Origin of the sequence: Leifsonia sp. 22587 (assembly GCF_052044215.1) — a bacterium.
GTDB lineage: Bacteria > Actinomycetota > Actinomycetes > Actinomycetales > Microbacteriaceae > Leifsonia > Leifsonia shinshuensis_C.
On the sequence record NZ_JBQENB010000004.1, the window covers coordinates 329549 to 386244 of the forward strand.

At 71.5% G+C, this 56696-nt stretch carries 48 protein-coding genes, 2 tRNA genes and 2 pseudogenes (2 of these 52 running past the window's edge); 30 read left to right on the top strand and 22 right to left on the bottom strand.

The annotated features are described in order from the left end of the window. From ACTJI1_RS17380 to ACTJI1_RS17415, 8 genes are all read left to right on the top strand, one after another. Window positions 1-910, top strand: partial view of a 3-isopropylmalate dehydrogenase gene (locus ACTJI1_RS17380; RefSeq protein WP_310128689.1) — the 3' portion only. The gene continues 146 nt to the left of window position 1, outside the view; only the last 910 of its 1056 coding nucleotides appear in the window; its start codon lies off the left edge, out of view; the stop codon is at window positions 908-910. Window positions 911-935: 25 nt separating this feature from the next. Further along, window positions 936-2066 (top strand): branched-chain amino acid aminotransferase, encoded by a 1131-nt coding sequence (locus ACTJI1_RS17385; RefSeq protein WP_310128690.1) that lies wholly within the window; start codon window positions 936-938, stop codon window positions 2064-2066. A 5-nt stretch (window positions 2067-2071) separates the two neighbouring features. Beyond that, window positions 2072-2935 (top strand): ketopantoate reductase family protein, encoded by an 864-nt coding sequence (locus ACTJI1_RS17390; RefSeq protein ID WP_310128692.1) that lies wholly within the window; start codon window positions 2072-2074, stop codon window positions 2933-2935. Then, entirely contained in the window at window positions 2932-3717 is a 786-nt protein-coding gene (locus ACTJI1_RS17395) for a fumarylacetoacetate hydrolase family protein (protein ID WP_310128693.1), read from the top strand. The genes ACTJI1_RS17390 and ACTJI1_RS17395 overlap by 4 nt, the downstream gene beginning before the upstream one ends. A 24-nt stretch (window positions 3718-3741) precedes the next feature. Next, window positions 3742-5259 carry a glutamate--tRNA ligase gene (gene gltX, locus ACTJI1_RS17400; protein WP_440743610.1) on the top strand — a complete coding sequence of 506 codons (1518 nt, stop codon included), beginning with the start codon at window positions 3742-3744 and terminating at the stop codon, window positions 5257-5259. A gap of 11 nt (window positions 5260-5270) precedes the next feature. Further along, window positions 5271-6254, top strand: coding sequence for an NAD(P)/FAD-dependent oxidoreductase (locus tag ACTJI1_RS17405; protein ID WP_440743611.1), 984 nt, complete (start codon window positions 5271-5273; stop codon window positions 6252-6254). Window positions 6255-6311: 57 nt separating this feature from the next. Beyond that, window positions 6312-6383, top strand: a tRNA-Gln gene (locus ACTJI1_RS17410). Window positions 6384-6639: 256 nt separating this feature from the next. Continuing rightward, entirely contained in the window at window positions 6640-8712 is a 2073-nt protein-coding gene (locus tag ACTJI1_RS17415; protein WP_440743612.1) for a S53 family peptidase, read from the top strand. A gap of 68 nt (window positions 8713-8780) precedes the next feature. Here ACTJI1_RS17415 and ACTJI1_RS17420 read toward each other — a convergent pair whose 3' ends face one another. Continuing rightward, complete coding sequence (locus tag ACTJI1_RS17420) at window positions 8781-9110, bottom strand: ferritin family protein (protein ID WP_310128699.1); 330 nt, start codon at window positions 9108-9110, stop codon at window positions 8781-8783. Window positions 9111-9280: 170 nt separating this feature from the next. Here ACTJI1_RS17420 and ACTJI1_RS17425 point away from each other — a divergent pair, with 170 nt between their 5' ends. From ACTJI1_RS17425 to ACTJI1_RS17440, 4 genes are all read left to right on the top strand, one after another. Further along, on the top strand, window positions 9281-11632 hold the full coding sequence (locus tag ACTJI1_RS17425; protein ID WP_440743613.1) for a cell wall-binding repeat-containing protein: 2352 nt from the start codon (window positions 9281-9283) through the stop codon (window positions 11630-11632). Between the two features lie 119 nt (window positions 11633-11751). Further along, a complete protein-coding gene (locus ACTJI1_RS17430) occupies window positions 11752-12141 on the top strand; it encodes a VOC family protein (RefSeq protein WP_440743614.1) in 390 nt (129 codons plus the stop codon). Between the two features lie 41 nt (window positions 12142-12182). Further along, a complete protein-coding gene (locus ACTJI1_RS17435) occupies window positions 12183-12521 on the top strand; it encodes a hypothetical protein (protein ID WP_440743615.1) in 339 nt (112 codons plus the stop codon). Window positions 12522-12562: 41 nt separating this feature from the next. Further along, the gene (locus ACTJI1_RS17440; protein WP_440743616.1) at window positions 12563-13690 is read left to right on the top strand and encodes an FAD-dependent oxidoreductase; all 1128 of its coding nucleotides are present in this window, start codon (window positions 12563-12565) and stop codon (window positions 13688-13690) included. Between the two features lie 105 nt (window positions 13691-13795). On the opposite strand, the gene hpaD is transcribed toward ACTJI1_RS17440, so the two are convergent. From hpaD to ACTJI1_RS17485, 9 genes are all read right to left on the bottom strand, one after another. After that, a complete protein-coding gene (gene hpaD, locus ACTJI1_RS17445; RefSeq protein WP_440743617.1) occupies window positions 13796-14929 on the bottom strand; it encodes a 3,4-dihydroxyphenylacetate 2,3-dioxygenase in 1134 nt (377 codons plus the stop codon). Window positions 14930-14973: 44 nt separating this feature from the next. Beyond that, on the bottom strand, window positions 14974-16521 hold the full coding sequence (gene hpaE / locus ACTJI1_RS17450; protein WP_440743618.1) for a 5-carboxymethyl-2-hydroxymuconate semialdehyde dehydrogenase: 1548 nt from the start codon (window positions 16519-16521) through the stop codon (window positions 14974-14976). Window positions 16522-16547: 26 nt separating this feature from the next. After that, the gene (locus tag ACTJI1_RS17455) at window positions 16548-17231 is read right to left on the bottom strand and encodes a GntR family transcriptional regulator (RefSeq protein WP_440743619.1); all 684 of its coding nucleotides are present in this window, start codon (window positions 17229-17231) and stop codon (window positions 16548-16550) included. Beyond that, window positions 17213-18646, bottom strand: a complete 1434-nt coding sequence (locus tag ACTJI1_RS17460; protein ID WP_440743620.1) for a fumarylacetoacetate hydrolase family protein — start codon at window positions 18644-18646, stop codon at window positions 17213-17215. Before ACTJI1_RS17460 ends, ACTJI1_RS17455 begins: the two co-directional genes overlap by 19 nt. Window positions 18647-18735: 89 nt before the next feature. Further along, window positions 18736-19545: an HpcH/HpaI aldolase family protein gene (locus ACTJI1_RS17465; protein WP_440743621.1), complete on the bottom strand. Its 810-nt coding sequence runs from the start codon at window positions 19543-19545 to the stop codon at window positions 18736-18738. Continuing rightward, window positions 19530-20333 (bottom strand): 2-oxo-hept-4-ene-1,7-dioate hydratase, encoded by an 804-nt coding sequence (gene hpaH / locus ACTJI1_RS17470; protein ID WP_440743622.1) that lies wholly within the window; start codon window positions 20331-20333, stop codon window positions 19530-19532. Before hpaH ends, ACTJI1_RS17465 begins: the two co-directional genes overlap by 16 nt. A gap of 194 nt (window positions 20334-20527) precedes the next feature. Further along, window positions 20528-21373, bottom strand: coding sequence for a hypothetical protein (locus ACTJI1_RS17475; protein ID WP_440743623.1), 846 nt, complete (start codon window positions 21371-21373; stop codon window positions 20528-20530). Next, complete coding sequence (locus ACTJI1_RS17480; RefSeq protein ID WP_440743624.1) at window positions 21370-23952, bottom strand: DUF4062 domain-containing protein; 2583 nt, start codon at window positions 23950-23952, stop codon at window positions 21370-21372. The genes ACTJI1_RS17475 and ACTJI1_RS17480 overlap by 4 nt, the downstream gene beginning before the upstream one ends. Window positions 23953-24035: 83 nt before the next feature. After that, the gene (locus ACTJI1_RS17485) at window positions 24036-24917 is read right to left on the bottom strand and encodes a helix-turn-helix domain-containing protein (protein ID WP_440743625.1); all 882 of its coding nucleotides are present in this window, start codon (window positions 24915-24917) and stop codon (window positions 24036-24038) included. A gap of 101 nt (window positions 24918-25018) precedes the next feature. On the opposite strand from ACTJI1_RS17485, the gene ACTJI1_RS17490 reads away from it, so the two are divergent. Continuing rightward, window positions 25019-25918 carry an oxidoreductase gene (locus ACTJI1_RS17490; RefSeq protein WP_440743626.1) on the top strand — a complete coding sequence of 300 codons (900 nt, stop codon included), beginning with the start codon at window positions 25019-25021 and terminating at the stop codon, window positions 25916-25918. A 112-nt stretch (window positions 25919-26030) separates the two neighbouring features. Beyond that, entirely contained in the window at window positions 26031-27434 is a 1404-nt protein-coding gene (locus tag ACTJI1_RS17495; protein ID WP_440743627.1) for an MFS transporter, read from the top strand. Between the two features lie 63 nt (window positions 27435-27497). Here the strand turns inward: ACTJI1_RS17495 and ACTJI1_RS17500 are convergent, their stop codons facing one another. The 3 genes from ACTJI1_RS17500 to ACTJI1_RS17510 all read right to left on the bottom strand — a co-directional run bounded on the left by ACTJI1_RS17500 (window position 27498) and on the right by ACTJI1_RS17510 (window position 30279). Beyond that, window positions 27498-28301, bottom strand: coding sequence for an alpha/beta fold hydrolase (locus ACTJI1_RS17500; RefSeq protein ID WP_440743628.1), 804 nt, complete (start codon window positions 28299-28301; stop codon window positions 27498-27500). A gap of 74 nt (window positions 28302-28375) precedes the next feature. Further along, window positions 28376-28573 (bottom strand): hypothetical protein, encoded by a 198-nt coding sequence (locus ACTJI1_RS17505; RefSeq protein ID WP_440743629.1) that lies wholly within the window; start codon window positions 28571-28573, stop codon window positions 28376-28378. A 38-nt stretch (window positions 28574-28611) separates the two neighbouring features. Then, complete coding sequence (locus ACTJI1_RS17510) at window positions 28612-30279, bottom strand: HAD family acid phosphatase (protein WP_440743630.1); 1668 nt, start codon at window positions 30277-30279, stop codon at window positions 28612-28614. 143 nt (window positions 30280-30422) lie between these two features. Between ACTJI1_RS17510 and ACTJI1_RS17515 the strand changes: the two genes are divergently transcribed. After that, on the top strand, window positions 30423-31715 hold the full coding sequence (locus ACTJI1_RS17515) for a cysteine desulfurase (RefSeq protein WP_440743631.1): 1293 nt from the start codon (window positions 30423-30425) through the stop codon (window positions 31713-31715). Next, a complete protein-coding gene (gene sufU / locus ACTJI1_RS17520) occupies window positions 31712-32152 on the top strand; it encodes a Fe-S cluster assembly sulfur transfer protein SufU (RefSeq protein ID WP_310128734.1) in 441 nt (146 codons plus the stop codon). The genes ACTJI1_RS17515 and sufU overlap by 4 nt, the downstream gene beginning before the upstream one ends. Before the next feature lie 15 nt (window positions 32153-32167). On the opposite strand, the gene ACTJI1_RS17525 is transcribed toward sufU, so the two are convergent. Both ACTJI1_RS17525 and ACTJI1_RS17530 read right to left on the bottom strand, forming a co-directional pair. Then, complete coding sequence (locus tag ACTJI1_RS17525) at window positions 32168-32449, bottom strand: hypothetical protein (protein ID WP_310128735.1); 282 nt, start codon at window positions 32447-32449, stop codon at window positions 32168-32170. Window positions 32450-32532: 83 nt separating this feature from the next. Next, entirely contained in the window at window positions 32533-33498 is a 966-nt protein-coding gene (locus ACTJI1_RS17530; protein ID WP_440743632.1) for a Dyp-type peroxidase, read from the bottom strand. Window positions 33499-33561: 63 nt separating this feature from the next. Between ACTJI1_RS17530 and ACTJI1_RS17535 the strand changes: the two genes are divergently transcribed. Beyond that, window positions 33562-34440: a metal-dependent hydrolase gene (locus tag ACTJI1_RS17535; protein WP_440743633.1), complete on the top strand. Its 879-nt coding sequence runs from the start codon at window positions 33562-33564 to the stop codon at window positions 34438-34440. On the opposite strand, the gene ACTJI1_RS17540 is transcribed toward ACTJI1_RS17535, so the two are convergent. Next, on the bottom strand, window positions 34403-34960 hold the full coding sequence (locus ACTJI1_RS17540; RefSeq protein ID WP_440743634.1) for an NERD domain-containing protein: 558 nt from the start codon (window positions 34958-34960) through the stop codon (window positions 34403-34405). The two genes, ACTJI1_RS17535 and ACTJI1_RS17540, sit on opposite strands and share 38 nt — an antisense overlap. Window positions 34961-35023: 63 nt before the next feature. Further along, a complete protein-coding gene (locus tag ACTJI1_RS17545) occupies window positions 35024-35224 on the bottom strand; it encodes a hypothetical protein (protein WP_440743635.1) in 201 nt (66 codons plus the stop codon). A gap of 72 nt (window positions 35225-35296) precedes the next feature. Between ACTJI1_RS17545 and ACTJI1_RS17550 the strand changes: the two genes are divergently transcribed. Continuing rightward, a complete protein-coding gene (locus tag ACTJI1_RS17550; RefSeq protein WP_310128741.1) occupies window positions 35297-35560 on the top strand; it encodes a hypothetical protein in 264 nt (87 codons plus the stop codon). An 11-nt stretch (window positions 35561-35571) separates the two neighbouring features. On the opposite strand, the gene ACTJI1_RS17555 is transcribed toward ACTJI1_RS17550, so the two are convergent. Then, window positions 35572-36963, bottom strand: a complete 1392-nt coding sequence (locus tag ACTJI1_RS17555; RefSeq protein ID WP_440743636.1) for a cryptochrome/photolyase family protein — start codon at window positions 36961-36963, stop codon at window positions 35572-35574. Window positions 36964-36976: 13 nt separating this feature from the next. Next, on the bottom strand, window positions 36977-37615 hold the full coding sequence (locus ACTJI1_RS17560; protein WP_310128746.1) for an MBL fold metallo-hydrolase: 639 nt from the start codon (window positions 37613-37615) through the stop codon (window positions 36977-36979). 86 nt (window positions 37616-37701) lie between these two features. Between ACTJI1_RS17560 and ACTJI1_RS17565 the strand changes: the two genes are divergently transcribed. The 3 genes from ACTJI1_RS17565 (at window position 37702) to ACTJI1_RS17575 (ending at window position 41074) form a co-directional block, all read left to right on the top strand. Then, a complete protein-coding gene (locus ACTJI1_RS17565) occupies window positions 37702-39891 on the top strand; it encodes a heavy metal translocating P-type ATPase (RefSeq protein WP_440743637.1) in 2190 nt (729 codons plus the stop codon). A gap of 99 nt (window positions 39892-39990) precedes the next feature. Beyond that, window positions 39991-40893: a diacylglycerol kinase family protein gene (locus ACTJI1_RS17570; RefSeq protein ID WP_440743638.1), complete on the top strand. Its 903-nt coding sequence runs from the start codon at window positions 39991-39993 to the stop codon at window positions 40891-40893. Window positions 40894-40998: 105 nt separating this feature from the next. Beyond that, a tRNA-Glu gene (locus ACTJI1_RS17575) sits at window positions 40999-41074 on the top strand. 554 nt (window positions 41075-41628) lie between these two features. On the opposite strand, the gene ACTJI1_RS17580 is transcribed toward ACTJI1_RS17575, so the two are convergent. From ACTJI1_RS17580 to ACTJI1_RS17590, 3 genes are all read right to left on the bottom strand, one after another. After that, window positions 41629-43032, bottom strand: coding sequence for a diguanylate cyclase (locus ACTJI1_RS17580; protein WP_440743639.1), 1404 nt, complete (start codon window positions 43030-43032; stop codon window positions 41629-41631). After that, entirely contained in the window at window positions 43029-43844 is an 816-nt protein-coding gene (locus tag ACTJI1_RS17585; RefSeq protein WP_440743640.1) for an alpha/beta fold hydrolase, read from the bottom strand. Before ACTJI1_RS17585 ends, ACTJI1_RS17580 begins: the two co-directional genes overlap by 4 nt. A 117-nt stretch (window positions 43845-43961) precedes the next feature. After that, window positions 43962-44189 (bottom strand): KTSC domain-containing protein, encoded by a 228-nt coding sequence (locus ACTJI1_RS17590; protein ID WP_440743641.1) that lies wholly within the window; start codon window positions 44187-44189, stop codon window positions 43962-43964. Between the two features lie 228 nt (window positions 44190-44417). Between ACTJI1_RS17590 and ACTJI1_RS17595 the strand changes: the two genes are divergently transcribed. The 9 genes and pseudogenes from ACTJI1_RS17595 to ACTJI1_RS17635 all read left to right on the top strand — a co-directional run. Next, window positions 44418-45485 carry a TerC family protein gene (locus tag ACTJI1_RS17595; RefSeq protein WP_310128759.1) on the top strand — a complete coding sequence of 356 codons (1068 nt, stop codon included), beginning with the start codon at window positions 44418-44420 and terminating at the stop codon, window positions 45483-45485. Next, window positions 45482-46300, top strand: a complete 819-nt coding sequence (locus ACTJI1_RS17600) for a PP2C family protein-serine/threonine phosphatase (protein ID WP_310128760.1) — start codon at window positions 45482-45484, stop codon at window positions 46298-46300. Before ACTJI1_RS17595 ends, ACTJI1_RS17600 begins: the two co-directional genes overlap by 4 nt. Before the next feature lie 7 nt (window positions 46301-46307). Further along, on the top strand, window positions 46308-47498 hold the full coding sequence (locus tag ACTJI1_RS17605) for an FHA domain-containing protein (RefSeq protein ID WP_440743642.1): 1191 nt from the start codon (window positions 46308-46310) through the stop codon (window positions 47496-47498). Window positions 47499-47503: 5 nt separating this feature from the next. Next, window positions 47504-49171: a protein kinase domain-containing protein gene (locus tag ACTJI1_RS17610; RefSeq protein ID WP_440743643.1), complete on the top strand. Its 1668-nt coding sequence runs from the start codon at window positions 47504-47506 to the stop codon at window positions 49169-49171. Continuing rightward, window positions 49168-49947 carry a hypothetical protein gene (locus ACTJI1_RS17615; RefSeq protein WP_440743644.1) on the top strand — a complete coding sequence of 260 codons (780 nt, stop codon included), beginning with the start codon at window positions 49168-49170 and terminating at the stop codon, window positions 49945-49947. The genes ACTJI1_RS17610 and ACTJI1_RS17615 overlap by 4 nt, the downstream gene beginning before the upstream one ends. Window positions 49948-51112: 1165 nt before the next feature. After that, window positions 51113-51787: pseudogene (locus ACTJI1_RS17620) on the top strand (Ig-like domain-containing protein); the annotation flags it as partial. Between the two features lie 327 nt (window positions 51788-52114). After that, window positions 52115-55333 (top strand): annotated as a pseudogene (locus ACTJI1_RS17625) (Ig-like domain-containing protein); the annotation flags it as partial. Window positions 55334-55376: 43 nt separating this feature from the next. Further along, on the top strand, window positions 55377-56339 hold the full coding sequence (locus ACTJI1_RS17630; protein WP_310134880.1) for an AAA family ATPase: 963 nt from the start codon (window positions 55377-55379) through the stop codon (window positions 56337-56339). A 43-nt stretch (window positions 56340-56382) separates the two neighbouring features. After that, window positions 56383-56696: the 5' end (the start) of a DUF58 domain-containing protein gene (locus tag ACTJI1_RS17635; protein ID WP_440743645.1), read on the top strand. The gene runs 1003 nt beyond the window's last position; only the first 314 of its 1317 coding nucleotides appear in the window; it begins with the start codon at window positions 56383-56385; its stop codon lies beyond the right edge, outside the window.

A 56696-nucleotide genomic window follows, 5' to 3' on the forward strand; every position in this document is an offset into this window, starting at 1 on the left:
GTACCTCGCGACCGGCGACGTGCTGACGGACGAGGACCTCGAGGCGATCTCCACCCACGACGCCATCCTCCTTGGCGCGGTCGGCGGGACGCCGGGCGACCCTCGGCTCGCCGGGGCGAACATCGAGCGCGGGCTGCTGCTGAAACTCCGCTTCTCGCTCGACCACTACGTCAACCTGCGTCCGACCACGCTCTTCCCGGGGATCGCCAGCCCGCTCGCCAACCCGGGCGAGGTCGACTTCGTCGTGGTGCGCGAGGGCACCGAGGGACCGTACGTCGGGAACGGCGGGGCCATCCGGGCCGGAACGCCGCAGGAGGTCGCGAACGAGGTGTCGGTCAACACCGCCTACGGCGTCGAGCGCGTGGTCCGGTACGCGTTCCAGCAGGCGGAGCGGCGGCGCAAGAAGCTCACCCTCGTGCACAAGACCAACGTGCTGACCTTCGCCGGCTCGCTCTGGAAGCGGATCGTGGATGCGGTCGCCGCCGAGCACCACGGTGTGACCGTCGACTACCTCCACGTCGACGCCGCGACCATCTTCCTGGTGACGGATCCTGCTAGATTCGATGTGATCGTCACGGACAACCTCTTCGGCGACATCCTCACCGACCTCGCGGCCGCGATCAGCGGCGGCATCGGGCTGGCGGCCTCGGGCAACATCAACCCGGCCGGGGCCTTTCCGAGCATGTTCGAGCCGGTTCACGGATCGGCCCCCGACATCGCCGGCCAGCAGAAGGCCGACCCCACCGCCGCGATCCTCTCCACCGCGCTCCTGCTCCGCCACCTCGGCGAGTCGGAGCTCGCCGAGCGGGTCGAGCACGCGGTGACCGCCGACCTCGCCGCCCGCACAGGCGCTGCGCGAACGACCGCCGAGATCGGCGACGCCATCGCCGCCCGAGTGGCGCAGAATTGATCCACCGTCGCACAAAGGACCTGTCATGACCTCGACCAGCATCTCTCTCACCAGCGGCCCCACCGAGACCTCCGGCCTGCTCTGGAACGTCACCCGCAACGAGGCGGCGCGCGACGCCGCCGCGCGCGCGGAGATCCTCGCCAACCCGGGCTTCGGCAACTTCTTCACCGACCACATGGTCGACATCTGCTGGTCGGCCAAGGGCGGCTGGCACCGGCCGCGGGTCTCCCCGTACGGTCCGATCCAGCTCGAGCCCTCCGCCGCGGTCTTCCACTACGCGCAGGAGATCTTCGAGGGCCTCAAGGCGTACCGCCACGAGGACGGCTCGATCTGGGGCTTCCGCCCCGAGGCGAACGCCGCCCGCATGCAGCGTTCGGCGTACCGCCTGGCCCTCCCCGAGCTGCCGGTCGAGCACTTCCTCGACTCGCTGAAGCAGCTCATCGCGGTCGACGGGGACTGGGTGCCGGACGCTCCGGAGACCAGCCTGTACCTGCGGCCGTTCATGTTCGCCAAGGAGGCGTTCCTCGGCGTGCGCCCCGCCAACAAGGTGGCGTACTACCTGATCGCGAGCCCCGCCGGCGCGTACTTCCCGAGCGGCGTCGCACCGGTGTCCATCTGGCTCTCCGACCACTGGTCGCGCGCCGGCAAGGGCGGAACGGGCGCGGCGAAGACCGGAGGCAACTACGCGTCGAGCCTGCTGCCCCAGGCGGAGGCCTACGAGCACGGCTGCGCCCAGGTGCTGTTCCTCGACTCGGTCGAGGGGAAGTACATCGAGGAGCTCGGCGGGATGAACGTGGTGCTCGTCCGCAAGGACGGCACGCTGGTGACCCCCGACTCCGACAGCATCCTGGAGGGCATCACCCTCGACTCGGTGCTCCAGCTGGCCCGCGACCGCGGTCACAACGTCGAGCGCCGCCGCGTGACGATCGACGAGTGGCGCGACGGCGTCGAGTCGGGCGACATCGTCGAGGTGTTCGCGTGCGGCACGGCCGCGGTGATCACCCCGATCGGCGAGCTGAAGTCCGACACCTTCACCGTCGGCGACATCACCGCCCCTCCGGGCGAGCTGACGATGTCGCTGCGTCAGGAGCTCACCGACATCCAGTACGGCCGTCAGCGCGACCGCCACAACTGGATGTACCGCCTGGACGCTTAAGCGGGATGGTCTTCGCGGTCGTCGGGCCGGGCGCCGTCGGCGGGCTGTTCGCCTGGCTGCTGCAGCGCGCGGACGAGGAGGTCGTCGCCGTCGGGCGCCCGGCGACCGTCGAGGCGATCCGCCGCGACGGCATCGAGGTGCGCAGCGAGCTGTTCGGCGACGCCGTGCGGCCGGTGCGCGCCGAGACGGAGGTGCCCGCGGGCGCGAGCGTGATCCTGGCGACCAAGGCGTACGGGCTGCAGGATGTGCTGCCCGGCATCGTCGCCGCACGCCCGGCCGAGGTCGTGTCCTTCCTCAACGGCGTCGAGCATATGGCTCCGCTGCGGGCGGCGCTGCCCGGCGTCCCGGTCGCGGGCGCGTCCGTCGCGGTGTCCGCGCTGCGCGCATCCACCACCGTGATCGACCACCGGAGCCCGTTCGTCCGCATCGAGGCGCCGGAGGCGGCGGCCGGATTCGCGGCCGTGGGCGCCCTCGCCGCCGCCGGGCCGAGCGTCCGGGTCGGCGGCACCGAGGCCGAGGTGCTGTGGGCCAAGTTCCGGCTGCTCGCGTCGCTGGCGCTGCTGACCTCGTACTGGCGGCAGCCCGCCGGTGCGGCGCTCAGCGAGGACCCGGAGCTCACGGAGGCGGTCGTCGCCGAGGTCGTCGCGTGCTCGGCGGCCGAGGGCGTCCCGGCGTCGGAGCTCGACCTCATCCGCGCGCTGCGGAGCGTCCCGGGCGGAATGCGCACCTCCCTGCAGGAGGACCTCGCGGCCGACGCGCCGAACGAGCTCGACGCGATCGGCGGCGCGCTCCTGCGGATCGGCGACCGCCACGGCATCCCCACGCCCGCGCTCACCCGCATCGTCACGGCGCTAGGCTCGAACGCGTGAAGATCGCACGATTCAGCCACACCCGCGACGGCCAGAGCACCCCGGCGATCGACTACGGCATCGTCGACGACGACGCCCTCGTCGTGCTCGCCGGGGACCCGATGTTCGTCGGCTTCGACACCACGGGGGAGCGCGTTCCGCTCGGCAAGGTCGGCTCGCTGCTCGCACCGGTCATCCCGCGGTCGAAGGTGGTCGCCGTCGGCAAGAACTACCGCGAGCACGCCGCCGAGATGGGCGGTGAGGCGCCGGGAGAGCCGCTGCTGTTCCTGAAGCCCAACACCTCGGTCATCGGCCTCGGCGACCCGATCGTCGTCCCGCCGCAGTCGTCGCGCGTCGACTACGAGGGAGAGCTGGCCGTGGTGATCGGCACGATCGCCCGCAACGTGCGCCGCGAGGACGCGGCCCAGCACATCTTCGGCTACACCGTCGCCAACGACGTCACCGCCCGCGACCTTCAGGAGAAAGACGGCCAGTGGACCCGCGCAAAGGGCTTCGACACCTTCTGCCCGCTCGGCCCGGTCATCGAGACCGATCTGGCGCCCGACGCCGTGCTGCGCACGCGCCTCAACGGCGAGCTGAAGCAGGAGGCGCCGATCTCGGACATGGTGCACGACATCCCGTCGATCATCGCCTACGCGTCGAGCGTGTTCACGCTGCTGCCGGGGGATGTGATCCTCACCGGGACGCCGTCGGGCATCGGCCCGATGAAGGCCGGCGACACGGTCGAGGTGGAGATCGACGGCGTCGGTTCGCTGGTCAATCCGGTGCGCGCCCCGAAGTAGCCCCACCGGTAGGATCGGAGTCGTATGTCTGACTCGATCGCTCACCCGTTCTCCGAAGCCACCGGCGCCGATGTGCGCGTGCGCTTCTGCCCGTCGCCGACCGGAACGCCCCACGTCGGGCTGATCCGCACGGCCCTGTTCAACTGGGCCTACGCCCGGCACACAGGTGGCAAGCTGATCTTCCGCATCGAGGACACCGACGCGGCCCGCGACAGCGAGGAGAGCTACCAGCTGATCCTCGAGGCGCTGCGCTGGCTGCGCCTCGACTGGGACGAGGGCATCGACGTCGGCGGCCCGGACGGGCCCTACCGCCAGTCGCAGCGGTACGACATCTACCGCGACCTCGTCGAGCGGCTGCGCGAGTCGGGCCACATCTACGAGAGCTTCGCCACGGCCGAGGAGATCGAGGCGCGCAACGTCTCGCTCGGCCGCGACCCGAAGCTCGGCTACGACAACTTCGAGCGCGACCTCACCGACGAGCAGAAGGCGGCGTACCGCGCGGAGGGCCGGCAGCCGGCGCTGCGCCTCCGGGTGCCGGACGACGACCTGAGCTTCGACGACCTGGTGCGCGGCGAGATCACGTTCAAGGCGGGGTCGTTCAGCGACTTCGTCGTCGTGCGCCCGAACGGGCATCCGCTGTACACCTTCGTGAACCCGGTCGACGACGCGCTGATGGGCATCACGCACGTGCTCCGCGGCGAGGACCTGCTGTCGTCTACGCCGCGCCAGATCGCGCTGTACCACGCGCTGATCGACGCGGGCGTGACGACGTTCGTGCCCCGCTTCGGCCACCTGCCGTACGTCATGGGGGAGGGCAACAAGAAGCTCTCCAAGCGCGACCCGGAGTCGAACCTGTTCCACCACCGCGACCGCGGCTTCATCCCCGAAGGGCTCGTCAACTACCTGGCGCTGCTGGGCTGGTCGCTCACGCACGACCGCGACGTCTTCTCGCTGGAGGAGATGGTCGCCGCGTTCGACGTGAAGAACGTGAACCCGAACCCGGCGCGCTTCGACCTGAAGAAGGCGGAGTCGATCAACGGCGACCACATCCGCCTGCTCGACGTCGCCGACTTCGCCGAGCGCACCATCCCGTACCTGGCCGCCGCCGGTGTCGTGCAGGAGCCGCTGACGCCCGAGCAGCACGCCGTGCTCGCCGAGGCCGCGCCGCTCGTTCAGGAGCGCGTGCAGCTGCTCGGCGAGACGCCCGGGATGCTCGGCTTCCTGTTCACGGACGCAGCCTCGCTCGTCGTCGAGGACGACGCCCGCGCCTCCCTGCCGGCGAACGCCGGCGAGGTGCTCGCGGCCTCCCTCGGCGCGCTGGAGCTGGTGCCCGAGGCGGAGTGGACGCACGACGCGATCGAATCCGCGCTGCGCGACGCGCTGATCGAGGGGCTCGGGCTGAAGCCGCGGGTCGCGTTCGGCCCGCTGCGCGTGGCGATCTCCGGCCGTCGGGTGTCGCCTCCGCTGTTCGAGTCCATGGAGATCCTCGGCAAGGCGGAGACGGTCGTGCGGCTCGACCGGCTGTCCGCGGCGCTGGCGTAGCGGTGAGCGGGATGCCGGGGGCTGCGGGGTCCGAGGCGTCGGTGGCGTCGGGGGCGTCGGGGGCGTCGGTCGAGGTCGTCGTGATCGGCGGCGGCCCGGCAGGGCTGTCGGCCGCACTGAACCTGGCGCGGGCGCGGCGGCGCGTGCTCGTGGTGGACGGCAACCGTCCGCGCCACGCCGCGACGCTGCTGGCGCACGGCTTCCTCACCCGTGACGGGGTGTCGCCGCTGGAGCTCCGCCGCCTCGGTCGCGAGGAGGTCGACGCCTACGAGAACGCCTCAGTGGTCTTCGCCCACGTGAGCGCGGTCTCCGTGGAGGGCGACGGCTTCCGGGTGACGGGCCGTGGCGTTCGCGGCGGCGCCGATGTCGATGTGGTCGCGGACACCGTGGTGATCGCGACCGGCGTCACGGAGACGATGCCGGCCATCCCGAGCCTGCGCGCCTACTACGGCACCCAGCTGCACAGCTGCATCGAGTGCGACGGCTTCGAGTCCGCCGGGCAGCCGCTCGCGCTGATCGGCGAGACGCCCGACCTGGCCGAGCGCGCGTTGCTGCTCACCCAGTGGACCGACGACCTGATCGTCTTCACGAACGCCGCCGAGGTCGTCGACGCCGACGAGGAGCGGACGCTCGCCCAGCTCGGCGTGCGGGTCGAGCGTCGCCGGATCGACGACGTCGTCGGCGAGAAGGGCGTCATGACGGGCGTCCGTCTCGAGGACGGAACCGTGATCGAGCGGGCCGGCGGGTTCCTCCGCCCGGTGTGGTCGCCGGCGCTGGCGTTCGCCGACGCCCTCGATCTCGACCGCGACGACGAGGGCTACCTCGTCACGGACGCGCAGGGCCGCACCTCGCTGCCCGGCGTGTACGCGGCGGGGGAGACGACGGCGCCCGGACCGCAGCAGCTGATCGTCGCCGCAGGCTCCGGCGCGGTCGTCGCCGCGGCCGTCAACCGCGACCTCATCGGGCTCGCGCTGGACGGCGCCGCCGTTTTGTAGTCCGCGCCGCGGGTAGGCTAGAGTTGGTTCTCGTGCCCGGGCCGCGGTCCGAAGCAGTGGGGTATGGTGTAATTGGCAACACGGCTGATTCTGGTTCAGTTGTTCTTGGTTCGAGTCCAGGTACCCCAGCAGTAGAAATCCCGTCGAAACCCCGGTCATGACCGGGGTTTTCTGCTGTCCGGAAACCCTCCCTTCGCCGAAGTGCACCTTGTTGCGCACCCGCGCGGCGTGTCGGGCACAACGACGTGCACCTCGGCGGATGCGGGCGACGGGCGGCAGGGTTCCTGTACGGACTCTCAGGGGCCGCATTGTTGTTCCGGCTCTCGTGAGGGCGTTGGATTGACCTGCGCCACTAGCGCAATCCCGCATCGATGAAAGGACATCCGTGCGCACCACATCGAGAACCCTCAGGGCCGCAGCCGTCACCGCCGGCGCGGCCCTTCTGTTTGTCGCGGCAGCCGCGACACCGGCCGCTGCGGCATCAGGCCGCAGTGCCCTGCCCGGCAGTCAGCCGGCGTGGGCGAACGCGAAGGCGCTCCGCTCCGCCGCGCCCGCCACCGACACCGTCGACCTCCGGGTGTACCTCCCGTGGCAGAACGCCTCCGCCGCGGCGCAGACCGCACTCGCTGTCTCGACCCCCGGCTCCTCCAGCTACCGCAAGTTCCTCACGCCGCAGGCGTTCCGGCAGAAGTTCGCGCCGAGCCAGTCGAGCGTGGTGGCGGTGCAGCAGTTCCTGCGCAGCGCAGGCTTCAGCATCGTGGACACCCCCAGCAACAACCGTTACGTGTCGGCCGAGGGAACCGTCGCCCAGGCGCAGAGCGCGTTCGGCGTCACCCTCGGCGAGTACAGCGCGTTCGGGACCACCCTGCGGGCACCCGAGTCGGCCGTCACCGTCCCGGCGTCGCTGGCCGGCATCGTGGAGAGCGTGGCCGGGCTCGACCAGGGCGCGTCGCTCATCCAGCCGACGAGCACCGACGGCAACGGCAACAGCCCGAAGCAGAACCACGGCGCCCCCTCGGCCGGTTTCCGCGCCGGGCAGCCCTGCTCGCTCTGGTACGGCGAGAAGACGGTGGCCATGCCGAACGCCCCGGCGTACGGGACCAGCACGAAGCCCATCGCTCCGTGCGGCTACACGCCCGCCCAGGTGCGCGGGCTGTACGGCCTCGATCAGGTCGCCGCCAACGGCTCCGGACAGACCGTCGCCTTCGTCGGCGCCAACGCGAGCCCCACGCTCGTCCAGGACGTGACGAAGTACAGCAGCCTCCACAACCTGCCCGCTCCGAAGATCACCCAGCTGGTCGCGCCCGGTGTGTACAAGCACCCGGACACGCCGCAGCAGGTGCCGGGGGACTACTACGGCGAGGAGACGCTCGACGCCGAGGCCATCCACACGACGGCCCCGGGCGCTGAACTGCTGTACGTCGCCTCCGCGAACGCGCGGCAGGACTTCGACGCCTCGGTCAACCACATCGTCGACAAGCACCTGGCGAGCATCCTCTCGATCAGCTACGGGTTCGCCGGTGAGGCGGTGCCGCAGGGCTTCATCAACAGCCTCAACAACACCTTCATCGAGGCCGCGGCGACCGGGGTCGGCGTGTTCGTCTCCAGCGGCGACAGCGGCGACGAGGTCGGTTCGTTCGGGACGCCGACGGTGGACTTCTACGCCGACAGCCCGTGGGTGACGGCGGTCGGCGGCAGCTCCGCCTCCGTCGTTCCGACGGCCGCCCCGTCGGGCCTGACGTACGCGGCCATCGACGACCCGGCATCCCCGCTGAACAACACCGGCTGGAAGCGCTCGTTCGAGGTCGGCTGGCAGACCGGGCTCGACGCGGTCAACCCGACGCCGACCGACCACATGTCCAGCGCCCCGTACGAGCTCGACGGCACCTTCGCGTCGCCGCTGCCCGGCACGTTCAACGGCGGCGGTGGCGGTGGCGTGAGCCGCATCTTCGCACAGCCCGCCTACCAGGCGGCGGCCGTGGGTGCGGCGTCGGGACGCCTGGTGCCGGACATCAGCGCGCTGGCGGATCCGAACACGGGCCTCCTCGTCGGTCAGACCCAGGCGTTCAGCAACGGCACCTACTACGACGAGTACCGCATCGGCGGCACGTCGGTCGCGGCTCCGCTCACCGCGGGCATGGCGGCGGTCGCGAACCAGGTGGCCGGCGCACCGCTCGGGTTCCTGAACCCGCGGATCTACGCGGCGTACTCGGCCGGAGGCTCGGCGTTCTACGACGTCGACCAGGCCGACATGTTCGGCACCACCGTGCAGTCCCCGCTGCCGTCGGTGCTGCGCGTCAACTATGTCGACAGCGAGAGCGCTGCGGGCGGTCTGAGCTACAGCCTGCGCACGCAGGAGGAGCCGAACCAGACCCTCCACAGCACGAAGGGCTACGACACGGCCACCGGAGTCGGGACGCCGAACGGCGCCGCGTTCTTCGCCGGCATCACGAAGTAGCGCGCATCCCAGCACGCCGTGCGCCCCTTCCGACGGGAGGGGCGCACGGCGTGCTGCTCAGGCGTGGCTCACGAAGCGGGTGCGTCCTCGGCGGCCTCCTCGGCCTCCTCGCCGTGCTGGACGATGTCGCCGTCCTGGAAGAGGATGCCCTGGGCGGTCTCGCGCCACTGGGGCTTCGCCCGGAGCAGGAACTCGAGCTCCATGCTGAAGTGCTTGTACTCCTCCGCGAGCGAGTCGAGCATGATCGCGCGGGCGACCTCGTCCTGCTCAACGGCGATGCGCTGCTCGTACCAGCCGATCGCCTCCGCCTCCTCCGAGAGGCTGGCGCACATCCGTGCGAACGTCCGTGTCTCCGCGCTGAGTTCGCTCGGGGGCTCGTGATACTGATCCGTGGACATGGATCTCCCTTCGTCGGGCCCATCCAATGCCGGGAGAGCCGGCACAGCAAGAGAGCGAGCCCCGCACGGGGTGCCCCTCGTACTGGGGTAGAGCGAAACCGGCCGGATGGTTTTGACTGAGCAGGATGCTCGCATCATCACAGCGGGCCGCATTCGAAAGTGAGCCGCCCGTGCGTGATCGCGCCGCCGCCGTCCGTATCCCCGAACACTCGCAGACGGCTCCGCCGCGCCGCCGCCATCGCGTCGTCGCCGGCGTCGCCGTCGCCGCACTGACCGCGGCCGGAGTGGCCGCCGTCGGCCTCCCCGCATCCGCCACGCCGGGCACCGCCTCCTACGAGGTGGCGTTCTCGGCCGCCATCGGCATCTCGGTCACCGATGTCGCCATCGACTCGTACACGGCCCAGGCGTTCGCCGCGATCGACAGCGGCGTCGCCATCCTGAACGAGATGGACGGCAGCACCGTCGACACGGTCAGCCTCCCCAACACCAACAACCGGCAGATCGACGCCGACGCCACCCGTGCCCTGGTGTGGACGCTGGACCCGGCCACCGGTGTCCTGTCGCGGATCGACGAGCGCACGAACTCCGTGACGGGTTCCGTCCCGATCCCCGGCAACCCCCGCGACCTCGTCGTCGACCACACGACCGGGAAGGTGTTCGTCACGACGGGGACCCTCGGCACGGTCGTCCCGGTGAACGAGACGACGCTCGCCCTCGGCACGGCCATCACGGTCGGCGGCACCGCCTTCCGCATCGGCGTGGACTCGCAGGCCGGCCTTCTCTACGTCGTGAACGCCGCGGGACCGTCGGTCGTCCTCGTGGACGAGGCCGCCGGGTCGGTCACCGGCACGGTGCCGCTCCCCGCGGCTCCGCTGGCGCTCACCGTCGACGCGGACCACCACCGGGCGTACCTCGGATCCCTGGACTCCGACAGCGTCATGGTCGTGGACGGCGCCGGCAAGGCGCTCGGTTCGCCGATCGCCGTGCCCAGCGGCTTCGGCCACGGCGTCTCGGCGCTCGGGATCGACCCGACGACGCAGACGGTGATCGGACGCAACGCCAACCAGGTGTTCCGCATCAACACCGAGAACGGCGCCATCCGCACCTGGAGCAGCACCCTGGGCGCGTACGTGCTCAGCACCGACATCGTGGCCGACGTGTTCACGAACACCGTGATCTACGGCTCCGGTGCGGCGGTGACCGGCCTTTGGGAGCCGGTGTCGTTCCTCGGCAGCGTCTCCGGCGTCGTCCCGACAGGCTCGCCCTACTCGCAGCAGATCTCGAGCTGGTCGATCGACGCGTCGCCGCTGACCTTCGCGGTGACCAACGGGTCCCTCCCGCCGGGTCTGACGCTGAACAGCGACACGATCTCCGGTACGGCCACCACCCCCGGCTCGTACACCTTCGACCTGACGGCGACCGTGCCGAGCAACGGCGAGTCCGTCACGCAGACCTACACCCTCCGGGTGGTCACCGTGAACCGGACGGCCGGCAGCGACCGGTTCGCCACCTCCGTCGAGGTGTCGAAGGCCGCCTACCCCGACCCGGCGACCGTCGGCACCGTCTACGTCGCCAACGGCATCTCGTTCCCCGACGCGCTCTCGGGCGGACCCGCCGCCGCGCAGGACTCCGGCCCGCTCCTCCTGACCGCTCCCGGCTACCTGCCCGCGTCGGTCTCCGCGGAGATCGCGCGGCTGCATCCTGCTCACATCGTCGTGGTCGGCGGACCGGCCGTGGTGAGCGACGACGTCCTCACCACGCTGCGCGGGCTCTCGACCGACGTCCAGCGGGTCTACGGCGGCGACCGGTTCGGCACGTCGCAGGCGGTCATCCGGCACAGCTTCACCTCGGCGCCCACCGTCTACGTGTCCACCGGCCTGAACTTCCCCGACTCGCTGAGCGCGGGCGGCGCGGCGGGCAGCCTCCACGCACCGCTGCTCCTGGTGAACGGGAACGCGACCTCGGTGGACCCGGCGACGGCGCAGCTGCTGCACGACCTGGGTACGACCCACATCGTCGTCATCGGCGGCTCGGCCGTCATGTCGCCCTCCCTGGTCGCCGACTTCGCGCACTTCGGCACGGTGCTGCACCTGGCGGGCGTCGACCGCTTCGACTCGTCGCAGCAGATCGTCGAGACGGCGTTCGCCAGCAGCAACCGCGTCATCCTGGCCAACGGGCTCAACTTCCCGGACGCCCTCGGTGCGTCCGCCTGGGCGGGCAAGAGCGCTTCGCCGCTCTTCATCACCCTCGGCGGCTGCGTGCCGCAGCGCACGCTCGACGACATCTTCTTCCTGGGGGCGACCAGCGTCACCCTGGTCGGAGGCACGTCGGTGCTGGCGCCCGAGGTGGCGGGTCTCACGAGCTGCGGAGGCGCGTCGATCGTGGCGCCGGCCTACCCGGCCCTCGCTCCGGTGGTGGCCAAGAAGAGCGGCGGCTCCGCGAGCGGCTCGGTGACGTACGACCACCCGGTGGCCCCGACGCTCCCGGTCAACCCGCGCACGCACGGCGACGCGGGGCACTAGCCGGTCGGCAGCAGCACACGGGATGCCGCACATCGTCACTCGCGGGTGAGGATGTGCGGCATCGCCGTGCCGTCACCGCCGGCTTATGCGGCAGCACCGGATGCGGCAGGATGTCGGCCATGACGGACACGGACGGAGCCGGCATCGTCGGCGTCAGCACGATCGGCATCCCGGTCGCGGATCAGGACAGGGCGCTCGCCTTCTATCGCGACGTGCTCGGGTTCGAGGTCCGGGTGGATGCGCCTCTCCCGCAGACGGGCGGCCGCTGGATCATGCTCGCGCCTCCCGGGTCTCCGGTCTCGGTCTCGCTGGTGCGGGCGAGCGACGAGGCGCCCGCCGGGGTCGAGACGGGCGTGCGCTTCGCGGCGCGGGATGCGGGGGTCGCGCACGCCGCCCTGGAGCGGCAGGGCGTCGCCGTCGGCGAGCTGCTGCGCTGGCCCGGTGTCCCGGCGATGTTCGCCGCCCACGATCAGGACGGGAACCGGTTCGAGGTCGTCGAGGCTTCCTGACCCGGTTGCCACGCCACTAGGGTGTGGACAGGGGGTGGCGTATGAGCGCACTGATGGCGGAGTTCGAGAAGGATCAGCGGCGGCGCCGGAGGGTCGGGCTCCTCGTGGGGCTGGCGATCCTCGCGGGCGCCGGGGCGTGGATGACCGGGCCGTGGGGTGTCGTGCTGCTCACCCGGGGTGACGTCGTCGGCTGGCTGCTCGTCGCGGCCGGTGCCGTCCTGCTCGCCGCGGCTCTGGTGGCCGCCGTCGCGGCGCGCCGCCTGCATGTGCCGATGGAGAGTCTCCCGGGCAAGGCGAACCCGCGCTTCGGCGAGCCGGAGCCCTCGCGCAACCCCAACGGCGGGTACTCGCTGGTGGACTCGCAGCTCGGGTCGCACTAGCTGCGACCGCGCCGGGCCCCGCCCACCGATAGGGTGGCGGGATGGCCCCCAGCGTGATCGTCATCGGCGCCGGAGTCGTCGGCGCCTCGGCCGCCTGGTCGCTGGCGCGCGCCGGCGCATCCGTCCTCCTGCTGGAGGCGTTCGAACGCGGGCACGACCGCGGATCGTCGCACGGCGCCACGCGGATCTTCCGGCACGGGTACGCCGAGCAGGACTACGTGGCGCTCTCCGTCCGCGCCCTGGACGGCTGGAACCACCTGGAGCGGACCTCCGGGCGGCGGATCTTCGACCGCACCGGCGCCGTCGACCACGGCGCGCCCGAGGCGCTCTCGGCGATCGCAGAGGCGCAGGATGTGGCCGAGCTGCCCTACGAGTGGCTCACCGGCGCCGAGGCGGCCGGTCGCTGGCCGGGGCTGCGCTTCGAGGAGAGGGTGCTGTTCAGCCCGGGCGGCGGCCGGCTGCGTGCGGCGGACGCGGTGGATGCGCTGCTCGACGCTGCGGAGGCCGCCGGCGCGCGACTCCGGTTCGGCGTGCGGGCCTCCGGGATCGATCCGGACGGTGACGCTGTGGCCGTGACCGCCTCCGACGGAACGCACACGGCCGACCGGGTCGTGGTGGCCGCCGGTTCGTGGACGCCCGAGCTCGTCCGTCCGTGGCTGGCCGCGAACGGCGTCACGATCCCGACGGTCACCGTCACCGAGGAGCAGCCGGCGCATTTCCCACTGCGGCCCGGTCCCGCGCACGACGAGAGCAGGTGGCCGAGCTTCGTGCACCATCCCACCGCCGACGGCTCGCCCAGCGTCTATGGGCTGCTGACCCCGGGGGAGGGTGTGAAGGTGGGCTTCCACGGAACCGGACCGGCCGTCGACCCCGACCTGCGCGACCGGACCATCGACCCCACACGGCTCAGCCGCCTGCAGGAGTACGTCGCGGAGTGGGTGCCCGGCGTCGACGCCACGCGTCCAGAGGGCATCAGCTGCCTCTACGACAGCACGGAGTCGGAGGACTTCGTGCTCGACCGCGTCGGCCCGGTGGTCGTCGCGACCGGGTTCTCGGGTCACGGCTTCAAGTTCGGCCCGGCGCTCGGCGACATTCTGCGCCGCCTCGCGCTGGACGGCGAGCCCGCGGAACCGCGCTTCCGCCTCGCGGTCGCGTCGCCCGACGCGTGAGCGCGGCTCAGCCCGGACGACTGCGGCGATTCGTCACGTCTGCGCGTGCGCGAACGACCGCAGACGTGACGAACAGCGGCAGAAGGGCTCCCGGGCCCGGGCCCGTCAGACCTGAGCGCCGAGCTTGAAGCCCCGGGGCTCGTCCTCCTTGCGGGTGTACGAGAAGCCGTCCGCCCCGATCGTGACCTCCATCTCGGAGTCGTCGGTGCGGGTCGTCAGCGGCTGCGGGTTCCCGTCGAGGTCGAGCACGGTCGACGCCTCCGTGTACCAGGACGGCACGACGGGGTTGCCCCACCAGTCGCGGCGCTGGTTGTCGTGCACGTCCCAGGTGACGACGGGGTTGTCCGGGTCGCCCGTGTAGTAGTCCTGCGTATAGATCTCCACGCGGTGACCGTCCGGGTCGCGGAGGTACAGGTAGAACGCGTTCGAGACGCCGTGACGGCCCGGCCCCCGCTCGATGCAGTCGCTGCGGCGCAGGGCGCCGAGCTTGTCGCAGATGGCGATGATGTTGTGCTTCTCGTGCGTGGCGAAGGCGACGTGGTGCATCCGCGGGCCGTCGCCGCCGGTCATCGCGGTGTCGTGCACGGTCGGCTTGCGGCGCATCCACGCGGCGTAGGTCGTGCCGTGCTCGTCCTGGATGTCCTCGGTCACGCGGAAGCCGAGGTCCTCCATGTACTTCACGGCACGCGGGACGTCCGGGGTGACCTGGTTGAAGTGGTCCAGCCGGACCAGCGCACCCGGCGTGTAGAGGTCGTAGCGCCACGCCAGACGCTCCACGTGCTCCACCTCGTAGAAGAACTCGTACGGGAAGCCGAGCGGGTCCTCGACGCGGACCGAGTCGCCGATGCCCTTCGTGAACCCCTCGCTGCGCCGCTCCACCCGGCAGCCGAGCTCGGTGTAGAACTCCACGGCGCGGTCCAGGTCCTCGGGCGTGCGCACGCGGTACGAGAACGCCGCGACGGCCGCCACCGGGCCCTTTCTCAGCACGAGGTTGTGGTGGATGAACTCCTCGAACGAGCGCAGGTAGACGGTGTTCTCGTCCTCCTCGGTCACGACGAGGTCGAGCACGTCGACGTAGAACTCGCGGCTGGCCGCGAGGTCGGTGACGACGAGCTCCATGTACGCGCAGCGGACGACGTCCGGCGGAGTCGCCTTCGGCGTCGGGATGCGGTCGGTGGGGGCCGGGATCGGGTCGGCTGCGGTCACGATGGGCTCGGGCGAGCCGGGGGTGATGGTCATGGTGGTGCTCTCTCTGCGCTGAGGGTGGGTCGGTACGGGGGAGGTCAGGCGTCGCCGGCGTCCTCGGCCGCCTCGGCGGCCTCCTCGGGCTGGTGCGCCGTGGCGCCGAACCGGGCGGTGTGGACGGGGCCCAGTGTGATGTGGACCGCCTGCTGGTCGGTGTAGAAGTCGATGGAGCGGTAGCCGCCCTCGTGCCCGAGGCCCGACGCCTTCACCCCGCCGAACGGGGTGCGGAGGTCGCGGACGTTGTGCGAGTTCAGCCACACCATCCCCGCCTCGACGTTCTGGGCGAAGGTGTGCGCGCGCTCCAGGTCGCTGGTCCAGATGTACGCGGCGAGGCCGTAGCGCACGCCGTTGGCGAGTTCCAGCGCCTCCTGGTCGGTATCGAACGGGGTGATGGCGACGACCGGTCCGAAGATCTCCTCCTGGAAGATCCGGGCGTCGGGGGCGACGTCGGCGAAGACGGTCGGGGCCACGTAGTTGCCGTGGTCCAGGCCCTCCGGGCGGCCGCCGCCCGCGAGCAGCCGGCCCTCCTGCTTGCCGAGCTCGACGTACGACATGACCTTCTCGTAGTGCTCGGGGTGCACGAGCGCGCCGACCTCGGTCTTCGGGTCGTGCGGGTCGCCCACGACGATGTGCTTCGCCCGCTCGGCGTACCGCTCGAGGAACTCGTCGTAGACCGGACGCTCGACGAGGATGCGCGAACCGGCCGTGCACCGCTCGCCGTTCAGCGAGAAGACGCCGAACAGCGTCGAGTCGATGGCGGCGTCGAGGTCGGCGTCGGCGAAGACGACGGCGGGGGACTTGCCGCCCAGCTCCATCGAGAGCCCCTTCAGGAACGGCGCGGCGTTCGCGAAGATGATCTGGCCGGTGCGGCTCTCGCCGGTGAACGAGATGAGCGGCACGTCCGGGTGCTTCACCAGCGCATCCCCGGCCTCCTCGCCGAGACCGTTGACGAGGTTGAAGACGCCGTCGGGAACGCCGGCCGCCCGGAAGATCTCCGCCCACAGGCTGGCGGAGAGCGGCGTGAACTCGGCGGGCTTCAGCACGACGGTGTTGCCGGTCGCGAGGGCAGGGGCGAGCTTCCAGCTCTCCAGCATGAACGGGGTGTTCCAGGGCGTGATGAGCCCGGCCACGCCGATCGGCTTGCGGTTCACGTAGTTCAGCTGGCTGCCGGGCACCTTGTAGGCGTCGTCCGCCTGCGCGACGATGAGGTCGGCGAAGAAGCGGAAGTTCTCGGCAGCGCGCTGCGCCTGCCCCAGCGCCTGGGTGATCGGCAGGCCGGTGTCGAAGGTCTCGAGCTCGGCGAGCCGCGCATCCTGAGCCTCGACCGCGTCGGCGATCCGGTTCAGCACCCGGGCGCGCTCGCGCGGCTTCATCCGGGGCCATGGGCCCTCGCGGAAGGCGCGGGTGGCCGCGGCGACGGCGAGATCGATGTCCTCCTTCTGCCCGGCGGCGGCCTGCACGTAGACCTCGTTCGACACCGGGTCGAGCACGTCGAAGGTCTTGCCCGACACGCTGTCGACGAAGCGGCCGTCGATGAAGTGCTGGATGCGGTCGGGAAGGTTCTCGGGGATGTGGTGCTGCGCCATGCGCGGCCTCCTGTCGGTGGATGCGGTCAGTGCTGCTGCTTGTGCTCGCTCTGGTACGCGTGGAGCGAATCGAGGGTCGCCAGCCGATGGCTGCGGGCGGCGAGCTCGATCTCCAGCGGATCGGCGCCGGATTCGATCAGTGCGAGGATCTGCTCGTGCTCGTCGACCGACTCGCGGGCGCGGCCGGGCACGAAGCTGAAGGTGGAGTCGCGCAGCACGGTCAGGCGGTTCCAGCCGCGGTGCACGAGGTCGAGGATGTGCGGGTTCGGGCACTCCTCGAACAGCACCGCGTGGAACTCCTGGTTCAGCTGCGTGAACCGGTGGGGGATGAAGTCGTCGAGACACGCGATCATCTCGCGGTTGATCATCCGGGCGCGCTCGATGTGGTCGCCGTCCAGCAGGGGAGCGGACATCCGCGTCGCCGCGCCCTCCACGAGAGCGAGGGTCTCCATCGTGTACGTGTACTCGGCCTCCTGCAGCAGGGCGACCTGGGCGCCGACGTTCTTCTCGAACGTCACCAGCCCTTCCGCCTCCAGCCGCCGGATGGCCTCCCGGACCGGGACGACGCTGATGTCGAGTTCGCCGGCGATCTGTCCGAGCACCAGGCGGAACCCGGAGACGTACCGGCCGTCGTCGATGCGCGTGCGGATGAAGTCGTAGGCGAGCTGCGACTTGCTCGGGGACGCCTGCTTCAGTGCTGCGTCGACCATGCGCGGTACCTCTCTCTCCACTCGGCGTTCATCGGGAACAGCCCGTCGACCGGGTGGCCCGCGGCGACCTGCTCGGCGATGAACTCCTCTTCGCGCTCCTGCTCGATCGCGTCGGCGACGACCTCCTCGACCAGGGCGGGCGGGATGACCAGGAGGCCGTCCGCGTCGCCCACGATCACGTCGCCCGGCTGCACGGTCGCGCCGCCGCAGGCGATGGTGAGGTCGGTGTCCCAGGGGACGTGCTTGCGGCCGAGCACCGCGGGGTGCGGACCGTTGTGGTAGGTCGGGATGTCGAGGGAGGCGACCACGGCGAGGTCGCGCACGCCGCCGTCGGTGACGATCGCGGCGGCGCCGTTGACCTGCGCGCGCAGGGCGAGCACGTCGCCGACGGTGCCGCTGCCGCGCTCGCCGCGGGCCTCGATCACGAGCACCTCGCCGGGGCCGACGGCGTCGAACGCGCGCTTCTGAGCGTTGTAGCCGCCGCCGTGCGAGCGGAAGAGGTCCTCGCGGTTCGGCACGTAACGGAGGGTGCGGGCCGTGCCCACCACGCGCACGTCGGGCCGCGTGGAGGTGAGGCCGTCGATGGAGACGTTGTCGAGGCCGCGCTTGCGAAGCTGCGAGCTGAGGGTGGCGGTGGCGACGCTGTTGAGCTTCGCGCGCAGCTCGTCGGTGAGCGTCCAGGCGGGTTCGGGCTGCGTGCCGTAGGCCTCGGCGCGCTGGAGATCGTCGACGCTGGGCTTCGTGCCGAAGTCGCCGAACGGGATGGTGCCCTCGGTGATGTGCGTCACCAGGCGGCCGGTGCTCGGCGCGCCCGGGGCGCAGGGCGCATCCACCTCGACCTCGACCGTGTCACCGGGCGCCGTGACGGACGAGCCGGCGGGGGTGCCGGTGAGGATCACGTCGCCGGGCTCCAGGGTCATCAGCTGCGAGAGGTCGGCGACGAGCCGGCCGAACGGGAAGAGCAGGTCGTCGGTCGTGCCCTCCTGCACCAGCTCGCCGTTCAGCCAGGTGCGGACGCGGAGGGCGGCGGGGTCGAGCTCGCCGGCGGCCAGGACCTCCGGGCCGAGAGGGGTGAAGCCGTCGCCGCCCTTGGAGCGGACGTTGGACCCCTTGTCGGCGGCGCGCAGGTCGTAGAGGCCGAAGTCGTTCGCAGCGGTCACGCCGGAGATGACGGACCAGCCGTCCTCGGGGGAGACACGGCGGGCCGCCCGTCCCACGATGAGGGCGATCTCGCCCTCGAAGGCCAGCAGCTCGGTGCCGGCCGGGCGCTCGAGCTCGCCGCCGGTGGCGGCCACGGAGGACGACGGCTTGAAGAAGTAGGAGGGCTGGGCGGGGGTGCGGCCGCGCTGCGCGGCGCGCGAGCGGTAGTTCAGGTGCACCGCGATGATCTTGCCGGGCCGGGGGATGTCCGTCACGGGTGGTGGCTCCTCATCGTCGGGGATCGGTCGGGCGGGACCGTATTCGAAATGATATACGATCCGTGCCGGGGCGTGCAATGTGCTCATTAGGATGCGGCCGCCGGCGCGTCGGGGGAGGCGCCGACGAAGCGGTCGGCCAGTGCCTCGGAGGCTCGGGCGAGCAGGGTCACGTCCGCTCCGACGAGCACGTAGGCGGCGCCCGCCGCGGCGTAGCGTTCGGCGGTGGCCGGGTCGAACGCGTTCACCCCGACCGGCGTGCCCGCCGCGTGGCCGGCTTCGATCACGCGCTCCACGGCGGCGACGACGTCGGGGTGGTTCTGCTGGCCGAGCAGGCCCATCGACGCGGCCAGGTCCGCGGGGCCCACGAGCAGCGCATCCACACCGTCGACCGCGGCGATGTCCGCGGCCGCTTCCAGTCCGTCGGTCGTCTCGATCTGGACGGTCAGCGACACGAGGTCGCTCGCCCGTGCCAGGTAGTCCGGGATGCGGCTCCAGCGCGACGAGCGGGCCAGCGCGCTGCCCACGCCGCGCCCACCGTGCGGCGGGTAGCGGACGGCTCGGACCATCGCCTCCGCCTGGGCGCCGCTGTCGACCATCGGCACGAGGATGTTCTGAGCGCCGAGGTCGAGCAGCTGCTTGAGGATGACCGTGTCTCCGAACGGTGCCCGGACGACCGGCACGGCCGGGTACGGCGCGACGGCCTGCAGCTGGGCCAGGATCGACTCCAGGTTCACGGGGGAGTGCTCGCCGTCGATCAGCACGATGTCGAGCCCGCTGCCCGCGCAGATCTCCGCGACGAGCGGGCTGCCGGCGCACGACCACATCCCGTACAGGGTGCGATCCGCCTGCTTCAGGCGGTCGGCGAACGTCGGCGTCGGGTCTAGACGAATCGGCATGTGACGGCTCCCAGGGTTCCGTAGTCGGCGTGGACGGTGTCCCCGCGCTCGACCCACATCGGGCGCGTGAACGACCCGGCGAGGACGATGTCCCCGGCCTCCAGGCGCGTGCCGTGCTGGGCGAGCTTGTTCGCGAGCCAGGCGACGCCGGTGGCGGGGTGGTCGAGGACGGCCGCGGCGACACCCGACTCCTCGATCGTCTCGTTGCGGTAGAGCAGCGCCGAGACCCAGCGCAGGTCGACGGCATCCACCGCGACCGGGCGGCCGCCGACGACCATGCCGCCCATCGCGGCGTTGTCGGAGATCGTGTCCACGATCGTGCGCCCCTGCATCTCGATGCGGGACGACAGGATCTCGAGCGCCGGGAGGACGTACTTGGTCGCATCCAGCACGTCGAACAGGGTGACGTCGGGGCCCGCGAGCGGCTCGGCGAGCACGAAGGCGAGTTCCACCTCGATGCGCACGTTCGAGAACTGCTCGAACGGGATGACGGATCCGGTCTCGTAGACCATGTCGGCGAAGATCGCACCGTAGTCGGGCTCGGTGATCCCGGTCGCCTGCTGCATGACCTTGGAGGTGAGGCCGATCTTGCGGCCCACGAGTCTGCGCCCCTCGGCGAGCCCGCGCTCGACCCACAGGCGCTGAACGGCGTAGGAGTCCTCGACCGTCATGTCCGGGTGACGCGCGGTCAGCAGCGGGACGGTTGTGCGGTCGCGCTCGGCGGCGGCGAGTTCGTCGGCGATGGCCTGGATGGTCGGGCGATCGAGCACTCGGAATCCCTTCGACATCGGAGGAGGGGGCGGAAGGCCCCGAGTGGATCGTATATCTTCCTGTACACCTCGGCCAGGCGCGCGATCGTAAATGCCTTCATCGAGCGAAGACCGGACGATCGTCGACACGCTGCGGCAGGACGGGCGGGGCGACTTCGACGCGGAGTTCCCGCGCGCCCATATCGAACCTCGCGCGGTGGAGCTCGACTCGCCTAGCTAGGGCCGCCTTCGGTATACCGCGCGCCTGCCCGCAGGCGCCGCCGCTCCGCCCAGACGTAGAGGGCGAGGTACACGACGAATGCGCCCGCCAGGCCGCAGACCAGCAGCGGGGCGGAGGGGCGCGACCACAGCAGTTCGCCGCCGCGGAGCAGGAGCGCCAGGAGGATCGCGGCGAGGCTCACCAGCTGCGCCTGGAAGATCTGGCGGAACGCGCTCCACCGGGCGTCGCCGAGCATCCACACGTTGACCATGCCGGGCAGCGTCAGGATGGCGCCGCAGACCCGGGCGGTCAGGGGTGTCAGCGGCCACGCCCACATCGAGATGGCGAGCTGCGGGGCGACGAACAGCACCAGCCCGACGACCAGCGAGCAGAGGCCGATCAGGGCGAGCAGGATGCGCAGCCACCGCGGGAGCGTCGCATCCGGCTCGGCGACGGCCTGACCGGGATCCTCGCCGCGATTGACGATCATCGCGGCGAGCACGAGGAACGGCGTCGTCACGTACAGCGTCACCCACACGATGAACGACAGGTGCCCGAAGTGGAAGCGGTCCCAGTGCAGGAAGGTCGCGACCGCGAGCAGCGTCGCGAACAGCAGCACGGCGGGGAAGCCGTGACGGACGGCGTGCCAGCGGTTGGGACGCACCACGTGAACGAAGAACACGATGCCGCCCACGTAGGCGCTCCCGAGGAGCATCGCGGTGATCGGGGGCAGGATCGTCCAGGCGAACAGCTTGTCCGTGGTGTCGGCCAGCGGGTAGAGCAGCACGACGGCGGCCACCAGGAACGGGATGATGATCGCGCCGACGACACGCGTGAACGGGTGCACGCGGTCGGTCACGGGCTCAGGCCCTCCGCCTCGGCGACCGCCTGGTCCGCCGGGAGCGACCGTCCCTCGGCGACCGCCGCCTCGAACGTCTCCGCATCGACTCCGGCCGTGCCGCCCGCGGCGAGCATCCGGTCGACGAAGAGCTGGTGGAACGAGAACGCCGGGACGTTGTGCAGCCCTGTCCGCTCCCGCAGCGATCGCGACGCGCCGAGCAGCCGGCCGGCCCGCCGGGCGTCGCCCGCGAGCGCCGCGACCGCCACCATGCCCTCCAGCCCGTAGGCGATCCCCTCCGCATGACCGAGCCGGCTCGACAGGGCGAGGCACGCCGCGAAGTCGGATGCGGCCCCGGCCGCGTCGCCGAGCAGCAGACGCGCCCACCCGCGGTGGTGCTGGGCGATGGTCACGCCGAGCTCGTCCCCGTTGTCGCGGGCCAGCTCCAGGCTCTGCTCGAAGTGGGCGAGCGCCGCATCCACCTGCTGCCGGAGCAGCGCCACGCGCCCCAGCATCACCTGCGCCATCGCCTCGCCCCAGCGGTCGCCGGAGCCCCGGAAGAGGTCGAGGCTCCTCGCCATCGCGTCGTCGGCGGCGGCAGGGTCCGGGCGGGGGGAGGCGAGCACCGCGAGCGCGAGCGAGATGAGCGCCAGCGCCTCGCCGTCGTCGACCCCGGTCCGGTGGAACAGGTCGGCGCTCTCGGTGAGGCTCTCCGCCACCGTCCCGGCCGGGTCCTGCCAGAACGTGATCGCCTGCGTGAAGTACAGCGCGATCGCGCGGGTGCGGTCGTCCAGCGGCTCGTCGGCGGCGAGGACCTCGTCCATCCAGCCACGCACCTCGCCGAGCAGACCGGCGATCCACCAGTAGACGTAGAGGCTCCAGGCGAGCTGGGCAGCGCCCGGCCAGTCGCGCCGGTCGAGCAGGTGGCGGACGGCGGCACGGAGGTTCCCGGTATCCGCCCCGAGGCGGACCACCCAGTCGTGCTGGGCGGCGCCTTCGAGGGCGGCGTCGGCGCGCTCGCCGAGGGCGAGGTAGAACGCCGCGTGGGCGTCGCGCACCGCGTCGAGCGTCCCGTCCTGCTGCGCCCGCTCCAGCGCGTACTCGCGCACCGTGGCGAGCAGGGAGAACCGTGCGGCGTCGGCGTCCTCGTGCTGCCGGACCAGGCTGTTGTCGACCAGCGCGGCCAGGGCGGGCAATACGTCCACGACCTCCCCGTCCACCGGCACGGCCGCAGCGACGGCCTCCGCCGCCTCCAGCGAGAAGCCGCCCTCGAAGACGCCCAGCTGGGCGAGCAGCGCCCGCTCGGGGCGGTCGAGCAGCTGGGCGCTCCAGTCGATCGTCGCCCGCAGGGTGCGCTGCCGCTCGGGCAGGTCGCGTGCTCCGCCGACGAGCAGGGGGAGGCGACGGTCGAGCCGTCGCGCCAGCTCGCGGGGCGGAAGCACCCGAACGCGCGCGGCCGCCAGTTCGAGGGCGAGGGGGAGGCCGTCCAGCGCCGTGCAGATCCGCGCCACGTCGTCGGCGTTCTCCGGGGTGATCTCGAAGTCGGGGCGGACGGCGTGCGCCCGCTCCACGAACAGCGCGGCGGCATCGTCGGCGGGCAGCGGTCCGAGCTCGTACCGGCGCTCGCCGCCCACGCGGAGGAGCGAGCGGCTGGTCACGATCGCCGCCGTGCCGGGAGCGGCCGCGAGCAGGGCGGTCACGACCGGCGCCGCCGGGAGCGCCTGCTCGAAGTTGTCGAGCAGGAGCAGCAGGCGGCGGTCGCGGAGGGCCGTCGTCACCTTGTCGGCCAGAGGGGCGTCGCCGGTGTCGCGCACGCCGAGCGCCTGCGCGAGCGCGCCGATGACCCCGTTCTCGTCGCGCGCGGGGGCGAGATCGACGAAGACGGCGCCGTCGGGGAAGCGGTCGCCCGGATCGGCGGCCGCGGCGAGCGCCAGCCGGCTCTTGCCCATGCCGCCGGGGCCGGTGATGGTGATGAGCCGGGCGCCGCTCGCGAGCATCCCGCGGATCGCCTCCACATCCGCCGCCCGCCCGATGAGTCGGGTCAGGGGAGCGGGCAGGGCCGGCGGCTCGGCCGGTGCCTCGGGGACGAGCGGTTGCGCGGGAGCCGTCGCGACGCGGCTCAATTCGAATCGCTCGGCGAGCAGGATGGCCAGGTCGGCCTCCAGCAGTACCTGCAGCTCTTTGGGCGATTCGATGTACTTGAACGACGCCCGGTCGTCGTTGCGGATGCGGTCGAGGAGCTCGGACAGCCGCGGCTCCCGGCCCGGTGCCGGGTCCTTGATGTAGATCAGCCGGGGCAGCTCGGGCGGGCACAGGTTGTACTCGTCCTCGAGACCGGAGACCTGCTCCTCGGGGGCGACCCAGCCGTACCGCTCCCAGTACAGGCCGACGAAGACGTCGCTCTGCTCGAGGTAGGCGCGGTACAGCTCGCGCGGCGGGTGCGGGCGGGCGCCGAGTTCGAACATCACGGGGGCGAGGTGCAGGCGCTCGATGGCAGCCCGCGCCGCCCGGCGTTCGGGGGCGAGCTCCTTGAGGGTCGAACTGACGAAGACCCGCAGCCTCTGGTCCGGCGTGCGGATCACGCGAGGCGTCGCGCTCATGCACGCATTCTGTTGCACGGGTCCGCTTTCGCACCAGGGGGCATGCGCCCCGGGCAGCGGCTGATCCGCGGCGGGACCGCGCCCTACTTCGCCCGCAACCGACCCGCCGAGGCCGTGGTCACGGTCGGGGCCGCGCCGTCCGCCGCCACCTCATCCCGCAGCGCCTGCAACGCGGCGGCGGAGGCAGACCCGGGCGACGCGTGGTAGATCACCAGCAGCTGACCGCCGGAGTCGCCGATGGGCAGCTTCTCGCGGCGGAGCTCCAGCATCCCGACCCGCGGATGGTCGAGCCGGGACGCGCCGCCCCCGAGCCCCTTCACGTCGTGGCGGGCCCACAGGCGCCGGAAGTGGTCGCTGCTCAGCGACAACTCGCCCACCAACTGCGCGATGCGCGGATCGTCGACATCGCTGCCGATGGAGGCGCGGAGGGACGCGATGATTCCCGCCGTCGCCTGCTCCCACTCCGGGTACAGCGCCCGCTCGTCCTCGTCGAGGAACACCGAGCGCAGCCGGTTGGCGCCCGGCCGGAGGCTGGGGGAGAGGGCCGTCGCCAGCGAGTTCGCGGCCAGGACGTCGAACATCCTGTCCTCGACGAAGGCCGGAAGGTCGATGACGTCGAGGAGTTGCAGGATGCCGGCCGGCACGGTGCGGCGCGGCGGCCGGCGCGCCCTGGTCGGCTGCGGATCGGCGAGGCTCAGCAGGTACGCCGTCGCGGCCGCGTCCAGCTCGAAGACGCGCGCGAGCGCCGTGAGCACCTGGGCGGAGGGATGACGGTCGCGTCCCTGCTCCAGCCGCAGGTAGTAGTCGGCGCTGATGCCGGCGAGCGTGGCGACCTCCTCGCGGCGCAGGCCGGGAGTGCGCCGGACGCCGGTGACGCGGAGACCGACGGACGCCGGGTCGACCAGCTCGCGCCGGGCACGGAGGTACTCGCCGAGGGAGTTCGGTTCGGAGCGGGAGGAGGCCACGGCGAGAGTCTAGGATCGCCGGATCACCGCATCCAGGTCCTCGTGCCCCCAGGATCGCGGCGGCACTGCCTGGCCGATCGTGGGCGGCGCAGAGTGAAGGCATGACATTCTCCGACCAGTTCCTTCGTACCGACCTCCCCGGCCGCACCGACCTCCCAGGCCGCGTCTTCCGCGCCGGCGACCTCGACCTCACCCGCGTCGGGTACGGCGCCATGCAGCTCGCCGGGCCGGGCGTCTTCGGACCGCCCGCCGACCGCGACGGAGCCATCGCCGTGCTGCGCGCGGTCGTGGAGGCAGGGATCACCCACATCGACACCGCCGAGTTCTACGGCCCCCACATCACCAACGAGCTCATCCGCGAAGCCCTCCACCCGTACCCGGACGACCTGCACCTCGTCACCAAGGTCGGCGCCGAGCGCGACGCGGAGGGCAACTGGCCCCACGCGCGCGAGCCGCAGCAGCTGCGCGACCAGGTGCACCAGAACCTCCGCTCGCTCGGGCTGGAGGCGCTCGACGTCGTCAACCTCCGGGTCGGCGGCTTCCAGCGTCCCGAGCCGGGCTCGCTGGCCGAGCAGTTCGGCGCGCTCGCCGACCTGCAGCGCGACGGGCTCATCCGCCACCTCGGCCTCAGCACGGTGGATGCCGCACAGCTGGCCGAGGCGCAGTCCATCGCCCCGGTGGTCACCGTGCAGAACTTCTACAACATCGCCAACCGCAAGGACGACGCGCTGATCGAGCTGACCGCGAGCCAGGGCATCGCGTACGTGCCGTACTTCCCCCTGGGCGGCTTCAGCCCGCTCCAGTCGGACGTGCTGGCCTCGGTCGCGCAGCGCTTGTCGGCCACGCCGCTCGCCGTCGCCCTCGCCTGGCTGCTCCAGCGCTCGCCGAACGTCCTGCTGATCCCGGGCACCTCGTCCGTAGCGCACCTTCACGACAACATCGCGGGCGCCGGACTCGCGCTCCCGGAGGACGCGATCGCCGAGCTCGACGCGATCGGCTGAGGCGTGGAGGGGATTCGGTCAGCTACCCGTTGCGTCGGATCCGAAATCGTATATCATTGCCGCACGGAGCGCCGCTCCGGACAACGATGTCGCACCCCGGGAGTACACAACGATGAGCACATCCCCCTTCACCCCCACCGGCAGCATCCGCTCGCAAGCGGACCGCCGCCGCGTCGTCTTCGCCACAGTGATCGGCACCACCGTCGAGTGGTACGACTTCTTCATCTACGCCTCGGCGGCCGGACTCGTCTTCGGCCAGCTGTTCTTCGCACCGGCCGGCCCGCAGTTCGCGACCGTCCTGTCGTTCCTGACCGTCGGCGTGAGCTTCCTGTTCCGGCCGCTCGGCGCCTTCCTCGCCGGCCACTTCGGCGACCGCTACGGGCGGCGCCAGGTGCTCGTCGTGACCCTCATCCTGATGGGCCTCGCGACGGCGCTGGTGGGCCTGCTGCCGACGTACGAGGCGATCGGCATCGCCGCGCCCATCCTGCTCATCCTGCTGCGTGTGCTGCAGGGCATCTCCGCGGGCGGCGAGTGGGGTGGCGCGGTGCTGATGGCCGTCGAGCACGCACCGACGGCCCGGCGCGGCCTGTTCGGCGCGTCGCCGCAGATCGGCGTTCCGCTCGGCCTGCTGCTCGCCTCCGGCGCCATGGCGCTGATGACCGTCATCGCCCCCGGGGACGCCTTCGTGGCCTGGGGCTGGCGCGTGCCGTTCCTGCTCTCCGTCGTGCTCATCGTGATCGGCTACTGGGTGCGCCGCCGGGTCGAGGAGAGCCCGGTCTTCACCGAGATCGCCGAGCGTCGTGAGCGCACGCGCATGCCGATCGTGCAGGTGTTCCGCAAGCACGCCCTGCTCGTGATCGTCGCGGCGTTCGTCTTCGCGGGCAACAACGCGGTGGGCTACATGACCACCGGTGGCTACATCCAGAACTACGCGACCAACCCGGAGGGTCCGCTCAAGCTCGAGCGCGGGCCGGTGCTGTGGGCGGTCGCCGCGTCGGCCATCACGTGGCTGGCCGCGACCTGGTTCGCCGGCTGGCTGAGCGACCGCATCGGACGCCGCACGACGTACATCGCCGGGTGGATCCTGCAGCTGGTCGGCGTGTTCGTCCTGTTCCCGCTGGTCAACACGGGGAACGTGGTCCTTCTGTTCCTGGGCCTCGCGATCCTCACGATCGGTCTCGGCTTCACCTACGGGCCGCAGGCGGCGCTGTACTCGGAGCTGTTCCCGGCGTCCATCCGCTTCTCGGGGGTGTCGATCTCGTACGCGATCGGCGCGATCCTCGGCGGGGCGTTCGCCCCGACCATCGCGACCGCGCTGGTGCAGGCGACGGGCACGACGCTCTCGGTCACCTGGTACCTGGCCGGGATGACGCTGCTCGGCCTGCTCGCGACGCTCCTGCTGCGCGACCGCACCGGCATCGCGCTCGGGCCGGACCACGAGGCGGAGCAGGCCGTGAGCCCGATCCGCGGATTCTCCCGTGAGCCGGAGCGCGAGGGCGCGACCGCGCGCGGCTGACACCGCTTAAGGGACGGCCCCGGACGGCGCACTTCGTGCCGGCCGGGGCCGTCCTCCGTCTCGTCAGTCGGTGACGAAGCGGAGCAGGTGCGGCGCCAGCGCCTCGCCGGACACGTCGTGGGTCTGGCCGGCCACCAGCTCGAAGGAGCCGTCCTGCGCCCCGGAGGCCACACCCTCCGCGCCCAGCCGCAGGAAGTCGGGCGTCTGGTCGCCGGCGAGTCCCAGCACGGGGACGGAGATCGCTTGCAGCAGTTCGTCCGGCACCCGGCTGTCGCCCATCGCGGCGTCGTCGTACCCGAGCGTCGGCGCGAGCGCGAGGGTGGCGTCCCAGCCGGGCGCGTTCCGCATCCCCTCGATCCCGGCCTCCGGCACGCCGACGCGCCGCAGGAACAGCTCGACCGCGGCGGTGCGGTCGTCGGTCGCCAGCGCCGCGAGCAGCTGCCGGGTGTACGCCTCGGCGGAGGGGAGCATCGGGTCGGGCAGGTACGGCGGCTCGTACACGACGACGCGCCGCACCCGGTCGGCGCCGAGGGCCGCGGCGGCCGCGAGCGCCAGTGCGCCGCCCGACGACATCCCGAACAGGGATGCGCGCCCGCCCGCCGCGTCGATGAGGGCGCCCAGGTCGTCGATCTCGCGGGCGACCGCCGTGGCCCGCGCCGACGGGTCGGCGAGCGCGTCCGTGCTCGCCCCGCGGCCCCGTCGGTCGTAGAGGACGACGGTCAGGCGGTCTCGGAGTGCCGCGGCGATCCCGCGCAACGGGCCGGCGTCGCGGAAGCACATGGCCCCGTCGACGAGCACCAGGACGGGGCCCGTCCCGTCGAGCTCGTAGGCGATTGTGCTTCCGTCGGGGGAGGTAAGCGTGCTCATGGCACGTCAGCGTAGCCCCCGGCGCGCCCGGAGGCGGGAAGCGGTCAGGCCCGGCTAGGAAAACCCAGGCGCGGCTACCGCCCTTGCCGGCGTCGCACCCCGAACCCGATGAGGACGCCGCCGCCGATCGCGACCAGCACGCCGGCGCCGCGGATCAGCCACTGGACGTCGCCCGTCGCCGCATCCACCAGCAGGGGACCGGCGAGGCCGACGATCACGAGCACGATCCCCACGATGAAGAACCAGGGGGAACCGTTCGTCCGCTCGACCATGCCCCGAGCCTACCGGGGCACGGCCGGGCGGACGTCGGTCACGGCAGGTAGTAGGTCGGGTTCGGCAGCTTGACCGTGCGGTCGGCGTGACCGCCGATCAGGTCGCTGAACTGGTCGCCGTAGTTCGCCACGATGTCGTACCGGCCGCCCGCGGGGGACTCGATGTGCGCCCGCGTCTGCGACTTGTACTCGATGGTCGTGCACTTGGGCGTCGCGCAGTTGATGTACGAGGGCTGCTGGGATGCGCCCACGCCCGTCCACTTGGTGTAGAAGTTCTGCGCGGTGAAGCCCGTGTAGCCGACCTTCGCCAGGTTGCCGAGGGTTGCGGCCTTCTGGTCGTCGTTCCGTCCGGTGAGGCCGATCAGGGTGCAGCCGGCCTTCTGCGCGACGGCCGCGAGCGTCGTCATGTGCGGGGTCGCGGGGAAGCGCTGCTCCTGCACCCAGACGTTCTGCTCGACCGGGTCGAAGGTGAAGTGCATGTCCGCCACCTCCATGTCGTACGTCCACAGGGTGGTGTCGTCGGTGTCGAGCACGATCGCCGGGTTCTTGTGCAGCTTCTTCTCGACGAAGCAGGTCGCCGCGAGCACGGGCAGCTGGCGCTGCACGATGCCGCGGAGCTCGGTGATGTACGGCGATGCGGTCTTGTTCGCGATGCCGGTGCCGGGGTCGCCGTAGTAGGTGGCGATGGTCTTCTTCACCGAGTCGATGTTCGGGATGCCCTCACCGCCCTGCGTCGCCCCGCTCGACCCGTCCGGCGCCATCGTGAAGTGCGTGCGGGGCGCGAGCTTCGGCTCCGTGACGCCGGGCAGGTCGGGCGACGGCAGGTAGTACGTCGGGTTCGGGAGCTTCAGCGCCTCCTGCGCGTAGCCGCCCTGCAGGTCCGACCACTGGTCGCCCACGTTGAGCGTGATGGTGTAGCCGAGGTCCTGGATGTGCTTCCGCGTGAGCGCCTTGTACTCGACGGTCGTGCAGCTGGCGGCGGCACAGGTGACGTACGACGGCTGCTGAGAGGCGCCCTTCCCGGTCCACTTCGTGTAGAAGCGGTCGGCGGTGAAGGCGGTGTAGCCCACCTTCGCGAGGTTGCCGAGGGTCGCGGCCTTCTGGTCGTCGTTGCGCCCGGTCAGGCCGAAGACCGTGTACCCGATCGCGGCGGCCCGGTTGGCGAAGTCGACCATCCCGGGGGTGGCCGGGAAGCGCTGGTCCTGCACCCAGACGTTCTGCTCGGCCGGGTTGAAGGTGAAGTGCATGTCCGCGACTTCCATGTCGTACGTCCACAGCGTGGTGTCGTCGGTGTCGAGCACGATCGCCGGCTTCTGGCCGTGCTTCACCGCCCGGTCGTAGCCCGCCTGCAGCTGCGCCTCCTGCTTCGCCAGGATGCCGTCGAGCTCGCTGATGTAGGGCGATGCGGTCTTGTTCGCGATGCCGGTGCCGGGGTCGCCGTAGTACGTGGCGATGGTCTTCTTGACCGAGTCGATGTTCGGGATGCCCTCGCCGCCCTGGGTCGCCCCGCTCGAGCCGTCCGGGGCCATCTCGAAGGAGGTCCGCGGCGCGAGCGCCGTGCTCCCGTGCCCGGAGCCCGGGCCCGGATCCCAGGCGAGCGCGGCCGGGGCGTCGGCGAGGCCGACGCCGAGCACGAGCGCGAGGGCTCCGGCGGCGCCGAGGAGCGCGCGGCGGAAGCGGGAGGAGGTGGAGGGAGTGGTCGACATGAGAGCACCTTCGCCATCGTCGGATCGTCTGCCCCTGTTCGGGGGCCGGAAGCAGCCTATCCACGCCCCTGCCGGAGAGGGAAGCGCGCGGATGCGCAACACCCAGCGGGATTGAAGCGGGCACCGCTAACGTTGACGCTCGTATGCGCACCGACACCGTCCTCGACACGTCCGCCCTACGCGCGGACTTCCCGATCCTCTCCCGCGAGGTGAACGGGCACCCGTTCGTCTATCTGGACTCGGGCGCGACCTCGCAGAAACCCCGGCAGGTGCTCGACGCCGAGCGCGCGTTCGCGGAGCGGTACACCTCCGCGGTGCACCGCGGAGCCCACACCGTCGCCGGGGAGGCGACCGAGCTGTTCGAGGACGCCCGCGCACGCGTCGCCGGTTTCGTCGGCGCGCAGCCCGACGAGCTGGTCTGGACCTCCAATGCGACCGAAGGCATCAACCTGCTCGCCTACGGCATGTCCAACGCATCCCTCGGACGGGGTGGCGCGGCCGCCGAGCGCTTCCGCCTGGGACCCGGCGACGAGATCGTGGTGACGGAGGCGGAGCACCACGCCAACCTCATCCCGTGGCAGGAGCTCGCTGCCCGCACCGGCGCGACGCTCCGGGTGATCGGGCTCACCGACGACGGCGCGCTCCGGCTCGACCAGGCCGCCGACCTAATCGGCGAGCGCACCAAGGTCGTCGCCTTCTCGCACGTGTCCAATGTGCTCGGAGCGATCAACCCGGTCGCGGAGCTCGTGGCGCTGGCCCACGCGCAGGGCGCCCTCGTGGTGCTCGACGCCTGCCAGTCCGTCCCGCACCTGCCGGTGGACCTCCCAGCGCTGGATGTGGACTTCGCCGTCTTCTCCGGCCACAAGATGCTCGGACCCACCGGAGTCGGAGCGCTCTACGGGCGCAGCGAGCTGCTGAACGCGCTCCCGCCGTTCCTCACCGGCGGCTCGATGATCACCCAGGTGACGCTGGAGGGCGCCGAGTACCTGCCGGCGCCGCAGCGGTTCGAGGCGGGCACGCAGCGCGTCTCTCAGGCGGTGGCCCTCGCCGCGGCCGTCGACTACCTGGATGCGGTGGGCATGGATGCGATCGCCGCGCACGAGGAGGCGCTCGGGCGCCGGCTGCTGGCCGGCCTCGGCGAACTCGAGGGCGTGCGCATCCTCGGTCCCGGGCCCGACGTCCCGCGCGTGGGCCTGGCGAGCGTCGTGGTGGAGGGCATCCACGCGCACGACGTCGGCCAGTTCCTCGACGACCGCGGCGTCGCCGTGCGCGTCGGCCACCACTGCGCGCAGCCTGTGCACCGCCGGTTCGGCGCGACGGCCAGCACGCGCATCAGCACCTACCTCTACAACACGGCCGACGAGGTGGATGCGGCGGTCCAGGCGATCGCCGACTCCCGCGTCTTCTTCGGCGTGACGGACGGAGCCGCCCGATGAGCGATCTGCAGAACCTGTACCAGCAGGTCATCCTCGACCACGCCCGAGAGAAGCACGGGTTCGGGCTCGCCGGCGACGAGGCGGCCTCGTCGCACCAGTTCAACCCGACCTGCGGCGACGAGGTCACCGTCGGCGTGCGCACCGCGGCCGACGGGCGCATCCTGTCGATCGGGTGGGAGGGTCACGGCTGCTCGATCTCCACGGCCTCCGCGTCGCTGCTGAGCGACCTGGTGCAGGAGACCGACCGCGAGCACCTCGCGGCGTCCATCGGGGCGTTCCGCGAGCTCATGCACTCGAAGGGTGCGCTCGAGGGGGACGAGGAGCTGCTCGGCGACGCCGTCGCGCTGGCCGGCGTCTCCAAGTACGTGACGCGCGTCAAGTGCGCGATGCTGCCGTGGGTGGCGCTGGAGGACGCCCTCCTGAAGTCCGCCGCCTGACCGGTCCCGCGCGGGTCAGGGGACCGGCGCCAGATCCGCCTCGTCGGCGATCGCCTCCAGCGCCGACGGCAGCGACGGGAACGTCGTGCCGTACACGAGTCCCGACGGACCGGCGGCCGTCCACGACTGGGTGCCCTTCGCGACCCTCCCGACGAGGTAGCGCCGATGGCCGCCCAGAACCTGCCGCTGGGCGATGGGCAGCGTCAGCGGGAAGGCGTACACGTCGCCCTGGGGACTGACCACCAGCTCCCAGCGGGCGCGGCCCGGGTTGAACTTGCTCGTGAAGATGCGCGACATGATCGACCGTTTGTACCGCGCGCCGGACCGCGGGCGCCATGAAGATGACGACCTGTTGCGAAAGCCTTCGTCACATGACGCGGTCAGTCGCCGAGGGACTCCAGGAAACTGCGCGTCGGCGCGAAGAACGTGGTCCCCGTGGCCGCCGTGGAGAAGTCGAGGATACGGTCGTAGCTGCCTTCCGGATCCCCGACGAACATGCGCTGCAGCATCCGCTCGATCACCCAGAGCGCCCGCGAGTAGCCGATGAAGTACGTGCCGAACTCGCCGTGGCCCGGGCGCCCGAACGGCATGTTGTCGCGGAGGATCTCGTGCTCGACGCCGGCCTCGTCGACGATGGTCGCGAGCGTCTTGTGCGACTTCTGGCCGTGCTCCGCGTCCGGCAGCTCGATGTTCTCGACCTTGGTGCGGCCGATCACGCCCTCCTGCGACGGCACGGGCAGGCGGTTCCAGCTCGACAGGTCGTGCAGGTACTTCTGCACGACGACGTAGCTGCCGCCGGCGTGCTCCGGGTCCTCGTCGCCGACGCAGGTCGCCGCGGCCATGTCGCCGCCTGCCGGGTTGGCGGTGCCGTCGACGAAGCCGAGAAGGTCGCGCGCGTCGAAGTAGCGGAAGCCGACCACCTCGTCCACCACCTGCACGGCATCGCCGAGGGCGTTCAGGAGCTGGCGCTCGAGCTCGAAGGTGAAGTCCCCACGCTCGGCGCGGATGTGGAACAGGAGGTCGCCCGGCGTCGAGACGGCGGTGTGCACCGGCCCGGCGATCTCGCGGAAGGGGTGCAGCTCCCGCGGGGGGACGGTGTCGGTGAGCCGCGTCCAGAAGTCCGCGCCGATGCCCACGTTGCACGACAGCCGGGCGCCGAGGTCGCGGAAGCCGACGGTCTTCACCTGGTCGGTGATCCCGCCGAGGACTCCTTTCGCCGTGGCGAGCGCCTCGGGCGTGTCCTCGACCGTCACGATCAGGAAGACCGCCGCGCGCGAGAGCGGGGCGTCGACGCTCTGCGGGTCGATCGGAACGCGCTGCCAGGGCTGGTCGCCGGTGTTCGCCATACCGTCATGCTGCCGTATCCGGCCGTCGCGTCGCCACCGGCCGCCGGACCCTAGGCTGGAGGGATGAGCCTCCCCAGCACCGACACCGTCGTCACCTATCCGGACGGCGACCTCACCGCGACCGGGACGGTCGTGCACCTGGAGTCCCTCCCCGACGGGCGGACGGCCGTGGTGCTCGATCGCACCGCGTTCCATCCCGTCGACCCGGTCTGGCCGGATCAGCCGGCCGACACCGGGGAGCTCGTCCTGGGCGACCGCACCTACCCGATCGTGGATGCGGTGGTCGGCGCCACCGACGGCGGCTCGCTCTTCGTCGGCGACGCGCCTGTGCGCACCGGAACCGAGGGCTGGGCGTTCGTCGTCTGCCACCTCGTCGAAGACGCGACCGGGCTCGAGGAGGGCGCGACCGTCGCCGTCTCCGCCGACGCCGAGCGCCGCCGGGCCCTGTCCACCGGCCACACGGCCTGCCACCTCGCCTCCCTGGCGCTCAACGAGGCGCTCAGCCCCCTCTGGACCAAGGAGGTGAAGATGGATGGTCGCGGCCGGCCCGACTTCGACCAGCTCGCGATCACCAGCTCCCGCATCCTGCCGGACGGCTCGATCGACGAGTACCGGATCGGGAAGAGCCTGCGCAAGAAGGGGTTCGCCGCGGCGGAGCTGCCCGCCCGGCTCGACGAGCTCTCGGCCACGATCGACGGCCTGCTCGCGGAGTGGGTGGCGACCGGCGCGCCGGTCGGGATCGCGCGCGACGGCGACGGCCACGGCCTGGGCGAGCGCCGGCGCTGGCGCGCCGAGCTGCCCGACGGCGTGATCGAGATCCCGTGCGGCGGCACGCACCTGCACTCCCTGTCCGAGCTCGCCGCGGTGACGGTGACGCTCGAACTCGTGGAGGCCGAGGGCGCCCTCACGCTGACGATGCGGACCAGCGCCGAACCGGCCTGAGCGGGAACGCGCGCTCGTCGTCGCGCGTCGTCAGCGGCTGCCAGCTCGCCGGGTCCGCGAACAACGCCACGGCACGCGCGACCGTGGCCGCATCCACGCACGCCGGCCGGTGCGTCAGCCAGCGCAGCAGGTTCTCCGAGCGGAGGACGGCCGCCCGGGCGGGCATCGCGCGCATCCGCAGCTCGCGCGCGCCGACCACGACGGTCACCGGCAGCACAGGCGCCTCCACTCCGGCCCGGAAGAGGAGGCCGCGCAGCCGGGAGGCCTGCAGCTCGGCATCGCGCAGCGACGGCTGCCTGACGCCGTCGGCCACCAGCGAGCGCTCGTCGACGGTCAGGCGCGCCCGGTGGTGCCGTCTCGTCCGAACCACGAACACGCCGCCCGGACCGACGACGAGGTGGTCGGGGTCCGTAGCGGGGCCGCCGGATGCGGCGGCCGCGGAGCGGAATGCGCTCCAGCCCTCGGGCAGGCGCGTCAGCAGCCTGCCGACCTCGCGCTCGCGCATCCACCGTCCACCCACCCGGCAACCGTACAGAGCGGAGAGCGCGCGCCCCAGTCCCCAGCCGGGGACAGGGGAGAGGGGCTACCCCTGTTCCGGGGAGGGGGCCGCTGGGGGGTGCGTGCGCGGCAGGTCCGCGTCGTCGGGGAGGCGCTCCTCGAGCGACTCGTTGTGCTCGGCGACGGCCTCCAGCCGGTCCGTGTCGGTGTTGCCCAGGTGGCTCACGGCCTCGGCGAGGTCGTCGGCGTCGCGGGGCACTGCGGTGTCGTCCGTTCGATCGGTCATGCCGGGCACTGTACGCGCGCACCGACCGTGGGATGTGACCTGCCGGGCTCCGGACGGGCTAACATGCGGAGCATGAGCCGCATCGAAACCGGGATCGTCTCCTACACCGTCTCCGGCGACTACCTCGCCCGAGTCGGGGCCGACTTCGACACGGAGGCCGTCGACGACGCCATCCTGGCCGAGCTGAACCGCATGCTGCCCGAGGGCATCGTCGTGGAGCGCAGCGGCCGGGTGCTCGCCGAGGAGGAGCTCGCCGAGGAGGCGCGCTCGATCGACTGGGACGCCCTGCTGCGGCAGATCGACGTGGACCAGATTTTGGCCGAGCACGGGCGCTGAGCCCGTCCCGTTCAGCGTGAGCGCTTGACCGCGTCGTATGCGGCGAGCGCCGCCTGCCGTGTCTCCTTGAGGTCGACGATCGGCTCCGGATACTCTCCGGTGTCCCACTCCGGCACCCAGCGGCGCACGTAGTCGCCCCGCCCGTCGAACTTCTCGCGCTGCAGCTCCGGGTTGAACACCCGGAAGTAGGGTGCGGCGTCCGCGCCGCTCCCCGCGACCCACTGCCAGTTGAACGGGTTGTTCGCGGGATCGGCGTCCACCAGCGTGTCCCAGAACCACTGCTCACCGTGCCGCCAGTCGATGAGCAGGTTCTTGATGAGGAACGACGCCGTCACCATGCGCACCCGGTTGTGCATGACGCCGGTTGTCCACAGTTCCCGCATTCCGGCATCCACGAGGGGCACGCCGGTGCGACCCTTCTGCCAGGCCCGCAATGCGGACGGATGCAGCCGGGGCCACGGGAAGGAGTCGTACTCACGATGGATGTTCACGGTCGCGATATCGGGATGCTCGAAGAGCGTGTGATAGGCGAACTCGCGCCAGCCCAGTTCGGCCTGGAAGGTCGACGCGCCCTCGGCGGTCGAGTGGTCGCGCCGTTCGCTCGTCGCGTGCCAGACCTGGTGCGGGCTCAGCTCACCCCAGCGCAGACGCGGCGAAAGACGGGAGGTCCCGTCCACGCCGGGCACGTCGCGCTCCTTCTTGTATGCGGCCAGGTCGTCGGCGAGGAAGCTCCGCAACTGGTCGTGCGCGGCCTTCTCACCCGGGATCCACGCCTCGCGGAGGCCGCCCGCCCAGTCTGGGTGGGTGGGCAGCAGTCCGAGGTCGTCCAGTTCGACCGTGCCGAAGCCCGGTGGCAGGCTGCCGGCCCGCAGAGAGCGCGGCGCCGGGCCGGGCTTCCGCGGGGAGGGGGCCGCCAGGCAGGCGCGCCAGAACGGCGTGTACACCGAGAACGCGGTGCCCTGGCCGGTGCGGATCGTCCACGGTTCGAACAGCAGGTTCGCGCCGAAGCTGGTCGCCTCGAGACCGCCGTCGCGCGCGGCGGTCTTCACCGCTTCGTCGATGCGGCGCTCGACACCGCCGTAGCGCCGGTTCCAGAACACCGCCGCGGCGTCCGTCTCCGTCAGCAGGTGCGCCATCGTCGACTCGGACGCGCCGCGGAGGAGCGTGAGGGAGGCGCCGATGCCCTGCAGCGACTCGGCGAGGGCCGCGAGGCTGTGGTGCAGCCACCAGCGGCTCGCCGCGCCGGGCGAGCGCAGGTCGGGCGTCTCCTCGTCCCAGACGAAGACGCAGATCACCGGACGCCCGGATTCCGCGGCGGCGTGGAGCGCCGGGTTGTCGGCGATGCGCAGGTCGTCGCGGAACCAGACGACCGCCGGCCGGTCCTGCTCGCGGGGGGAGCTCACGGTCGCGCCGGGCTCACAGGTCGAGGGAGTCGCCGGGCTCCAACGCGTAGAAGGTGCCGCCATTCTGCTCGGTCGCCCACTGCAGACGACCGTTCGCCATGTCCTTGCCGGCCCGCGAGAGCACCATCTCGTGGATGGGGAAGCTCCGCTTGGGCTTCACCGCGAGCACGTAGTCCATCGTCTCCGCGATCTTCATCCACGGTGCGCCGGCCGGTGCGGCGAGCACGTCGACCTCGACCCCCTCCGGCACGAAGAACGAGTCGCCCGCGTAGTAGAGGGTGTCGTCGACCAGCACGCCGACGTTGTCGACGACGGGGATGCTCTCGTGGATGACGGCGTGACGTCCGCCGAAGAAGCGCAGCGTGAAGGGCTCCGCCTCGACGGTGTCGCCCGGGTGGACGACGGTGATCTCGAAGTCCGTGGCGGCGGCCGCGACGCCCTCCGGCGCGTAGATCGTGGCGTCGGGGGAGAGCTCGAGGACGCGGTTCAGCTGCTCGGGGGTCCAGTGGTCCGGGTGCTCGTGGGTGATGACGATGGCGACCGCGTTCGCGGTGTCCGTCAGCGGAGAGGTGAAGCTTCCGGGGTCGATGAACAGCTTGCGGCCGTCCTGTTCGAGGAGCAGACCGGCGTGTTCGAACTTCGTGAGTCTCATGGCTCTTAGGAAATACCGGATGGGATGCGCACGCAAGCGCAGGGCGGTTGAGGAATATACCCCTGGGGGGTACTGTTGGAGGCGATATGGACGACATGAACGAGCACACCGCCGTCGACCACTCGGCGCACGACCACTCGGCGCACGACCACTCGGCGCACGCCGGTCACGATCATTCGGCTCACGCGGGTCATGAGCACGCCGGGCACACCGGGCACGCCGAGCACGGCGTCCACGACCATGCGGGTCACCACGACCATGCGGGCCACCACGACCATGCGGGCCACGGCGGCCACGACCACTCCGGGCACGCCGGCCACGACCCGGCCATCTTCCGGCGCAAGTTCTGGCTGACGCTCGTCCTGACCATCCCGACCCTCGTCTTCTCGCAGGGCCTGCAGGAGATCCTCGGCCTCTCGGGCCCCCGCTTCCCGGGCAGCCAGTACATCCCCGCCGTCTTCGGCGTCGTGATCTTCTTCTACGGCGGTCTGGTCTTCCTCCGCGGGGCGGTGGACGAGCTCCGGGCGAAGCAGCCGGGCATGATGACGCTCATCTCCCTCGCCATCGTCGTCGCCTTCGGCTACAGCGTCGCGGTGACCCTCGGCCTCCCCGGGATGGACTTCTGGTGGGAGCTGGCCACCCTCATCCTGATCATGCTGCTGGGCCACTGGATCGAGATGTCCGCGGTGATGGGCGCTCAGGATGCGCTGGGCGAGCTCGCGAAGCTGCTGCCGGACACCGCCGAGCGCGTTCCCGATCCGCACGCGGAGCCCGAGACCGTCCCGGTCGGCGACCTCCGCGTCGGCGACCTGGTGCGGGTCCGTCCGGGTGCCGCCGTGCCCGCCGACGGCGAGATCGTGGACGGCCGCAGCGACATCGACGAGTCGCTGCTGACCGGCGAGTCGAAGCCCGTGACCCGGGGTCCGGGGGAGCAGGTGGTGGCCGGAAGCATCTCCGGCAGCGGATCCCTCGTCGTCCGGGTGGGGCGCACCGGCGGCGACACCGCCCTCGCCGGCATCATGAAGCTCGTCGCCGACGCGCAGGCCAGCAAGTCGGGCGCGCAGGTGCTCGCCGACCGCGCGGCGGCGTGGCTCTTCTACGTGGCGCTCGCCGTCGCCGTGGTCACCCTGATCGCCTGGACGATCATCCGTCCCGGCGATCCCGCGTTCATCCTCGAGCGGGTGGTCACGGTGCTCATCATCGCCTGCCCGCACGCCCTCGGACTCGCGATCCCGCTGGTCGCCCAGATCTCGACCGCGCTCGGCGCCCGCAAGGGCCTGCTGATCCGCGACCGGCACGCGATGGAGGACGCGCGGCGCATCGATGTCGTCCTGTTCGACAAGACCGGCACCCTCACCGAGGGCAAGCAGGGCGTCGTCGCGGTATCCGCCGCCGACGGCGACGACGACCGGCTCCTGGCGCTCGCCGCGTCCGTCGAGGCGCCGGCGGAGCACCCGATCGGCGCGGCCATCGTGCGCGAGGCGCGCAGCCGCGGTCTCTCGGTTGTTCCGGTGTCCGACTTCGAGGCGCTCGGCGGACGTGGCGCCTCGGCGGTCGTCGGCGCGGAGGGCACCGTCATCGTCGGAGCGCCCCGGCTGCTCGCCGAGCGCGGGCTCGAGGTCTCGGGCGCCGTCGCCGAGGCGGCGGACCGGGCGGCGGGCGCCGGTCAGACCGTCGTCTACGTGCTCGCAGCGGACCGCGTCCTCGGCGTGATCGCCCTGGCCGACGTCGTCCGTCCGGAGTCGCAGGAGGCCGTCCGCTCGCTGCGCGAGCGCGGCGTCCGCGTGGCCATGCTGACCGGCGACTCGCGCGCGGTGGCGACGGCCGTCGCTGCCCAGCTCGGAATCGATGAGGTCTTCGCCGAGGTGCTGCCGGGTGACAAGTCCGGCACCGTCGCGCGGCTGCAGGCGGACGGGTCGCGCGTCGCCATGGTGGGCGACGGCGTCAACGACGCCCCGGCGCTCGCGCAGGCGGACGTCGGCATCGCCATCGGCGCGGGCACCGACGTCGCCATCGAGTCGGCGGGGGTCGTCCTGGCGTCGAGCGACCCGAGAGGTGTCGCCGCGGTCATCACGCTCTCCCGCGCCACCTACCGCAAGATGCTGCAGAACCTCGGCTGGGCCACCGGGTACAACGTGATCGCGCTGCCGCTGGCGGCCGGCGTCGCCATCGGCGCGGGCATCGTCGTGTCGCCCGCATTCGGTGCGGTGCTCATGTCGCTCTCCACCATCGTGGTGGCGCTCAACGCGCAGCTGCTCCGCCGGCTGCGCCTCTGAGTAGCCGAACCGCCGGGCAGCCGAACCGCCGGGCAGCCGAACCGCCGGGCGGCCGCGCCGTCGCGGCCCTCGAGCGCGCATGTGCCATCATCGTGCACTGTGACTGCAACTTCGCGGGCCGTCGTCGTCGCGGTCAACCCGATGGCCTCCTTCGGCCATCGACGGGAGGTCGGCCCGCGCGTCGTCGAGCGCCTGCGCGCGGCGGGCCACCGCGTCGTCGCCATGGACGAGGCCAACATCGAGCTCCTGCGCCGCGAGACCGCCGCGGTCCTGCGTGAGGGCGCCGACGCGCTCGTCGTGGTCGGCGGCGACGGCATGGCCAACCTCGGGATCGACCTGGTCGCCGAGACCGGCATGCCGCTCGGCATCGTTCCGAGCGGAACCGGGAACGACCTCGCCGACGGCCTCGGCATCCCGATCGACGACACGGAGGCCGCGATCGACCGGCTCCTGGCCGCTTTGGAGGGGGAGCCGCGGGTCATCGACGCGGGCACCATCCGCCACGGCGAGCTGACGACCTGGTTCGGGTGCGTCGTCTCCGCCGGTTTCGACGCGACCGTGAACGAGCGCGCCAACCTGATGACGCGTCCGCGCGGCCGGAGCCGCTACGTCGTCGCACTGCTGCGCGAGCTCGCCACGCTGAAGGCGCGCGCCTACCGCATCCACGCCGACGGCCGGACCATCGAGGTGCGCGCGATGCTGGTCTCCGTCGCCAACAACCGCTCACTGGGCGGCGGGATGCGCATCGTGCCCGACGCGGACCTCGCCGACGGCCGCCTCGACCTGTTCATCGTCGAGCGGATGTCGCGGCTGCGGTTCCTGCGGATGTTCCCGAAGGTGTTCCGCGGCGAGCACACCGACCTGCCGGAGGTGACCATCCTGCCGGTGACCAGCGTCCGCATCGAGGCGGCGGACGTGATCGCCTACGCCGACGGCGAGCGCATCGGCCCGTTGCCCATCGAGGTGACGGTCGTACCCGGGGCGCTGCGCGTCCTGGCGTGACCGGGCGGCACTCAGGGCAGGGGAGCCCCTCGCGACGCGCCCGGGACGCCCGTCCCGTTTTGGCACGCACCCGCCATCTGTGGCATGATCTTCTAGTTGCCAGACGGCCCCATCGTCTAGCGGCCTAGGACGTCGCCCTCTCACGGCGGTAACGCGGGTTCAAATCCCGCTGGGGTCACCAACAGCCCGCTTCCCTTGAAAACACAGGGAAGCGGGCTTTTTTCTTTGATCGACACGTACTGACTTCGGGCCTGATGCTGTCCTCAATATGGTCGGGTGCACGGGATCGCAGTTCGGCCATATTGCTGGCGGGACGCGGTTGCTGTAGGTTTGGGACCCCACATCCCCCACGCCTCTCGAAGAAGCGCAACCCGGGGGATTTTCCCTTTCTCGGCAGACTGGGCTTGTACCCACGAGACCGATGCGCCCCCGCGGAACGCGGACATACGACAAGCCGGCCCTGGACGGTGCCGAACTCGTCGAACGACTGATCGCGCGTGGGCTGGTCATCGACGATCAGCGACGCGCTGAGCGCTACATCCGGCACATCGGTTACTACCGACTCTCTCCGTACGTGATCCCGTTTCGCGCCGGTCCGGGATCAGACGCACTTCGAATCGGGACAAGCTTTCCTGCTGGAGGAGCATCCCGCCGTGCCACTGCGCGCATTGGGCATTCCGGAAGGCTGGGCTTCGGATCCGTTCTGGGCCAGGCGCCTCGCCGGCCCGGGCCCTCTCACAGCGCGATGACGCTGACCTGGTCCTTCCCGCGGTCCTTCGACCGGTACATCGCCTTGTCCGCGACGCGGAGCAGTTCCGGTCCGTCGAGTGCGCGCGAGTGCCCGGGCGTGTGCACCGTCACTCCGACGCTCGCGGTGATGGTGCGCGTCCAGCCGTCGTCGTGGAGGGGCTGCTTGATGGCGACCCGGATGCGCTCCGCGATGGCTGCGGCGCGCTCGTGGTCGGTGTCGCGGCACACGATGATGAACTCGTCGCCGCCGTACCGGCAGACCAGGTCGTCGCCGCGGACCGCGCTGCTGAGACGCGCGGCGATCAGTTTGAGGACCGTGTCGCCCGCGGTGTGGTCGAGGTCGTCGTTGACCGCCTTGAAGTCGTCCAGGTCGACGAAGATGAGCGCGAGCGGCTCCTGGCGCTCGATGGCCGCCGTGACGCTGGCCGCGATGTGCGTCCGCAGCAGCACCCGGTTGGCGAGCCCGGTGAGCGGGTCGTGCAGGGCGATGGCGGCGAGCTGCGCCTGCAGCCGGAGCCGGGCCACGGTCTGCGCCGCCTGGCGGCACAGCGACCGGAGCAGGTCGGTGGCGTGGTCGTCGAGCTCGGGAGGCCGGGAGAAGTAGCAGGCCAGCGTCCCGATCGGCGTGCCGGCCTGGAGCAGCGGAACGGTGAGGATCGTGTCCAGACGGGCCGCCCGCAGCGCGGTGGCGGCGTCGGGATGCTGCTGGCCGTCGCGCACCGTCCAGGTGAGGATGCCGTCGGCGGCCAGGGCCTCGGGCGGCACGCCGCCCGGCAGCAGGTCGGGGTCGAGCGGGACCGTCCCTCCGGCGAGGCGGGGATGGTGGTCGTCGAGGAAGACGGCCGCCGCGGCCGCTCCGAGGGCCTCCCGGGCGCTCTCCGCCAGCGCCTGCGCCAGCCGCTCCACGGTCTCGCTCTCGCCGAACGCGGTCGTGGCGTTCTGCAGCACGCGCGTGCGCGCCTCCGAGCTCTCGGCGATCCGCCGGGCCGTCAGCAGCTGGCGCTCGTAATCCTGACGGCGGCTGGCATCGAACACGGCGACGTGGACCAGCGGCGTCGCACCGCCGCGGTCGACCGCGGCGTTGACGAGGACGGGCAGCGCCGCATCCCGCGTCGTGCGGAAGGCGAGCGCCACCTCGCGCACCTCGCCCTCGAGGTGGAGGATCGGCACGAAGCGCGTCTCGTAGAAGATCTTCGCGCCCGGTTCGAGCAGGTCACTCAGCGGGGTGCCGGTCAGCTGCTCCGGCGTGATGCCGGTCCAGGCCGAGAACGTGGCGTTCACCCGCACGATGCGGCCCGCCTCGGTGAGGGTCAGCAGCCCGCAGGGGGCCCGGTCGTACAGCTCGCCCGGCGAGACCGGCGGCACGGAGGTCGCGGTCGGGTCGGTCATCGAAGGCGGCTCCGGATCGCGTGGGCGAGCTCCTCGGGGTCGGACAGGTTGGGGCAGTGCCCGCTCGCGCTGAGCTGCACGAACTCGCTGCCGGGGATGGCGTCGTGCACGTACCGCCCGACGGCCTCCGGCGCGATCGCGTCGTCGGAGCACTGCAGCACGACGGTCGGCACGCTGACGGCGGCGAGGTCGGCGCGGTTGTCGGAGAGGAACGTCACCCGGGCGAAGTGCCCGGCGATGACCGGGTCGGTGCGGCAGAAGCTGGCGGTGAGCTCCGCCCCCACCTCCGGCCGGTCGACGTTGCCGGCGATGATCGGTGCGATCGTCTCCGACCAGCCCAGGTAGTTGACATCGAGGGCGTCGAGCAGCCCGTCGATGTCGGGACGGGTGAAGCCGCCGACGTAGCCGTCGTCGTCGGTGTACCGGGGCGACGGGCCCACGAGGATGAGCCGGCCGAAGCGCTCGGGGGAGCGGTTGGCGGCGAGCACGCCGATCATCGCGCTCACGGAGTGCGCGACCAGCACGACGTCGTCGAGGTCGAAAGCTTCGACGATCTCGAGCAGGTCGTCCGCGTACCCGTGCAGCGAGTCGTACTTGGCGCGGTCGTAGGCCGCGAGATCGGAGTGGCCGGCGCCGACATGGTCGAACACGATCACGCGGTTGTCGTCCGAGAAGTACGGGATGACCGCGTGCCAGACCTCCTGGCTGCAGCCGAATCCGTGCGCGAACACGATCGGACGTCCGGCCGGGTTCCCGTACTCCCGCACGTTGTTGCGTCGCACCACGTCGACGGTCTCGGTCGATCGCGTCATGCGCGGTCCCCTCTGTCATTCACACACCGATACGGGTGCGAGGACCGGTCCCTCCCGGCGCTCTCCCGCCGTATCCGCATCACCGAGCCTACCCGCCGGTCGCGGGCGGCGCCCACATCACCGGGTGGCCGCACCCGGCATCCACTCCTCCGGGTAGTGGTCGCGCACCTCGGCGTTGAAGTACGCACCGGCCGACTCCGCCGACCGGAGGTCGCGCCAGACCCTCGCCGGCACGAGGAAGTACCGGTAGACCTCGCCGGAGCCGAACTCCACCTCCAGCGTCCGCAGCGCCGGGTCGTATCCGGCGGACGCGATCACCGAGCTGTCGAACGACTCCCGCTCCACGCTGCTCCTCCCGATCTTCGAGCCGAACACTACGCCGGGCCGCCCGTCCCGCTAGGCTTGCTCCAGCGAAGGGGAGTATCCCGGACGGCCCCGCCCGCGGCGACGCGGAGCGACGGCCGGCGCTGTGCACGTCATCACGGCCCGTCACGACGGCGGACCCGGGCGCAGCGGCACCGTACGGTGCGGGAGAGACTTTCGGCCGTAGCCCGCGCCCTTCGAGAGGTTTCCATGCATCTGGCCCTGCCCGCCTGGTTCGAGATCACGTCGTTCATCGTCCTGCTGCTGATCCTGGCGTTCGACCTGCTCTACGTGTACAAGCGGCCGCACATCCCGAGCCCGCGCGAGTCCACTCTCTGGGTGTCGTTCTACGTCGCCCTCGCGCTGATCTTCGCCCTGCTCATGCTGGTGATCGGGGATGCGGAGCACGCCGGCCAGTTCCTCGCGGGCTGGCTGACCGAGTACAGCCTGAGCATCGACAACCTGTTCGTCTTCGTCATCATCATGGCGAGGTTCAAGGTGCCCAGGAAGTACCAGCAAGAGGTGCTCATGGTGGGCATCATCCTCGCGCTGATCTTCCGCGGCGTGTTCATCGTCCTGGGCGCGGGCCTGATCGCGAGCTTCAGCTGGATCTTCTACATCTTCGGCGCCTTCCTGCTGTGGACGGCGTTCAACCAGGCCTTCAGCAAGCACGACGACGAGGGCGCCGAGGACTCCTGGTTCATCAAGTTCGCCCGCCGTCACCTGAAGGTGTCGACGCAGTACGAGGGCAACAAGCTCCGGACGACGGTCTCCGGGCGGCGGATGTTCACACCGCTGATCATCGTGTTCCTGGCTCTCGGGACGACCGACCTCCTGTTCGCGCTGGACTCCATCCCCGCGATCTTCGGCATCACCCAGAGCCCGTTCATCGTCTTCACCGCCAACGTCTTCGCCCTGATGGGCCTCCGTCAGCTGTACTTCCTGCTCGGCCACCTGCTCGACAAGCTGGTGTACCTGAAGTACGGGATCGCGTTCATCCTCGCCTTCATCGGCGTGAAGCTCGTGTTCCATGCGATGCACGAGAACGAGCTGCCGTTCATCAACAACGGCGAGCACATCGAATGGGCGCCCGACATCAGCACCTGGACGTCCCTCGCGGTCATCGTCGGTGCGATGGTTGTCGCTACGATTGCAAGTCTGGTGAAGCTGCGGATGAGCGGCACCACCGTCGCCGCGGCCATCCACGGCGACGACACCGAAGAGGACGACACCGAGAACGCGGCCGTCGACGGCACCCAGGAGGACCCCCGCACATGAGCTCTCTCGTCGGCGTGAGCGTCCGCAGCGACACGGGTGCGGTCAGGCACGTCAACGAGGACAGCGCTCTGGCGCAGGACCCGGTGTTCGTCGTGGCGGACGGGATGGGCGGCCACGCCCGCGGCGACCTCGCGAGCCGCACGGCGGTCGAGAGCCTGGCCCGCACCCTGCAGCCCGGCTCCCGGCCCACGCCCGACGAGGTCGTGCGGGCGATCGACGAGGCGAACGCGGCCGTCCGCGCCCTGTCCGGCGCCGACGAGTCCGGCGCGGCGGTCGCGGGCACCACGCTCACCGGCATCGTGCGCGTCCGGGTGCCTGAGCTGGCCGCCGAGCAGTGGATGGTCGTGAACGTCGGCGACTCGCGCGTCTACTCCTGGGACGGGCGGGAGCTGCGGCAGCTGACCGTCGACCACTCGGCCGTGCAGGAGCTGGTGGATGCGGGGCTGATCTCCGAGGCGCAGGCGGCCGTGCATCCCGAGCGCAACGTCATCACGCGGGCGCTCGGGGCCGAGGACTTCGTGGACACGGACAGCGCGCTCATCCCGGAGCAGGGCCGTCAGATCTTCCTGGTGTGCTCCGACGGGCTGACGCGCGAGCTGAGCGACCGGCGCATCGCCGAGATCCTCGCCGAAGCGCCCGAGGACCCGGCCGCGGCGCTCGTCGACGCAGCCAACGAGGCGGGCGGCCACGACAACATCACCGTCATCGTGGTTGAATCGGTGACCGGGGAGGACGCTCCGGCCCCCGTCGACACGCGTGACCGCGCGGACGGCGGAAGCGGCCGCGAGCTCGAAGACACGCAGCCGAGGGAGTAGTTCGTCCGTGTTCGAAGTGCAGCAGGCGGCAGCAGGGGAGTGGGCGGTCGTCGCGGCGGGGGGCCGGGCGCTGCTCGTCGCCGAGTCGAGCGGCGCGCGACTGCGGGAGCTCCTCGACGCGCTCCGCGCGGGTTTCGCCGAGACCCTGGATGCGCTCGTCGCCGGCGGCCTGAGCCGCACGCCGGCGTTCGCCCTGCTCGACACCTCGACGCCCACCGTGCTGCTCGCGGTGCGGGGCACAGCGAGCGCGACCGTCTCGGGCGGCGACGGCCCGCGCGAGGTCCGCGCGACCGGGGTGTCGTCGTGGGTGGAGACGCAGCTCATCGGGCTGACGGCCGTCGCGCTCGGAGACAGCGCCGACGCGGGCCTGCCGCTCGCCGAGGGCGTCGTCATGGCCCGTGGGGTGACGTGGACGGCCTCCGAGGCGGCCGACGACATCCACGCGACCGTGGCCGCTCCGCCGAAGCGCGAGCGGGACACCGGCCCGGTGGAGGCCGTGGCGGCCGAGCCGGACCTGCAGACGCGGGTACCGGAGGCGACGCTGGCGGCCGTCGAGGCGCCTCCCGTCGCCGAGTCGGCCCCCGAGTCCTCCGACGCGAGCACCGGCTACGACCACCTGTTCGGCGCCACGATGGTGCGCAGCGTCGAGGACGCCGCCGTGCGTCCCGACGAGGAGGAGGCCGCTCCGGCCCGTATCGACCTGCCCGGCTTCATCACCGACTCCTTCCCGCCCGCCGCGAACCGGCTGGAGGGCGACCATGACGGCCTGACGGTGATGAGCGGCGACCTTCCGCGACGGTCGGGGACATCCGGCGACGCATCGACGCCCGAGGCGGCGGATGCCGTCCCCGAGCGCCAGGCGTTCGCGGTGCTCCTCTCGGACGGCCGCCGCGAGCCTCTCTCCAGCCCGGTCGTCGTGGGGCGGGCGCCGAGCGCGACCGCCGTGCCGTCGCTCCGCGGTGCGCGCCCGGTCACCCTGACCAGCGCCGAGGACGACATCTCCCGCTCCCACGTCGCGGTGGCCGTCGAGGGGGACAGCGTCGTGGTGACCGACCTGCACTCGCGCAACGGCACCATGATCGTGCTGCCCGGCAACGCGCCGCAGAAGCTGCGCAGCGGCGAGCCGACCACCGTGGTGCTGGGCACGGTCATCGACCTCGGGAGCGGCGCGACGCTGACGGTCGAGGCCGCCGGATGAGGCGCATGGCGTCGCAGCCGCCCGAGCTGGACGGCTTCCACTTCATCCGTCTGCTGGGTTCCGGCGGCTTCTCGGATGTGTTCCTGTACGAGGGGGAGCTGCCGAAGCGCAGCGTCGCGGTGAAGGTGCTGCTGACGGACGGTGTCGACGAGGCCGCCCGGACGCGCTTCGTCGCCGAGGCCAACGTGATGGCGCGGCTCTCCGCGCATCCCTACATCGTGACGATCTTCCACACCGGGGTCGCCGGCGACGACCGGCCCTACCTCGTCATGGAGTACTGCTCCGGGCCGTCGCTCGCCGACCGGCTGAAGCGCGAACGGATCGGCGTCGAGGACGCGCTGCGGACCGGCGTCCGGCTCTCCAGCGCCGTCGCGACGGCGCACGCTGCCGGCATCCTGCACCGCGACATCAAGCCCGCCAACGTCCTGACCACCTCGCTGGGCTGGCCGGCACTGACCGACTTCGGGATCGCGTCCGCCCTCGAGGAGCTGCCGGTGCACACGACGACCCTCTCCGAGCTGCGCGGGTCGCCGTCCGACACCGCCACGTCGGGCAGTCGCAGCGTCGGGCTGAGCGTGCCGTGGTCGCCGCCGGAGATGTTCGCGGACGACCCCGACCCGGATGTGCGCAGCGACATCTTCTCGCTCGCCGCGACCGTGCACACGCTGCTGGCCGGGCGGACTCCGTTCGAGGTGCCCGGCCGCTCGAACGGCACCCTCGATCTGATGGGCCGCATCGAGCGGGGGATGATCACCCCGCTGGACCGCGCCGACGTCCCGTCGTCGCTCACGGCGACGCTGCGACGGGGAATGTCGACGCGCCGCGAGGACCGCTACCAGACCGCCGTGGACTTCGCCCGCGCCCTGCAGCGCATCGAGCTCGAGCTGGGGCTCGCGCCGACCAGCATCGACGTGCCGAACCTCACGATCGGCGACTCCCGTCCCGCGCCGGTCGCGGGGGACGAGCAGGAGACCCGTGCGCGGTCCGTGGCGACGATCCAGGCGCAGCCGGCGGCGCCGCGGATCGCGGCGCCGGAACCGGAGCGCGCCGAGCCGCCCGCGCCCGCCGAACCGGCGGCGACCCGGGTGCGCGGTGTCGTGCCGGTGTCGCCGGATGCGCCGGCCAGGGACGTTCCGTCCACAGCGCACGACGGTCTCCCCGAGCACACCGTCCTGCGCGCCCGGCCGGCGACCGCATCCACCCCGGCCGATGAGGACGAGACCCCGGCCGACCTGCGGGACGATGCGCCCGCCCGCGACCCGCGGCGTCGTCTCCTCGCCTGGATCGGCGCGGGGGCTGCAGCCGTGATCGTCCTCGGCATCGCCGCCGCCGTGCTGGCGAACGTGCTGGCACCCGCGTCCTCGTCGCCGTCCTCCGGCCCGCGAGCCGGCGACGACAGCAGCATCGCGGTCACCGTGGTGCCGCCGCCCGTGCTCGTGTCCGCCGTGCGCTCGCCGGACGGCGCCAGTGCGACTTTCGTCTGGAAGACGGAGGACGCGAAGAAGAGCGACCAGTTCACCTGGGTGCAGGAGGGCACGACCAACGGGCCGACGGTGGTCGGCGAGCCGACGGTGACCGTGACGGGTGCGACGCCCGGTGTCCCGGTCTGCATCGACATCCAGACGGTCCGGGCGGGGCGCACCTCCCAGCCGCTGAAGGCGTGCTCCACGTGACGGCCGAGGCGCGGCCGCTCACCATCGAGTTCTGCGGCGAGCACTACGCGGTCGATCCGGGCACCGAGTTCGGCATCGGTCGCGAGGCCGAGCTCACGATCGACGACAACCCGTACCTGCACCGCCGCTTCCTCACGGTCGGACACGACTTCGGGATGTGGTGGCTCAGCAACGTCGGAACCTTGCTGACTGCGACGGTGACCGACGCGACCGGGACGATGCAGGCGTGGCTCGCCCCGGGCGCGAAGCTGCCGATCGTGTTCCAGACCATGCACGTCATGTTCAGCGCCGGCGCCACCACCTACGACTTCACCATCTCGAGCGACGAGGACTGGTTCGACACCGCCGTGCGGGTGGATGCCTCCGGCGGCTCCACCACGGTGCTCCCGGTCACGCTGACCACGAGCCAGCGGCAGCTCATCGTGGCACTCGCGGAGGGCGTCCTGACGCAGACCGTCCCGGGCCGCGGCACCATCCCGAGCTCCGCCGAGGCGGCGGAGCGGCTGGGCTGGAGCATGACCACCTTCAACCGCAAGCTCGACAACGTGTGCGACAAGCTCGACAAGCTGGGTGTGGCGGGGCTCCGCGGCGGCCGGGGCAAGCTCGCCACGAACCGGCGCGCGCGGCTGGTCGAGTACGCCGTCACCACGCGCCTGGTCGGTGTCGAGGACCTCCCGCTGCTCGACCGTCCCGCGGGCGAAGGTGGTTCTGTGCCGCATCCCTCCGCCGGTGTTGACCAACCCGCGGAGGCGGAGGATGGTGGGGCGGACGACTGACGCGCAGACGCGTGGCCCGGCGGGAATGGGGAGTGCTCCCCATTCCGGACGCGTCAGGGGGTCGTGTTAGCGTTTACGCGATTTGTCCGGCCCGGGGGATAGCAGAGTCTTGGTTTCGTTGAGCACGTGGTTCCGACAGCGGAAGACGCTCGCCGTGACCACCGCCCTCGCGGTCGTGGTCGGCGTCCCGCTGACGGTGGCGGTGCTCCACAAGGGCTTCCCGGTCAACGCGGTCGACCTCGACACGCGCGACGTCTGGGTCACCAACGGTGAGAAGCTCCTCGGCGGCCGGCTCAACCACCAGATCGACGAGCTGGATGCGGCGGTCACCGGGGCGAGCTCCGACCTGGATGTGCTGCAGGACGGCTCGTCGTACTTCCTGACCGATCTCCCGCACGGCACGGTCGACCGGATCGACCCGGCGTTCGTGTCGCTCGGCGGCCGCATCCAGATCCCGCAGGACTCGCAGGTCGGCTACGGCGGCGACACGTTCTCGGTGCTGGCCCCGGACGGCTCGCTCTGGGTGCTCGACGCGTCCGGCCGCCTCGACTTCGACCGCGCCAAGACCAAGCCGGTCGCCAAGGCGGGCAGTGGGGCGCGCCTGGTGGTGTCCAAGTCCGGGAAGACGTTCGTCGTCGCGCCGAAGGGCAAGCGCCTCATCTCGGTCGACCGGCCCGGTGCGGAGCCGGCGACCCGGGACTTCCCGGTTCCCGGCGCGTTCCAGCTGACCGCGGTCGGCGACAGGCCGGTCGTGCTCGACACGCAACGCAACCGGGTGATCGGGGGCGACGGCACGGTCGTGGCGCTGCCCGCGAAGGGGCTGAAGCTGCAGCAGCCGGGCGACGACGGGCCGGCCGTGCTCGTCGCGACCGACAATGGCCTCCTGAGCGTGCCGCTCGGTGGAGGCACCGCGACCGCCATCCCTGCCGGAGCGACCTCCCGCGGCGGTCAGAGCGCGGTGTCCGCTCCCGTACGGCTCGGGCAGTGCTCCTACGGCGCCTGGTCCGGGTCCGGACGGTACCTCTACGCCTGCGACGGCAAGAAGCCGATCGGCATCGACATCGATCAGCCGGTGCAGGGCGACGACCTCGAGTTCCGCGTCAACCACGGCGTCATCGCCCTCAACAACCTCCGCGACGGCAACGCCTGGGTGGTCTCCTCGAACATGCGGCTGGTGCAGAACTGGGCGCAGCTGAAACCGAACGACACCACCGTGCAGGGCGACACCGGCGAGGAGAAGCCGGTCGTGCAGTCCTTCGCCGACACTCTCGCGCAGCGCAGCGACGTGAACCGGCCGCCGATCGCGGTGAACGACGCGTACGGCGTGCGCCCGGGGCGCTCGACGGTGCTGCACCTGCTCGCCAACGACACCGACCCGGACGGCGACGTGCTGACCATCTCCGACGTGTCGGCCATCCCGGCGGCGCAGGGCGTCCTGCAGACCGTCGAGGGCGGACGTGCCCTCCAGTTCACGCCGAAGGAGGGGCTGAGCGGCACCATCTCGTTCCGCTACTCCATCGACGACGGCCGCGGCGGCACAGCCTCGGCCCAGGTGGATGCGACCCTCAAGCAGCCGGCGGAGAACGCGGCTCCCGCATCCACCCGGTCGAGCACGGCGCAGACCGAGGTCGGGCAGTCGGTCGAGTACAACATCCTGAACGACTGGATCGACCCCGACGGCGACGACCTCAGCCTCGTCGCCGCGACGGCGACGACCGAGGACGACGTGCGCTTCAAGCCGAACGGCGACGTCACCTTCACGAGCAAGACCGGGCAGGCCGGGTCGAAGGAGGTGCGGGTCACCGTCTCGGACGGCCGCGCCTCGACGACCGGCAGCCTCATCGTGACCGTCAAACCGGCGGGCACCCTCGACCCCGTAGCGGTCACCGACTTCGCCGACGGGTTCACCGGTCGGCCGGTCGTCCTGCATCCCCTCGACAACGACCAGTCGCCGTCGGGGGAGCCGCTGAGCCTGGTCGGCGCGAGCCTCGACGGGTCCGGGGCGCAGGTGACGGCGGACGCGACCAAGGGCACCGTCACGGTGAAGAGCAACGCTCCGGGCGAGTACTACCTCGTGTACACGCTGGGCGCCGGCCCGAAGACCACCACCGGCCTCGCCCGGGTCGACATCGCGGCCCAGGGCGCCAGCGAGGCGCCGCCGATCGCCGTCACCGACAAGGCGCACGTGCGTCCGGGGGAGCCGACTTCGGTCGCCGTCCTGGACAACGACGTGTCGCCGTCCGGCCGGGTGCTGGCCGTCCGCTCCGTCGCGGTGGGCGCGGGCGCCCAGGACCTCAACGTCGAGGTGCTCGACAACGCGGTCGTCAAGGTGACGGCGCCGACCGTGCTCACGCAGCAGGTGCAGCTCACCTACGTCGTCTCGGACGGCATCAACGAGGCGACAGCGGGCATCACCGTGGTCCCCGTCCCGCCGCTCGTGCAGCACCAGCCGCCCGTCGCCGTCGACGACCAGGTGCCGGTGCGGGCGGGTGACGTGGCCACGGTCCCGGTGCTCGACAACGACTACTCGCCCGACAACGCCCCCTTCACCCTGGATGCGCAGCTGCGGGACGCGAGCGGAGCGGGCCAGGGCGCGACCGCCTTCGTCAGCGGTGAGAGCGTCCGCTACCAGGCGCCGACGGCGCCCGGGCAGTACAACGTCGTCTACGGCATCACCGACAAGTACGGGCAGAAGGCGCAGGCCACGGTCACCTTCGTGGTCGGCGCACCCGACAAGGGCTCCGACCGGGCGCCGCAGCCCCAGCCCCTCACCGTGCGCGCCTTCGCCGGCTCCTCCGTGCCGGTGGAGGTCCCCCTCGACGGCATCGACCCGGACGGCGACTCCGTGACCCTGTCCGGGCTCGCGACCCAGCCGACCCTGGGGCGCATCTCCGACTCCACCAGCCGGTCGTTCACCTACCAGGCATACCCGGACTCGGCGGGGACCGACACCTTCACCTACCAGCTCACGGACACGTACGGGAAGACCGCGACCGGCACCGTCTCGATCGCGGTCATCCCGCGTCCCAGCCAGGTGCGGCCTCCCATCGCGGTGAACGACCCCGTGCAGGTGAAGCCCGGCCGGACGATCTCCGTCCCGGTGCTCGACAACGACTCCGACCCGAACGGTTACGCGATCGCGCTGCAGAAGAAGCTGCTGCAGGTCGACGACGGGCTCAAGGCCTCCGTCCACGGCAAGGTGGTCCTCGTCACCGCGCCCAAGGAGGAGGGCTCGTTCGTCGTCCGTTACCAGATCACGAACGGCCAGGGCGGTGTCGCGAGTGCGTTCATCCAGGCCACCGTCACCCCGAACGCCAAGGACGTTCCCCCGACGGCGATCGACCACGTGCTGGAGCCCGACGAGGTCGCGGACAAGAGCAGCGTGAAGGTGAACGTGCTGGACGGCGCGACCAACCCCTCCGGGCTCGTGGACGACCTGAAGGTCGACGTCGCGGGACCGAACGCCTCGGCGGCCGAGGTGGCCCAGGACGGGACGGTCTCGGTCAAGCCGGGCGAGCAGCGGCTCGCGATCGCCTACTCGCTGACCGACACGGTGACCGGTCTGAAGGGCACAGCGTTCATCGTGGTCCCGCCGAAGGGCGACGCGACGGCGCCGCCGCGCCTCAAAGACGGGCTGCCGCAGCAGATCGTCCAGGCCGACGGCTCCAAGAGCTGGAAGCTCTCCGACATCCTCACCGTGCCCTCCGGACGCGGCTACAAGCTCACCGGGGCGTCGGGCGTCAGCGCGACGAACAGTGCCGGCGGCCCGTCGTACGGCGACGACCAGACGCTGACGTTCACCGCCGCGAAGGGATACCGGGGACCGGCCGCCATCACCTTCAAGGTGAATGACGGACGCGAAGCCGGTCAGACCGCGGACCGCGTGACCACACTCGTGCTGCCCATCACCGTCGGCGAGCCGGACCAGTCGGACGTCGCGCCGACGTTCACGTCGCCCAGCGAGAAGATCGAGCCGGGCGAGGCGCCCCTGTCGGTCGACCTGCGGGCGTCGAGCTTCCATCCGAACCCCGACATCCTGAACAAGCTGACCTACGCGGGCGGCACGTCGTCGAACCCCCGGATCCAGTCGTCGCTCAGCGGGTCGACGCTCACGCTCTCCGCGCCGCTGGGCGTGCAGGCGGGGGAGGCGGCGACGATCGCCGTCACCATCAGCTCCGGCACCCACACCATCACCGGCACGGTGAACGTGCAGGTGGTCAGTTCCAGCCGGCCGGTCGCCACCCAGAAGAACCCGCCGCAGACCGAGGAGGTCAAGCGCGGCCAGACGGCGACCCTCGACGGCGCCTCCAGCGACGCGCAGTGGGTGAATCCGTTCCCGGGGCAGCCGCTCACCATCACCGACGCGACCGCGCAGAGCGCGCCCCCCGGGGTGACGGTGACGCACACCGGCTCGTCGATCAGCGTCAGCGCGTCGTCCGGCGCCGCCATCGGCTCGGTCAACGTGCTGTACCACGTGGAGGACGCGACCAAGGATCCGAAGCGCACCGCCTCCGCCATCGGGCAGCTCCGGGTGACCATCCACGACGTTCCCTCGAAGCCGAGCGCACCGTCGAACCCGCGGGCGAGCGACGGCCAGGTCACGGTCTCCATCAAGGCGCCGGCCGACAACGGCAAGCCCATCACCGCGTACCAGGTCACGGACGGCACCCACTCGGTGACGACCGCCTCGGCGGGGGATGTGACGATCGACGGGCTCACCAACGGCAAGCCGTATTCGTTCACGGTCCGTGCGCAGAACGCCGACGGGTGGAGCGAGCAGTCGGCGGGGAGCACGCCGGTCACCCCGTACGGCACTCCGTCGAAGGTCAGCGGAGCGACCATCCGGAGCAGCGGCAACGCCCCGAGTGATCTCACGATGAGCTGGGACGCCCTTTCCGACCCGAGCGGCACAGGCGGCGGCAAGGCGACCTACTACTACCGGCTGAGCGGCGGCAGCTGGCAGAGCACCACCGGTACGAGCGCGACCGCCAACAACAGGGGAGCGGGAAACTACTCGTTCGAGGTCTACGCCGAGAACCCGGGCGGGAAGAAGGGGACGCCGGTGACATCCAACACCGTCCAGGTGAAGGACCCGCCGCCCCCGTCGCCGTCGGTCGACCTCTCGAAGGGCGACCTCAAGCCGGGATTTGTCCACAGCTACACGTACGACGTGACCATCCACGACTTCCCGAAGAACCGGACGGTGTCGATGCAGGTGCACTGCAATGGAGGGACGTTGTCGACGCGCTCGATCTCGACCGACAGCAACGGGTACGGCCACTACCACGGCGATCCGAACAGCAGTATCGAGCCGTGGTGCGGCTACCCCGGGGCGTACGTCGTGGTGGACGGCGTTCAGAGCAGCGTGCAGGACTGGTCGAAGTGAGGGCCGGGATGACCGGCCGGAAGAAGGAGAAGCAGCAGTGGCAGTGACACAGGAGCAGGCGGACTGGTTCGCCGGCGCGTTCGCGCAGCTGGTGGCGAACGTCGACAAGGCGATCCTCGGCAAGGAGCACAGCATCCGCCTGGTGATCACCGCGATGCTGTCCGGCGGGCACGTGCTGCTGGAAGACGTGCCGGGCACCGGCAAGACCGTGCTCGCGAAGGCGCTCGCCAACACCGTCGAGGGCACGCAGTCGCGCATCCAGTTCACGCCGGACCTGCTGCCCTCCGACGTCACCGGCGTCACGATCTACGACCAGTCGACCGGCCGGTTCGAGTTCCATCCCGGCCCCATCTTCGCGACCGTGGTGCTTGCCGACGAGATCAACCGGGCGAGCCCCAAGACGCAGTCGGCGCTCCTCGAGGTGATGGAGGAGGGTGTGGTCACGGTCGACGGCGTCGGGCACCCGGTCGGTGCGCCGTTCGTGGTCATCGCCACGCAGAACCCGGTGGAGCAGGCGGGCACCTACTCGCTTCCCGAGGCGCAGCTCGACCGCTTCCTCATCAAGACTTCGCTGGGATACCCCGACCACGCCACGACCGTCGACCTGCTGCTCGACTCGTCGAACCGGTCGCGGGCGTCGGCGGTCCGTCCGATCATCGCGGCGGACTCCGTGTCCACTCTGGCGCAGCTGGCGTCCGAGGTGCACACCGACGCCAGCGTCATGGGCTACCTGAGCGAGATCGTCACCGCGACCCGCGACGACAAGGATGCGGCGCTCGGCGTGAGCATCCGCGGCGCGCTGGCGCTCGCCCGGGCGGCCAAGACCTGGGCCATCTCCTCGGGCCGCACGTTCGTCACCCCGGACGACATCCGCGACCTCGCGCTTCCGGTGCTGGCGCACCGCGTGATCGTCGACCCGGAGTCGGAGTTCGCCGGCGTGACGGCCGCCGACATCGTCGAGCGCGCCGTCGCCTCCGCCACGCCCCCGGCGTACCGCGCCGCCTGAGCGGCCGCCGGCGAGATCCGCCCTTCCCGCAGAGAGGACCACGATGACCACCGACAGCCCGGCACGCGCCCGGCGCCGCCGCGCGTCCGCGTCGGACCAGGCCCGCATCGCGGCCGATCAGGTCGGCGCGGCCGTCGCGCGCGTGACGCGGAGCGTCTCCGACCGGGTGGCTCCCGCCGGCCGGGCGATCGGCCGGCGCGTCCTCCCGGTGGTCGCGGTCGTGAGCACGCTCGGCTGGATCGTCCTCGGCGGCGCGGTCGTCTCGGTGGTCCTCGCCGCGTGGCTCGGCTGGGCCGAGTTCGCGTACATCGGGGCGACCCTGGTCGCCGCCCTCGTGATCGCCGTCGCGTTCGTCTT

What these genes read in the sequence shown, in the direction of transcription:
- ACTJI1_RS17440 (WP_440743616.1), top strand. Translation starts at nt 12,563, where the DNA reads ATGGCCCCCAGCGTGATCGTCATCGGCGCCGGAGTCGTCGGCGCCTCG.
- ACTJI1_RS17385 (WP_310128690.1), top strand. Translation starts at nt 936, where the DNA reads ATGACCTCGACCAGCATCTCTCTCACCAGCGGCCCCACCGAGACCTCC.
- ACTJI1_RS17585 (WP_440743640.1), bottom strand. Translation starts at nt 43,844, where the DNA reads ATGACGCGATCGACCGAGACCGTCGACGTGGTGCGACGCAACAACGTG.
- ACTJI1_RS17465 (WP_440743621.1), bottom strand. Translation starts at nt 19,545, where the DNA reads ATGCCGATTCGTCTAGACCCGACGCCGACGTTCGCCGACCGCCTGAAG.
- ACTJI1_RS17420 (WP_310128699.1), bottom strand. Translation starts at nt 9,110, where the DNA reads ATGTCCACGGATCAGTATCACGAGCCCCCGAGCGAACTCAGCGCGGAG.
- sufU (WP_310128734.1), top strand. Translation starts at nt 31,712, where the DNA reads ATGAGCGATCTGCAGAACCTGTACCAGCAGGTCATCCTCGACCACGCC.
- ACTJI1_RS17565 (WP_440743637.1), top strand. Translation starts at nt 37,702, where the DNA reads ATGGACGACATGAACGAGCACACCGCCGTCGACCACTCGGCGCACGAC.
- ACTJI1_RS17505 (WP_440743629.1), bottom strand. Translation starts at nt 28,573, where the DNA reads ATGGTCGAGCGGACGAACGGTTCCCCCTGGTTCTTCATCGTGGGGATC.
- ACTJI1_RS17595 (WP_310128759.1), top strand. Translation starts at nt 44,418, where the DNA reads ATGCATCTGGCCCTGCCCGCCTGGTTCGAGATCACGTCGTTCATCGTC.
- ACTJI1_RS17430 (WP_440743614.1), top strand. Translation starts at nt 11,752, where the DNA reads ATGACGGACACGGACGGAGCCGGCATCGTCGGCGTCAGCACGATCGGC.
- ACTJI1_RS17610 (WP_440743643.1), top strand. Translation starts at nt 47,504, where the DNA reads ATGGCGTCGCAGCCGCCCGAGCTGGACGGCTTCCACTTCATCCGTCTG.
- ACTJI1_RS17550 (WP_310128741.1), top strand. Translation starts at nt 35,297, where the DNA reads ATGAGCCGCATCGAAACCGGGATCGTCTCCTACACCGTCTCCGGCGAC.
- hpaD (WP_440743617.1), bottom strand. Translation starts at nt 14,929, where the DNA reads ATGACCATCACCCCCGGCTCGCCCGAGCCCATCGTGACCGCAGCCGAC.
- ACTJI1_RS17510 (WP_440743630.1), bottom strand. Translation starts at nt 30,279, where the DNA reads ATGTCGACCACTCCCTCCACCTCCTCCCGCTTCCGCCGCGCGCTCCTC.
- gltX (WP_440743610.1), top strand. Translation starts at nt 3,742, where the DNA reads ATGTCTGACTCGATCGCTCACCCGTTCTCCGAAGCCACCGGCGCCGAT.
- ACTJI1_RS17600 (WP_310128760.1), top strand. Translation starts at nt 45,482, where the DNA reads ATGAGCTCTCTCGTCGGCGTGAGCGTCCGCAGCGACACGGGTGCGGTC.
- ACTJI1_RS17405 (WP_440743611.1), top strand. Translation starts at nt 5,271, where the DNA reads ATGCCGGGGGCTGCGGGGTCCGAGGCGTCGGTGGCGTCGGGGGCGTCG.
- ACTJI1_RS17480 (WP_440743624.1), bottom strand. Translation starts at nt 23,952, where the DNA reads ATGAGCGCGACGCCTCGCGTGATCCGCACGCCGGACCAGAGGCTGCGG.
- ACTJI1_RS17525 (WP_310128735.1), bottom strand. Translation starts at nt 32,449, where the DNA reads ATGTCGCGCATCTTCACGAGCAAGTTCAACCCGGGCCGCGCCCGCTGG.
- ACTJI1_RS17490 (WP_440743626.1), top strand. Translation starts at nt 25,019, where the DNA reads ATGACATTCTCCGACCAGTTCCTTCGTACCGACCTCCCCGGCCGCACC.
- ACTJI1_RS17530 (WP_440743632.1), bottom strand. Translation starts at nt 33,498, where the DNA reads ATGGCGAACACCGGCGACCAGCCCTGGCAGCGCGTTCCGATCGACCCG.
- ACTJI1_RS17390 (WP_310128692.1), top strand. Translation starts at nt 2,072, where the DNA reads ATGGTCTTCGCGGTCGTCGGGCCGGGCGCCGTCGGCGGGCTGTTCGCC.
- ACTJI1_RS17500 (WP_440743628.1), bottom strand. Translation starts at nt 28,301, where the DNA reads ATGAGCACGCTTACCTCCCCCGACGGAAGCACAATCGCCTACGAGCTC.
- hpaH (WP_440743622.1), bottom strand. Translation starts at nt 20,333, where the DNA reads ATGTCGAAGGGATTCCGAGTGCTCGATCGCCCGACCATCCAGGCCATC.
- ACTJI1_RS17560 (WP_310128746.1), bottom strand. Translation starts at nt 37,615, where the DNA reads ATGAGACTCACGAAGTTCGAACACGCCGGTCTGCTCCTCGAACAGGAC.
- ACTJI1_RS17515 (WP_440743631.1), top strand. Translation starts at nt 30,423, where the DNA reads ATGCGCACCGACACCGTCCTCGACACGTCCGCCCTACGCGCGGACTTC.
- ACTJI1_RS17535 (WP_440743633.1), top strand. Translation starts at nt 33,562, where the DNA reads ATGAGCCTCCCCAGCACCGACACCGTCGTCACCTATCCGGACGGCGAC.
- ACTJI1_RS17435 (WP_440743615.1), top strand. Translation starts at nt 12,183, where the DNA reads ATGAGCGCACTGATGGCGGAGTTCGAGAAGGATCAGCGGCGGCGCCGG.
- ACTJI1_RS17455 (WP_440743619.1), bottom strand. Translation starts at nt 17,231, where the DNA reads ATGGTCGACGCAGCACTGAAGCAGGCGTCCCCGAGCAAGTCGCAGCTC.
- hpaE (WP_440743618.1), bottom strand. Translation starts at nt 16,521, where the DNA reads ATGGCGCAGCACCACATCCCCGAGAACCTTCCCGACCGCATCCAGCAC.
- ACTJI1_RS17545 (WP_440743635.1), bottom strand. Translation starts at nt 35,224, where the DNA reads ATGACCGATCGAACGGACGACACCGCAGTGCCCCGCGACGCCGACGAC.
- ACTJI1_RS17580 (WP_440743639.1), bottom strand. Translation starts at nt 43,032, where the DNA reads ATGACCGACCCGACCGCGACCTCCGTGCCGCCGGTCTCGCCGGGCGAG.
- ACTJI1_RS17495 (WP_440743627.1), top strand. Translation starts at nt 26,031, where the DNA reads ATGAGCACATCCCCCTTCACCCCCACCGGCAGCATCCGCTCGCAAGCG.